Annotated in this window: 49 protein-coding genes (1 of these 49 cut by a window edge); 26 read left to right on the forward strand and 23 right to left on the reverse strand. The window is 62.7% G+C overall.

Annotation, left to right across the window (positions count from 1 at the left end; genetic code table 11):
* Positions 1-362 precede the first annotated feature (362 nt).
* Positions 363-1,559, forward strand: coding sequence for an NnrS family protein (locus BGO64_RS10010; RefSeq protein ID WP_286700612.1), 1,197 nt, complete (start codon positions 363-365; stop codon positions 1,557-1,559).
* Here BGO64_RS10010 and BGO64_RS10015 read toward each other — a convergent pair whose 3' ends face one another.
* A complete protein-coding gene (locus BGO64_RS10015; RefSeq protein WP_286700613.1) occupies positions 1,560-2,132 on the reverse strand; it encodes a helix-turn-helix domain-containing protein in 573 nt (190 codons plus the stop codon).
* Between the two features lie 113 nt (positions 2,133-2,245).
* Between BGO64_RS10015 and BGO64_RS10020 the strand changes: the two genes are divergently transcribed.
* Entirely contained in the window at positions 2,246-3,397 is a 1,152-nt protein-coding gene (locus tag BGO64_RS10020) for a benzoate/H(+) symporter BenE family transporter (protein WP_286700614.1), read from the forward strand.
* Between the two features lie 147 nt (positions 3,398-3,544).
* A complete protein-coding gene (locus BGO64_RS10025) occupies positions 3,545-4,609 on the forward strand; it encodes a DUF3103 family protein (RefSeq protein ID WP_103261667.1) in 1,065 nt (354 codons plus the stop codon).
* Between the two features lie 63 nt (positions 4,610-4,672).
* On the opposite strand, the gene metF is transcribed toward BGO64_RS10025, so the two are convergent.
* Positions 4,673-5,569, reverse strand: a complete 897-nt coding sequence (metF, locus tag BGO64_RS10030) for a methylenetetrahydrofolate reductase (protein ID WP_010674220.1) — start codon at positions 5,567-5,569, stop codon at positions 4,673-4,675.
* Between the two features lie 327 nt (positions 5,570-5,896).
* Between metF and BGO64_RS10035 the strand changes: the two genes are divergently transcribed.
* The gene (locus BGO64_RS10035) at positions 5,897-6,688 is read left to right on the forward strand and encodes a GNAT family N-acetyltransferase (RefSeq protein ID WP_069651523.1); all 792 of its coding nucleotides are present in this window, start codon (positions 5,897-5,899) and stop codon (positions 6,686-6,688) included.
* A gap of 60 nt (positions 6,689-6,748) precedes the next feature.
* Here BGO64_RS10035 and BGO64_RS10040 read toward each other — a convergent pair whose 3' ends face one another.
* The 3 genes from BGO64_RS10040 to BGO64_RS10050 form a co-directional block, all read right to left on the reverse strand.
* Positions 6,749-8,212, reverse strand: a complete 1,464-nt coding sequence (locus BGO64_RS10040; protein WP_201889071.1) for an extracellular solute-binding protein — start codon at positions 8,210-8,212, stop codon at positions 6,749-6,751.
* A gap of 8 nt (positions 8,213-8,220) precedes the next feature.
* Positions 8,221-10,200 carry a methyl-accepting chemotaxis protein gene (locus tag BGO64_RS10045; RefSeq protein ID WP_039040116.1) on the reverse strand — a complete coding sequence of 660 codons (1,980 nt, stop codon included), beginning with the start codon at positions 10,198-10,200 and terminating at the stop codon, positions 8,221-8,223.
* Between the two features lie 197 nt (positions 10,201-10,397).
* On the reverse strand, positions 10,398-11,009 hold the full coding sequence (locus BGO64_RS10050) for an OmpW family outer membrane protein (RefSeq protein WP_010674216.1): 612 nt from the start codon (positions 11,007-11,009) through the stop codon (positions 10,398-10,400).
* 325 nt (positions 11,010-11,334) lie between these two features.
* On the opposite strand from BGO64_RS10050, the gene BGO64_RS10055 reads away from it, so the two are divergent.
* Positions 11,335-11,460, forward strand: coding sequence for a hypothetical protein (locus tag BGO64_RS10055; protein ID WP_010674215.1), 126 nt, complete (start codon positions 11,335-11,337; stop codon positions 11,458-11,460).
* 116 nt (positions 11,461-11,576) lie between these two features.
* Here BGO64_RS10055 and uvrA read toward each other — a convergent pair whose 3' ends face one another.
* Both uvrA and BGO64_RS10065 read right to left on the reverse strand, forming a co-directional pair.
* Entirely contained in the window at positions 11,577-14,405 is a 2,829-nt protein-coding gene (gene uvrA, locus BGO64_RS10060; RefSeq protein ID WP_286700615.1) for an excinuclease ABC subunit UvrA, read from the reverse strand.
* A 93-nt stretch (positions 14,406-14,498) separates the two neighbouring features.
* Positions 14,499-15,137: a LuxR C-terminal-related transcriptional regulator gene (locus BGO64_RS10065; protein WP_010674213.1), complete on the reverse strand. Its 639-nt coding sequence runs from the start codon at positions 15,135-15,137 to the stop codon at positions 14,499-14,501.
* A gap of 517 nt (positions 15,138-15,654) precedes the next feature.
* Here BGO64_RS10065 and BGO64_RS10070 point away from each other — a divergent pair.
* Both BGO64_RS10070 and BGO64_RS10075 read left to right on the forward strand, forming a co-directional pair.
* A complete protein-coding gene (locus tag BGO64_RS10070) occupies positions 15,655-16,224 on the forward strand; it encodes a single-stranded DNA-binding protein (protein WP_010674212.1) in 570 nt (189 codons plus the stop codon).
* Positions 16,225-16,385: 161 nt separating this feature from the next.
* Entirely contained in the window at positions 16,386-17,156 is a 771-nt protein-coding gene (locus BGO64_RS10075) for a substrate-binding periplasmic protein (protein ID WP_045522350.1), read from the forward strand.
* A 46-nt stretch (positions 17,157-17,202) separates the two neighbouring features.
* Here BGO64_RS10075 and BGO64_RS10080 read toward each other — a convergent pair whose 3' ends face one another.
* Entirely contained in the window at positions 17,203-17,325 is a 123-nt protein-coding gene (locus tag BGO64_RS10080) for a hypothetical protein (protein ID WP_010675895.1), read from the reverse strand.
* Between the two features lie 295 nt (positions 17,326-17,620).
* Here BGO64_RS10080 and yjbD point away from each other — a divergent pair, with 295 nt between their 5' ends.
* Positions 17,621-17,905, forward strand: coding sequence for a DUF3811 domain-containing protein (yjbD, locus tag BGO64_RS10085; RefSeq protein WP_286700616.1), 285 nt, complete (start codon positions 17,621-17,623; stop codon positions 17,903-17,905).
* 392 nt (positions 17,906-18,297) lie between these two features.
* A complete protein-coding gene (cspE, locus tag BGO64_RS10090) occupies positions 18,298-18,507 on the forward strand; it encodes a transcription antiterminator/RNA stability regulator CspE (RefSeq protein ID WP_010675897.1) in 210 nt (69 codons plus the stop codon).
* A gap of 177 nt (positions 18,508-18,684) precedes the next feature.
* Here cspE and BGO64_RS10095 read toward each other — a convergent pair whose 3' ends face one another.
* A complete protein-coding gene (locus BGO64_RS10095) occupies positions 18,685-20,070 on the reverse strand; it encodes an ATP-binding protein (protein ID WP_052816044.1) in 1,386 nt (461 codons plus the stop codon).
* A gap of 7 nt (positions 20,071-20,077) precedes the next feature.
* The gene (locus BGO64_RS10100) at positions 20,078-20,800 is read right to left on the reverse strand and encodes a response regulator (protein WP_010675899.1); all 723 of its coding nucleotides are present in this window, start codon (positions 20,798-20,800) and stop codon (positions 20,078-20,080) included.
* Positions 20,801-20,999: 199 nt separating this feature from the next.
* On the opposite strand from BGO64_RS10100, the gene BGO64_RS10105 reads away from it, so the two are divergent.
* Positions 21,000-21,356 carry a hypothetical protein gene (locus tag BGO64_RS10105; RefSeq protein ID WP_010675900.1) on the forward strand — a complete coding sequence of 119 codons (357 nt, stop codon included), beginning with the start codon at positions 21,000-21,002 and terminating at the stop codon, positions 21,354-21,356.
* Between the two features lie 290 nt (positions 21,357-21,646).
* Entirely contained in the window at positions 21,647-23,641 is a 1,995-nt protein-coding gene (locus BGO64_RS10110; protein WP_286700617.1) for a methyl-accepting chemotaxis protein, read from the forward strand.
* Positions 23,642-23,703: 62 nt separating this feature from the next.
* On the opposite strand, the gene BGO64_RS10115 is transcribed toward BGO64_RS10110, so the two are convergent.
* Together BGO64_RS10115 and BGO64_RS10120 are read right to left on the reverse strand one after the other, a co-directional pair.
* A complete protein-coding gene (locus tag BGO64_RS10115) occupies positions 23,704-24,117 on the reverse strand; it encodes a hypothetical protein (protein WP_010675902.1) in 414 nt (137 codons plus the stop codon).
* A 131-nt stretch (positions 24,118-24,248) separates the two neighbouring features.
* Complete coding sequence (locus tag BGO64_RS10120) at positions 24,249-25,250, reverse strand: sensor domain-containing diguanylate cyclase (protein WP_048209682.1); 1,002 nt, start codon at positions 25,248-25,250, stop codon at positions 24,249-24,251.
* A gap of 386 nt (positions 25,251-25,636) precedes the next feature.
* Here BGO64_RS10120 and glnK point away from each other — a divergent pair, with 386 nt between their 5' ends.
* The 3 genes from glnK to BGO64_RS10135 all read left to right on the forward strand — a co-directional run bounded on the left by glnK (position 25,637) and on the right by BGO64_RS10135 (position 28,471).
* The gene (gene glnK / locus BGO64_RS10125) at positions 25,637-25,975 is read left to right on the forward strand and encodes a P-II family nitrogen regulator (protein WP_010675904.1); all 339 of its coding nucleotides are present in this window, start codon (positions 25,637-25,639) and stop codon (positions 25,973-25,975) included.
* A 25-nt stretch (positions 25,976-26,000) separates the two neighbouring features.
* The gene (locus BGO64_RS10130; RefSeq protein ID WP_042864817.1) at positions 26,001-27,242 is read left to right on the forward strand and encodes an ammonium transporter AmtB; all 1,242 of its coding nucleotides are present in this window, start codon (positions 26,001-26,003) and stop codon (positions 27,240-27,242) included.
* Positions 27,243-27,865: 623 nt separating this feature from the next.
* The gene (locus tag BGO64_RS10135) at positions 27,866-28,471 is read left to right on the forward strand and encodes a DUF6338 family protein (RefSeq protein ID WP_286700618.1); all 606 of its coding nucleotides are present in this window, start codon (positions 27,866-27,868) and stop codon (positions 28,469-28,471) included.
* 276 nt (positions 28,472-28,747) lie between these two features.
* Here the strand turns inward: BGO64_RS10135 and recD are convergent, their stop codons facing one another.
* The 6 genes from recD to BGO64_RS10165 form a co-directional block, all read right to left on the reverse strand.
* Positions 28,748-30,802, reverse strand: coding sequence for an exodeoxyribonuclease V subunit alpha (recD, locus tag BGO64_RS10140; protein WP_286700619.1), 2,055 nt, complete (start codon positions 30,800-30,802; stop codon positions 28,748-28,750).
* Between the two features lie 8 nt (positions 30,803-30,810).
* On the reverse strand, positions 30,811-34,425 hold the full coding sequence (recB, locus tag BGO64_RS10145) for an exodeoxyribonuclease V subunit beta (protein WP_286700620.1): 3,615 nt from the start codon (positions 34,423-34,425) through the stop codon (positions 30,811-30,813).
* Positions 34,425-37,781 (reverse strand): exodeoxyribonuclease V subunit gamma, encoded by a 3,357-nt coding sequence (gene recC / locus BGO64_RS10150; protein ID WP_286700621.1) that lies wholly within the window; start codon positions 37,779-37,781, stop codon positions 34,425-34,427. The genes recB and recC overlap by 1 nt, the downstream gene beginning before the upstream one ends.
* Before the next feature lie 232 nt (positions 37,782-38,013).
* Positions 38,014-38,406: a DoxX family protein gene (locus tag BGO64_RS10155; protein WP_010675909.1), complete on the reverse strand. Its 393-nt coding sequence runs from the start codon at positions 38,404-38,406 to the stop codon at positions 38,014-38,016.
* 82 nt (positions 38,407-38,488) lie between these two features.
* Positions 38,489-39,175, reverse strand: a complete 687-nt coding sequence (locus BGO64_RS10160) for a pirin family protein (protein ID WP_010675910.1) — start codon at positions 39,173-39,175, stop codon at positions 38,489-38,491.
* A gap of 30 nt (positions 39,176-39,205) precedes the next feature.
* A complete protein-coding gene (locus BGO64_RS10165; RefSeq protein WP_041211883.1) occupies positions 39,206-39,538 on the reverse strand; it encodes a hypothetical protein in 333 nt (110 codons plus the stop codon).
* Positions 39,539-39,795: 257 nt separating this feature from the next.
* On the opposite strand from BGO64_RS10165, the gene BGO64_RS10170 reads away from it, so the two are divergent.
* Positions 39,796-40,710 carry a LysR family transcriptional regulator gene (locus BGO64_RS10170; protein WP_010675912.1) on the forward strand — a complete coding sequence of 305 codons (915 nt, stop codon included), beginning with the start codon at positions 39,796-39,798 and terminating at the stop codon, positions 40,708-40,710.
* A 443-nt stretch (positions 40,711-41,153) separates the two neighbouring features.
* Complete coding sequence (locus tag BGO64_RS10175) at positions 41,154-41,918, forward strand: helix-turn-helix domain-containing protein (RefSeq protein WP_010675913.1); 765 nt, start codon at positions 41,154-41,156, stop codon at positions 41,916-41,918.
* A gap of 48 nt (positions 41,919-41,966) precedes the next feature.
* Here BGO64_RS10175 and BGO64_RS10180 read toward each other — a convergent pair whose 3' ends face one another.
* Positions 41,967-42,779 (reverse strand): UTRA domain-containing protein, encoded by an 813-nt coding sequence (locus BGO64_RS10180; protein ID WP_039040129.1) that lies wholly within the window; start codon positions 42,777-42,779, stop codon positions 41,967-41,969.
* A gap of 183 nt (positions 42,780-42,962) precedes the next feature.
* On the opposite strand from BGO64_RS10180, the gene BGO64_RS10185 reads away from it, so the two are divergent.
* The 6 genes from BGO64_RS10185 to BGO64_RS10210 all read left to right on the forward strand — a co-directional run bounded on the left by BGO64_RS10185 (position 42,963) and on the right by BGO64_RS10210 (position 48,257).
* Positions 42,963-44,009, forward strand: coding sequence for an ABC transporter substrate-binding protein (locus BGO64_RS10185; RefSeq protein WP_010675915.1), 1,047 nt, complete (start codon positions 42,963-42,965; stop codon positions 44,007-44,009).
* Between the two features lie 10 nt (positions 44,010-44,019).
* Complete coding sequence (locus BGO64_RS10190; protein ID WP_128343305.1) at positions 44,020-44,853, forward strand: alkaline phosphatase family protein; 834 nt, start codon at positions 44,020-44,022, stop codon at positions 44,851-44,853.
* Positions 44,853-45,749: an ABC transporter permease gene (locus tag BGO64_RS10195; RefSeq protein ID WP_151028563.1), complete on the forward strand. Its 897-nt coding sequence runs from the start codon at positions 44,853-44,855 to the stop codon at positions 45,747-45,749. The genes BGO64_RS10190 and BGO64_RS10195 overlap by 1 nt, the downstream gene beginning before the upstream one ends.
* Positions 45,742-46,518, forward strand: coding sequence for an ABC transporter permease (locus BGO64_RS10200; RefSeq protein WP_039040132.1), 777 nt, complete (start codon positions 45,742-45,744; stop codon positions 46,516-46,518). Before BGO64_RS10195 ends, BGO64_RS10200 begins: the two co-directional genes overlap by 8 nt.
* 6 nt (positions 46,519-46,524) lie before the next feature.
* On the forward strand, positions 46,525-47,532 hold the full coding sequence (locus tag BGO64_RS10205) for an ABC transporter ATP-binding protein (protein WP_286700622.1): 1,008 nt from the start codon (positions 46,525-46,527) through the stop codon (positions 47,530-47,532).
* A 65-nt stretch (positions 47,533-47,597) separates the two neighbouring features.
* Positions 47,598-48,257, forward strand: a complete 660-nt coding sequence (locus BGO64_RS10210; RefSeq protein ID WP_286700623.1) for an HAD family hydrolase — start codon at positions 47,598-47,600, stop codon at positions 48,255-48,257.
* A gap of 23 nt (positions 48,258-48,280) precedes the next feature.
* Here the strand turns inward: BGO64_RS10210 and BGO64_RS10215 are convergent, their stop codons facing one another.
* On the reverse strand, positions 48,281-49,885 hold the full coding sequence (locus tag BGO64_RS10215; protein ID WP_182956419.1) for a sensor domain-containing diguanylate cyclase: 1,605 nt from the start codon (positions 49,883-49,885) through the stop codon (positions 48,281-48,283).
* A gap of 110 nt (positions 49,886-49,995) precedes the next feature.
* On the opposite strand from BGO64_RS10215, the gene BGO64_RS10220 reads away from it, so the two are divergent.
* Both BGO64_RS10220 and BGO64_RS10225 read left to right on the forward strand, forming a co-directional pair.
* On the forward strand, positions 49,996-50,436 hold the full coding sequence (locus tag BGO64_RS10220; RefSeq protein ID WP_029314852.1) for a DUF2214 family protein: 441 nt from the start codon (positions 49,996-49,998) through the stop codon (positions 50,434-50,436).
* Between the two features lie 109 nt (positions 50,437-50,545).
* Entirely contained in the window at positions 50,546-51,445 is a 900-nt protein-coding gene (locus BGO64_RS10225; RefSeq protein WP_042864813.1) for a DMT family transporter, read from the forward strand.
* 69 nt (positions 51,446-51,514) lie between these two features.
* Here BGO64_RS10225 and BGO64_RS10230 read toward each other — a convergent pair whose 3' ends face one another.
* Both BGO64_RS10230 and BGO64_RS10235 read right to left on the reverse strand, forming a co-directional pair.
* Complete coding sequence (locus BGO64_RS10230; RefSeq protein WP_182935122.1) at positions 51,515-52,372, reverse strand: AraC family transcriptional regulator; 858 nt, start codon at positions 52,370-52,372, stop codon at positions 51,515-51,517.
* Positions 52,369-52,857: a GNAT family N-acetyltransferase gene (locus BGO64_RS10235; protein WP_128296524.1), complete on the reverse strand. Its 489-nt coding sequence runs from the start codon at positions 52,855-52,857 to the stop codon at positions 52,369-52,371. Before BGO64_RS10235 ends, BGO64_RS10230 begins: the two co-directional genes overlap by 4 nt.
* Positions 52,858-53,009: 152 nt before the next feature.
* On the opposite strand from BGO64_RS10235, the gene BGO64_RS10240 reads away from it, so the two are divergent.
* Complete coding sequence (locus BGO64_RS10240) at positions 53,010-54,458, forward strand: catalase (protein ID WP_286700624.1); 1,449 nt, start codon at positions 53,010-53,012, stop codon at positions 54,456-54,458.
* A gap of 706 nt (positions 54,459-55,164) precedes the next feature.
* Here BGO64_RS10240 and BGO64_RS10245 read toward each other — a convergent pair.
* Complete coding sequence (locus BGO64_RS10245; protein ID WP_039040821.1) at positions 55,165-55,482, reverse strand: DUF1496 domain-containing protein; 318 nt, start codon at positions 55,480-55,482, stop codon at positions 55,165-55,167.
* 219 nt (positions 55,483-55,701) lie between these two features.
* On the opposite strand from BGO64_RS10245, the gene BGO64_RS10250 reads away from it, so the two are divergent.
* Positions 55,702-56,614, forward strand: the 5' portion of a protein-coding gene (locus BGO64_RS10250) for a hypothetical protein (protein ID WP_286700625.1). It continues 422 nt past the right edge of the window; 913 of the gene's 1,335 nt are visible here — the first part of the coding sequence; its start codon is at positions 55,702-55,704; its stop codon lies beyond the right edge, outside the window.

A 56,614-nucleotide genomic window follows, 5' to 3' on the forward strand; every position in this document is an offset into this window, starting at 1 on the left:
CACAGATTGCTTGATTCAAATTGTTAAAGAGCGTCACGCTTATCGCGTTGAGGAGGCGCATCTTACGCCCCCCACTTCGAAAGTCAAGCGGTTGTTTTCGCTTTTCTTTCGGCGCCCACCTCATCAGGAGGCTAGCTCATCAGTTTGGCGTGGTCCGCCGTGCTGGTAGGGGCGCATTATAGGGAGCCGCGCCGTGATGACAAGGGCTTTTTCACCGAAAAGAACCGTTCGCTCAGATATACAGCAAAGCGGTTCTATTTCGTTCGCATCACCACCATTTCGGGCTGTCATTGGATTTAAATTGAACATTTGAAAAGCCACTTTATAATTGGCTTTTCAAATGTTCAATTAAGGTTTCATTCATGCACCAGATCCTGGATAGCCGCAAAGAGGAGAGAATCGTTCCTCTGTTCCGCCTCGGGTTTCGGCCTTTCTTCCTGTTCGGCGCCTTGTTCTCGGCTTTGGCGATGCTGGGCTGGCTGGGGCAACTCAACGGCTGGTTCGCTCTGCCCGGGATTGCCAACCCCATCTGGTGGCATGCACATGAAATGCTGTTCGGCTTTGGTGCCGCCATAGTGGCGGGTTTTCTGCTTACCGCCGTCCAGAACTGGACCGCTCACCCAGGTGTACGCGGTTGGCCGCTGGCACTGGTCGTGGGATTGTGGGCCATCCCGAGAGGCCTTCTCCCCTGGTTTGGGGAAAGCAATGTCACTCTGATGGTCATGGACCTGGCCTGGTTGCCCCTCTGTACGTGGTTTCTCGCCAGACCCATCATAGTGACGCGCCAGTGGCGCAATCTCTTTTTTGTTCCCCTGCTTCTCGTGTTGACCCTGCTCAATACCGCTTGCTGGCGGTGGCATGCCGAATGGCCATTGGTGGAACATATCCTGCTTGCAACCGTGCTCCTCTTCACGACCCTGATTGCCGTCATGGGAGGACGTGTCATTCCCTTCTTCACCGCCAGAGCCACTGGGGCGGAAAAAGCACTCCCACTGCCGTGGCTGGAGCGCATTGCCCTCGCGTCTCTGTGGCTCATCCTGCTGCTCTGGTTAGTACTCCCGACCCAGTGGGTCATCGGAATTCAGATGTTCCCTCTATATATAGTGGCGGCAGGGGCTCACCTCTACAGGCAGCTGCGCTGGCGACCCGGAACCACGGTGGCCCAGCCCCTGCTGTGGTCGCTTCACCTGGCATACCTCTTTATCCCACTGGGGCTGACCGCCCTGGCGGCACGCACGGCTGGCTGGCCGATTGCCTTGTCACTGGCCAGCCATCTGTTCAGCGCGGGCAGCATGGGGGCCATGATCCTCGGGATGATAGCCCGTGTATCCCTCGGACACAGTGGCAGAGCCCTGCAGATAGGACGCAGGATCACGGCGGCATTTGCACTGGTCATCCTGTCCGCACTGTTGCGGGTCTTGCTCCCCCTCTTTTGGCCAGACCTCACCCTCACGGGATGGAACCTCAGCGGATGGAGCTGGGTTGCCGCCTACGGTCTCTTTGTCTGGGTCTATACCCCCATACTGACCAGTCCCAGAGCGGATGGCCGCCCCGGCTAGTCATCGCGTGGCCATGGCCGGATAGTGGATCAGATTGTGGAAGATGGCGGGAGCGACCCCAAGATTGCGATAGCCATGGGGACGATCCGCTGCAAACCGGACGGCCTCACCCTGATCGAGGGAACGCCACGCCCCGTCCACCAGCACCTCCATCACACCGCTGATGACGATGACATGTTCGGTCACCCCGGGTTCATGGGGTTCTGACTCCCGCTGGTAGCCAGGTAGCAGGGTCAGTTCGAACAACTCGAAACCAAAGCGGGCCTCATAGGGGAAAAGCGGGGCAACCTGCATCCCCTCTCCCGCCGGCTGCTGTCGAATATCATCGGCAATACGGTATACCGTCTCTCCCTGTGCCTCTGGTGTCGGCTCAATGAAACTGGAGAAAGAGACCCGAAAACCGGTGGCAATCTTCCACAATGTTGCCACCGTCGGACTGGATTCACCTCGCTCGATCTGTCCCAGCATGGCCTTGCTCACCCCCGTTTCACGGGCGGCCATATCCAGGCTCCATCCTCTTTCAGTGCGCAGCCCTTTCAATCGCCGGGCCAGATAGCGACTCATCTCCTGCATCTGTTCTCCGATTACTTCGACCCATATTGTGCGCCATAACGCACAGCGTTATAGTCCAAACCACATTGTACGCAATAGCGCACAAGCTATCAGCATCCACAAGGAAGTTTCCCATGCCTCTAGCCCTCCCCCACATGGTCGCGGGACTCATCGCCGTATTGGTGGGTTACACGAGTTCTGTCGTCTTGATCATCCAGGCTGCCACGGCCGCCGGTGCCGATGCAGCCCAGGTCTCTTCCTGGTTATGGACACTGGGTATCGGCATGGGGGTCAGCTGCATCGGCCTCTCCCTCTATTACCGGGTGCCTGTCTTGACGGCCTGGTCTACCCCGGGTGCCGCCCTGCTCATCACCAGCCTGGGGAACTTCAGTCTGGCGGAGGCCATCGGCGCCTTCATCATCTCTTCACTGCTGATCACCCTCTGCGGCATCAGCGGCTGGTTCGACAGGCTGATGCGTCACATTCCCGCCCCACTGGCGGCCGCCATGCTGGCCGGAGTCTTGCTCAGGTTCGGGCTGGATCTCTTCAAGGTGGCACCGCAAGATCCTCTGCTGCTTGGCACCTTGCTACTGGCTTTCTTGCTGGGTCGCCACCTCTGGCCCCGCTACACCATGGTGCTGGTCCTGGCGGCCGGCATGCTGCTCTGCACCCTGAGGGGCGAGCTGCAACTCAACGAGGTTCACTGGCAACTCTCCAGCCCGGTGTGGATCTCGCCCTCCTTCTCCATCAATGCCGTGCTGGGGATAGCGCTGCCACTGTTTCTCGTCACCATGACGTCGCAGAACATGCCGGGCATCACCATCCTGCGTGCCCATGGCTATCAACCCGCCACCTCTTCCCTGATCACCTGGACCGGCCTGACCGGCTTGCTGCTGGCCCCGTTCGGCGGTTACGCCTTCAACCTGGCCGCCATCACAGCCGCCATCTGCATGGGCAAGGAAGTGGATCACGATGTCACTCGACGCTGGCCTGCTGCCGTGTGGGCTGGATGTTTCTACCTGCTCACAGGCTGTTTCGGTGCCACCGTGGTTGCCCTGTTCAGCGCATTCCCTGCGGTGCTGGTCACCTGCGTGGCCGGGCTGGCGCTGCTCGGCACCATAGGCAGCAGCTTGCACAGCGCCTTGCAGCAGGACGAGGAGCGGGAAGCCGCGCTACTGACTTTCCTCGTGACTGCCTCGGGGATTACCCTGCTCGGGGTCGGGTCTGCCTGCTGGGGATTGCTGATCGGAGTGACATTGCATCAAGTCAACCGGCTCCGCGCCTGACCTGACCATCTGGGGAGACTCCAGTGAGACGCAGCACATAATTCTGAGAAGAACGTTCACATATGAACCTTATTCCTTTCTAGTGACAAAACGGCGCAGATCCTGCCCGACAAGCGCCGTTGTCAGACTCAATACTGGAGAACGAAGATGAGGAATCAGGCTGTCATTTTGTTACTGGCACTGCTGGGCGCCACCACGACCCAGGCTGCCGACACCGATCGGGAGCTGGCACGCCAGCTCGCGCTGCAGCAGAAGAACCTGCTGCCACTCCTGAACAATCAGGAATACCAGAGCCCGCTGCCCAACCTGCTGCAGAAGGCCAGCCCGCGCCTGAAGCGCCAGGCTCGGGATGCCAACCAGGCAGCCATCAGTCGGCAAGGGCTGGATGGCGAGGTCAGGGAGCTGATGCAACTGCGGCTGGCCAATCCGGATCAGGCGGATGCACTGCAACAAGGGGTTGAGCCACTGGTTGCCTACATACCAAGTGGTGACGAAAAGAGCTGGAGCGCCATCGAGGCGTTCGACAGCGCCGGCAGCCCGATCTATCTCGATGTGAACCAGCCGCCGGCGCGGCCGGTACTGGTGGTGGAGGCCGATCCGGTCAAAGCCAAGAATGCCGGCCTGAAGGTGATGCGAAAGGCGCTGGCTGCCGCCGACATGCAGGTGACGCCCCGTGCCACCAGCAACGCCACGCCCCTCAAGACCAGCATTCTCAAGAAGATCAGGCTCAACGATGATCAGGAGCCCTGGCTGCTGGGCGCCGCCGAGGTCTATGCCGTCGTGGCCGGGGTCAATCCTGGCAGGGACGAGCCCGTGGTAGATATCGTCGACATGCCCTATCTCGACTACGACAACACCGACTACACCCCCAACCAGATCCTGGTCTATTGGGATCGCTACCGCTGGGGAGCCGTCGACGTGGTCATGATGGAGCAGGATGACAACGTCAATTACAAGGAGCTGAGTGCCCTCCTGATTGACGCACTCAAACTCGGCTTCACTGCGGGCGGCGTACCCGAGGCCCTGCCCTTCCTCGACCTCGGCGGTCGTATCGTCAAGGCACTTCCGGACTCCTGGATGACCAACAACGACGACTACCTCGACACCTTCTATACCCTGGAGCAGGACCAGAGCTATCACCAGTATCCCGGTGCCGCCGGCAATGCAGTCATCGATCTCGAGCCCAGGGAGATCCAGCCAACCCGGCCCTGACTGTCGCTCAAAACAAAAAGCCAATGAGAAGACTCATTGGCTTTTCTGTATCAGAGCCGCGGATCAGGCCTGACCTTTCGGCCTCACACCCAGTGTGTGACAGATGGCGTAGGTCAGCTCTGAGCGGTTCAGGGTATAGAAGTGGAAATCCTTCACCCCTTCCTGACTCAGCACACGCACCTGGTCGATAGCAATGCTGGCTCCCACCATGTTGCGCGTCATCTGATCGTTTTCCAGCCCTTCGAAACGCTGGTGCATCCAGCGCGGGATCTTCACGTTGGTGAAACCGGCAAACTTGGCCAGGGTCTGGTAGTTGGAGACCGGCAGTATCCCCGGCACGATCTCCGCATCGATACCGATGGCGGCGCAGCGATCCCGAAAACGCAGATAGGTCTCCACATCGAAGAAGAACTGGGTAATGGCCCGGTTGGCACCGGCATCTATCTTGCGCTTGAGGTTGAGCAGGTCGGATTGCGCACTGCGAGCCTCGGGGTGGCCTTCCGGATAGGCGGCGACCGAGATATCGAAATCGGCTTCGGATTTGAGCAAGGCGACCAGGTCGGTGGCATACATGTCAGGCTTGTCGAGGCCGGGAGGCAAGTCTCCGCGCAGGGCCACGATGTGGCGAATGCCGCTGTTCCAGTAGTCACGGGCAATAGTGCGCAACTCGTCACGGCTGGCATCGATACAGGTCAGGTGCGGGGCGGCGATGAGGCCGGTACGCTCCTTGATGTCCTTGATCACCTTGTGAGTGCGGTCCCGGGTGCCCGAATTGGCGCCATAGGTCACAGAGACGAATTTGGGCTCCAGCACCTGCAGGCGCTCGATGGACTGCCAGAGGGTGTTCTCCATCCCTTCGCTGTTGGGCGGGAAAAACTCGAAACTGACCGATATGTCGCCACCCAGATCCGCCAAACTCTGGTTGAGTGCCTCAACCTGACGCGCGCTGTGAAATCCCATGTGCTCTCTCCCTGTCCTGCAACCCATTCCTTCACGCCAAAACGGATGTTTGGACGTCTAAACGTCTTTCTATCTTTATGAGAAAACGGATCAAAGTCAATACCGATTTGTCAGCGACAAGGGGGATTGCCGATTTTTTTATTTTGCAATTCAACCTAAGTAATGAGCGACCCCATCCCAAAATGCTGTCAGGCACGCTATGATGCGGGCGGATCGTCCTGGACGTTCTGAATCTGCGTGTGATTGTTTGGCCGGGTTTCCCGGCCTTTTTTTAACTTCTTTCCCCGCCTGCCGATAAGCAATTCAAGCGTTTGCAGGAGCCCCATCATGGAAGATCACCCCGGTTTTGCCACCGATCTGCTGTTCGATCGCTATCAGGGCGAGGTGACGGATCATGATGCGTTCTGGACCGTGCGCACCCCGGGCTCTCCAGACTACTACTTCGGCAACTACCTGTTGCTGCCCACCCCCCCAAGCGATCGTGACAAGGGCTGGCTCGAGGCCAGTTTCGACAGGCTGATTGGCTGGGATCCCCGTATCCGCCACCGCACCTTCCAGTGGCCCCTCGCCGCAGGCCAGAACAGCCGGGTCGCCGGGTTCGTGGCGGCGGGGTACCAATACATGGAGTGCGTAGTACTGGCGCTGGGTGCAATGGAGTGGCAAGCCCCCACCGGCAGCGACATGGCCCCGGCTCGCCCGTTCACCGCGGCGGACTGGGATCAGTGGCTCGCCTTCGAGCTGGCAGAGCGGGATCCAGCCCATTCGGAGGAGCGCTATCTTCCCTATCTCTTGTCACGCCGCCAGCTCTATCAGGCCATGATCGATGACGGGCTCGGACAGTGGTGGGGGTTATGGCACCAGGATCAACTGGTTGCCAGCTGCGGACTCTTCTTCACCGGCACCCTGGGACGCTTTCAACTGGTGCGCACGCACGCAGAGTGGCGAAACCGGGGGCTCTGTCGTCTGTTGCTGAGCCAGGTCGCACGCCAGGGACTGGCACGGGCCAGTTCGCTCATCATAGTGGCAGACGAGCACTATCACGCCCAGCGGGTCTATCGCACTCTGGGTTTCGTGCCGGTGGCCCGTATCGGCAGCCTGTGCCGCTGGCCACGGGAATGACAGGTCATCACGCAGATGCAAAACGGGAGGCCAAGGCCTCCCGTTCTTCATGGTGAACCATCAGGGCTGTGCCCCCTCCAGTTCGCTGGCGAGCGCCTCCTCCACTTCGGCAGGAGGCGCTGGAGCGACGGCTCCGGACACCGGTACTGACGGAGGCTGGGTCGCGCTTGCTCCGGAAGGCGCTTGTCCATCCGGCACCACAGGTGCAGCAGGTTCGGTCCCGATGGCACCCGACACAGGGACGGCAGGCACGCTCGCCTCACACTGACACTCCTGTCCCTTGCCCTGGTTGCCCTGATGGGGGGCATACCACCCTTTCAACCCCTGTTCCAGGCGATCGGCCGCCGCCTTGGGTGCCACGGTTCCCAGCAATACCTGCTGGCTCACCTCGGCCAGTTCATCCCCGAGCTTGGGAGTGCCGCGGGAGAGGATCTGGGTGGCAACCCGGATGGTGGAATCGCACTGATCCCGCCACTCCATCATCTCTCTGGCCGCCGGATTGGTGGCTTCAAAGAAGTGGTTGGAGAGCGAGAAGAAGCCGGGCAGCGAGTTGGTATAGAGCTCGGCAAACTGGGGAGTAGTCAGCCACTGCAGGAAGGTCATGGCGGCCTCCTTGTTCTTGCTGGCCGGATTCATCCCCATACCGATGTCGGTGTGATCGGTGAAGAAACAGCCATCCCCCTGCTTTGCCACGGGCGGGCGCATGACACCGAAGTCCACCTTGCCGGTGAAGGGGGCGATCTCCCAGGATCCCGCTGCATAGAAGGCAGCCTTACCCGAGGTGAACAGCTCGTTGGTGGTGGCGTAGTCGCGGCTCTCGCCCCCCTCCCCCAGGTAGTCACGCCAGCGGGCCAGCTCCTCGAACACCTTGACGTATTGCGGGTTGTTGAAGCGCTCCTGGCCCCCGATCAGCGCCAATCGACCATCCTCCCCCTTCCAGTAGTTGGGGCCTATGTTCTGGAAACCGAGCTCGGAGGCAACCCAGCTCTCCGAGCCGCTCACGGCGAGGGGAACATAGCGACCATCCGCCTTCACCTTGTCCAGGGCCGCGAAGAATGCCTCGCGGGTCTGGGGAACCGTCAGCCCCAGCTCACTGAAAATCTTCTTGTTGTAGAAGAAGCCGTGAATCACCGATGCCATGGGTACGCAGAAAGTCTGGGCGCCACTGTCGGTCTGCCAGGGGGATTGGGCAAAGCTCGGGAAGTTCTCCATCCCCGCCATCTCGCTCAGCTCCACCAGATGGCCCGCCTTGAACAGGGCCAGGGAGTCGTCAAACGGGCGGCAGGTGATGAGATCCCCCGCCTTGCCCGCCTTGAGGCTGGCCCAGAGGGTCGGCATGTACTCGACGTTCTGCACCCCGTTGAATTTCACCTGAATACCCGGGTGGGCGGCCTCGAAAGCAGGAATGATCTTCTGTTCCCACAAGGCCTTGTCATCAATGCGCCAGCTCTCTATCACCAGCTCACTGGCCATCAGCTGGCCACACAACAGGAGACTCAGGGCCCCGATCAACTTGTTAGCCATAAGTCCTCCTACACCTTGAAATGGGCGATCAATTGCTGCTGCTTGGCGACCAGATCCGCCAGCACCTCACTGCTGCTGGCCGATTCCCGCGCCTCCCGCTCGGTCTCGTAAGCCACATCCGCAATGCCGGCGACATGACGGGCAACCCCCTGACTCACGGAGATCTGTTCCTGGGCGGCATGAGCCACCTGATCCGCCATCGCCTTGATGGCACTCATCCGCTCGGCAATGGATTGCAACGCCTCGTCCATCACCCGGGTCTGGGCCACGCAATCCTGGGTCTGCTCCTGGCTGCGTGCCATCACGGCCACCACGTGCTTGCTGGAACTTTGCAGGTTCTCGATCATGGCCTGGATCTCCTCGGTCGAGGTCTGGGTCCGGTTCGCAAGTGCCCGCACCTCGTCCGCCACCACCGCGAAGCCGCGACCGGCGTCCCCCGCGCGGGCCGCCTCGATGGCCGCGTTCAGCGCCAGCAGGTTGGTCTGCTCGGCGATGCTGCGGATCACGTCGAGGATGCTGCCGATGTTGTCGCTGAATTCCCCCAGCTTGTGGGTGATGCCGACCGCCTCTTCCATGGCACCCGCCAGTTGTTCGGTGATCTGGCGAGTAGTCGCCACCTGTTTGCGTCCGGCGCGGGCCTCCTCGTCCGCCAGGTCCACCTCGCGCTTGGTGCCATCGGTGGAACGCGCCACCTCGGTGGCACTCACCTCCAGCTCGGTGATGGCGGCAGCCACCTGATCGGTCTGGCTCTTCTGATCCTGCACCCGTGACATGGCCCGCTCGCTTATCTCGGCGGCGCGGCTCGCCTCGTCCACCAGATGGCGCGAGCCGGCATTGATCTGGGCGAGCAGCTCGCCAGTCTTGTCTGCCAGGGTATTGATGGAGCGGGTCAGGCTGCCGAACTCGCAGCGGCTCTGGTAGTCGATGCGCCGGGTCATGTCACCCGTAGCCATGCGATCCAGCTCCCGATCGATGAGTTGCAGCGGACGCTGGATGCTGCGGGCCGTGGTGTAACCGATGAGGAGCGCGGCGGCCGCGGAGATGGCAGACACGATCAGGATCCAGGCGCTGGCGCTGCTGACGGCGTCATCCGCCCCGACCCGGCTCGCGCTGGCAATGCTGCCCGCCGATTTGGCCATCTCGTCCAGCAGCGCCAGGCTGTTGACCAGACTGGTGTCGAGTTGCTGGTTCAGGGACTGCAGCGAGGCCGCCAGTTGCTGGCCATTGCGCATGGTCGCCAGCAACCCTTTCGGGCCGAGGGCCAGCTCCTGCATCCGATCGAGGTTGACGATGAAACGCTGCCTCACGTCATCGGGCACCTGCACCCGTTCGAGCCGTTTGCGTGCCATCTCGATATCCTTGCCGAGCACCTTCTCCAATTCATTGAGATCGGTCTTGGCATCGGCCCGGCGGATGTTTTTCAGATCCCGGGCAATGCCGGAGGTGATGAGTTCGGCCTTGTTGCGCATGGAGCGTTTGCTCGCGGTCTGCTGCAACAACAGGTCGGCGGCCCACTGGTAGGTATCTTCCAGCCGGATGAACGCCAGCTCCAGTTCATGGCGCCGATCGAGTGCGGCCACCCACTGGCCGTGCTGGGTCAGCACCTGATCCGCCAACCCGTAGAACTCGCGGGTCGCCCCGTCGACCTGGCGGAACCGCTCGCTCGCCTCCGCCACCCCGTCAAACCGGGCCATCTCCTTGCTCTGGGCCAGGAAACGCTCCTGCTGCGCCTTGAACTGGCTGGCCAGTTGCGGCAACTGGGCCGCCTCCTCGCTGGTTCTGTAGGTGAGCACCCAGCGGTTGCTGTCCTGCAGTGCGCCCTTGAGCCCGGCGACCGCGATCACCAGGGGGGTGGCACGATCAGAAACCTGGGAGAGCCCCTCGTTGATCCCCCGGATCTTCAGAATACTGATGAAGCCGAGCAGAACCAGCAACAACAGCATCAGCACGAAGCCGGCGATGATCCGCTGCACAATAGATAAACCCATGGAGGCATCCTCACTCGTTGGGGAAAGGGGTGAATGCCGAGGTTATCGGCAGCGGGGTGCAATGGAATAGCGGTTCGTGACGCGATGGCGGGCCAGATCACAGTTGGCGTGACATGGCAGGCAGAAAAGGGCCCGAACAGAGCCGGGCCAAAGAGACATGCTTGGTTGTCATGGCCGAGCACCGGCCACGTTTGTCATCAGAAGCGGTAGCCGACGCCGAACATGAAGGCCACCGGATCGATGGAGGTGTTGATGGTGCCCACGGCGGTATGCACATCGGTATCGATGTCGATGAGCCAGGCGGAGGCGTTGACGAACCAGCGGTCATTGATCGCCATGTCCAGGCCCACCTGACCCGCCATCCCCCAGGAGGAGTCCACGCTCACATCCGTCCCGGCCAGGGCACCGCGCCCTTCCTCGTCGAAGAAGGTGGTGTAGTTGATACCGGCCCCCACATAGGGGCGCACCTTGCTGTTGGCATCACCGAAGTAGTACTGCGCCATCAGGGTCGGCGGCAGGTGTTTGACCTTGGCGACCTCACCCAGGCCGGCAGTCGACACCGAGTGGGAGAAGGGGGTCGCGGCCAGCAGCTCGACACCCCAGTTGTCCGTCAACATGTAGGAGAGGGTCAGGCCAAGCTGCATGTTGCTGTCGATCTCCAGCTCGCCCGTCCCCAGCACGTTGTCACTGCTGGTCTGGGGAGAGACGAACGCCAGGCCACCACGGACCAGGATGTCACCGGCCTGATGTGCCATGGCGACGGGGGAAGCAAAAGCGGCTGCGATTAACAGAGGAAGGATCTTTTTCATCACATTATTCCTTTTTTGTTTTCTTTCTATGTTGCAAGCCCGAAAACTATAAAAGGATGTGAATGGCCGGTTATTGATTTAGCTCAATAGTTATCAAGAAATAGATAGATGTACACGGCAGCTTTGATTGGACAATCAAACAGCAGATGAAAATAAAAAGTCATTCAAATACATGATGATGCCTTAAATTACCGCATCAGCATGAAATGTAAAATACCAATTAAATACACCTTAAGCACCTTCATATCACCTTTCAATTGTTGTTTAATTATGCCCCGGGGCGTATTTTATTAATGCGATGTAACCACGCTGTAATTTGAATTTTATGAAACCACAGACACGCAAAGACAAAATTCTCGGCATTCTTGCCGCCATCTGGGGGATAGGTTCCTTCCTCTTCATTCTGCTGGGTTTCCTGTTCGCCCTCGCCTTCCTGATGCTGACACACTGAGTCTGCCGGACGAGTCCCTCTTTTCTCCCTCTCATCCCTGGCCGGGCGCCAGACCGGCGCACCTCGCCCACCGGCCAACAAAAAAGGGGCCTTGGCCCCTTTTTCTCGAGTGACGCTTATTTCTCCAGTAGAGGAGCGAGGAAGCGCGCCGTGTGGGACTCCTTGCAACGGCTCATCTCCTCAGGCGTACCCGTCACCAGAATACGGCCACCACCAGCGCCCCCTTCCGGGCCCAGATCAACGATCCAGTCCGCGGTTTTGATGACGTCCAGGTTGTGCTCGATGATGACGATGGTGTTGCCCCGATCCCGCAGTTGGTGCAGTACCTTGAGCAACTGCTGGATATCGTGGAAGTGCAGCCCCGTGGTCGGTTCGTCCAGGATGTAGAGGGTCTGGCCGGTGTCCCGCTTGGAGAGCTCCCGCGCCAGCTTGACCCGCTGCGCCTCGCCGCCAGAGAGCGTGGTAGCGGACTGACCGAGCCGGATGTAGGAGAGGCCCACGTCCATCAGGGTCTGCAGCTTGCGCGCCACCGCCGGCACCGGATCGAAGAAGGCACGGGCATCTTCCACCGTCATCTCGAGGATTTCGTGGATGTTCTTGCCCTTGTACTTCACCTCCAGGGTCTCGCGGTTGTAGCGCTTGCCCTTGCAGACGTCGCACGGCACGTAAACGTCCGGCAGGAAGTGCATCTCCACCTTGATGACCCCGTCCCCCTGGCACGCCTCGCAGCGTCCCCCCTTCACGTTGAAGGAGAAGCGGCCCGGCTGGTAGCCACGGGAACGCGCCTCCTGGGTGCCGGAGAGCAGCTCGCGGATCGGGGTGAACAGGCCGGTGTAGGTGGCCGGGTTGGAGCGCGGGGTGCGGCCGATGGGGCTCTGGTCGATATCCACCACCTTGTCCAGATGCTCCAGCCCCTCGACGCTGCGATAGGGCGCAGGCGTGGACTCGGTGGCCTTGTTCAGCTCGCGGTGGGCGATGCGGAACAGGGTGTCGTTGATCAGGGTCGACTTGCCGGAACCGGAGACGCCGGTGACGCAGGTCATCACTCCGATGGGCAGATCCAGGTTGACGTTGCGCAGGTTGTTGCCGCTCGCCCCTTTCAATTTCAGCCACTTGCCGGTGAGCGGGGTGCGCTCGGCCGGGATGGCGATCTGCTTGCGCCCGGAGAGGTAGGCACCGGTCAGGGACTCGGGGTTCGCGATGATCTCCTCCGGCGTCCCCTGGGCGACAATGGCACCGCCGTGCACGCCAGCCCCCGGGCCGATGTCGAGCACATGGTCGGCGAGGCGAATGGCATCCTCATCGTGCTCCACCACGATCACGGTGTTGCCGAGATCACGCAGGTGAGTCAGGGTCTTGAGCAGCCGCTCGTTGTCCCGCTGATGCAGGCCGATGGAAGGCTCGTCCAGCACGTACATGACCCCCACCAGGCCAGCCCCGATCTGGCTGGCCAGCCGGATCCGCTGCGCCTCGCCACCGGAGAGGGTCTCGGCGCTGCGCGACAGGCTCAGATAGTTGAGGCCGACGTTCACCAGGAAGCCGAGCCGCTCGACGATCTCCTTGAGGATCTTGTCCGCTATCTGGGCACGCTGACCGGACAGGTTCAACCCTTCGAAGAAGGCCAGGGCATCGCCGATGGACTGCTCGGCGATGGCGGGCAGGTTGCGATTGTCCACGAAGACGTGGCGGGCTTCTTCCCGCAGTCGGCTGCCACCGCAACTGGTACAGGACTTGTTGGCGATGTATTTGGCCAGCTCTTCCCGCACCGCGTTGGATTCGGTCTCCCGGTAGCGGCGCTCCATGTTGTGCAGGATCCCCTCGAACGGGTGCTTGCGCACCACCACGTCGCCGCGGTCATTCATGTAGCGGAACTCGATCTCGGTGCGCCCGGAACCACGCAGGATCACCTCCTGGGTCTTGAGCGGCAGATCCTCCCAGGGGGTCTCCAGGTCGAACTTGTAGTGATCGGCCAGGGATTTGAGCATCTGGAAGTAGTAGAAGCTGCGTTTGTCCCAACCACGGATGGCGCCGCCGGCCAGGCTCTGGCCCGGATCATGGATGAGCTTGGCGGGATCGAAATACTGCTGCACCCCGAGACCGTCACAGGTGGGGCAGGCCCCCGCCGGGTTGTTGAAGGAGAAGATCCGGGGCTCCAGCTCCGACATGGAGTAACCGCACTCGGGGCAGGCGAAGTTGGCGGAGAAGGTCATGGGGGCAACCCCATCCTCCCCGTCCATCGGCACCACCAGCACGATGCCGCCGGAGAGAGTCAGCGCCGTTTCGAACGATTCGGCCAGGCGCAGGGCCAGGTCATCGCGCACCTTGAATCTGTCCACCACCACCTCGATGGTGTGCTTCTTGTGCAGCTCCAGGGCGGGAGGATCCGACAGATCGCACACCTCGCCGTCGATGCGGGCGCGGATGTAACCCTGGGCCGCCAGGTTCTCCAGCAGCTTGGTGTGCTCCCCCTTGCGGTTGCGCACCACGGGGGCCAGCAGCATCAGCTTGGCGCCTTCGGGCTGGGCCAGCACCTGATCCACCATCTGGCTGATGGTCTGGGCCGCGAGCGGAATGGCGTGGGTCGGGCAGCGTGGCTCGCCGACCCGGGCGAACAGCAGCCGCAGGTAGTCGTAAATCTCGGTGATGGTGCCGACGGTCGAGCGCGGGTTGTGGGAGGTGGACTTCTGCTCGATGGAGATGGCAGGCGACAGCCCCTCGATGTGGTCCACGTCCGGCTTCTCCATCAGGGAGAGGAACTGGCGGGCATAGGCGGAGAGCGATTCCACATAGCGGCGCTGCCCCTCGGCATAGAGGGTATCGAACGCCAGGGAGGATTTGCCCGAACCGGAGAGGCCGGTGACCACGATCAGCTTGTCACGTGGCAGGATCAGGTTGATGTTCTTGAGGTTGTGGGTGCGGGCACCCCGGATCACGATTTTTTCCATCTTGTTGCGCGCTCGATACGGGAACCAGAGCGGGCCAGTATGGCATAGAGACTACTGGATGAATAGACAGTCTTTCCTTCCGTGCCCCCTTCCTCAGAGATACTCCTTGGCCCAGCTCACCGCCTGCAACCGGTTCTTGACGTTCAGCTTCTTGAAGACGTTGTAGAGATGGGATTTGACGGTGTGTTCACTCACGAACAGGCTGTCGGCGATCTCGGTGTTGGAGGCCCCCGTCATCAGGTGACGCACGATCTCCTGCTCGCGGGCGGTCAGCAGCGTCTGCTGACGCTGAGGTTGCCCGCTCCCCTTGCGGTAGTAGTCCACCAGGTCGCACAGCAGGTGGCGCGGGATCCAGTACTCCCCCTGCAACACCTTGCGGATGCCGAAGACCAGCCTGTCCAGCGTGTCCTGACGAAAGAAGAGCCCGCTGGTATGGGGCCACATCAGCAGCAGCTCTTTGTTGGTGCTGGTCGGGGCATTGAGCAACACGGCACTGGCCTCGCCAAAGCGCTGGCAGATGGCATTGCTCCAAAGCTCCTGCTGGGTCGACTTGAGGTAGTCCAGATCGATCAGCAGCAAGGTTTTGGGGGCGCCCTCTGCAACGTCTGGCAGGTCATTCAGCTCCCCCACCAGCAAGATGGGCAGACCAAGCTCTTCACTGAGGTGACGCTGGAAACGGGAGGCTTGTGCGTTATTTTCGGTGATCAGCACCAGGAGGGAGTCGGGCGTCATCAAGAGAACTTCCTTGCACATTCGAGTCGGGGCTTTTTGGCAAGGAAGAGTACCAATCCCCCTCCTGGCTGCAGCATTAAAAAAGTATTAGACGCATCGGTGGCTCCTTTGAAGCCCAGCAATTTTCCAGCCAATACAATTGGCTAGCACGCCCCCCCCATTTGGGGGGTCAAGTAGTGCCGGTGCGCACCATAACAGCTCCGCCCTCTTCACGCAGCCTGCCCCAGCCGCCTCCCCTTGCTGGTGACACCTTACCTCGGGTAAGTTACTCAGGCTGTGGCGATCCATTGACGCCACAGTGGCAGGGAAGATGTGCGCTCATGCCCGCCAACTGGTACTATGGCGGCCAAACGCTGCGGCCGATCCATGACGCCTCTGCCGGCAAGCTCCGGCGCAGCCAGGACACTGAAGAGAGATGACACCCAGCCAGGGCGCACATCTCGTTGCAAACAAACGCATTATTGAATGGGCCCAGGCATCTGGCCTGGCCGGTATACATAAGGGTGGAAGATAGATTATGGCCAGTCGAGGCATCAACAAAGTCATTCTGATCGGTAACCTGGGGCAAGACCCGGAAGTGCGCTACATGCCGAGCGGCGGTGCCGTGACTAACATCACCCTGGCCACCTCCGATACCTGGCGCGACAAGCAGACCGGTGAGCAGAAAGAGCGCACCGAATGGCACCGTGTCGTCTTCATGGGCAAGCTGGCCGAAGTGGCCGGCGAGTACCTGAAGAAGGGCTCCCAGGTCTATGTGGAAGGCAAGCTCCAGACCCGCAAATGGCAGGATCAGAGCGGCCAGGAGCGCTACACCACCGAGGTGCTGGTCGACAGCTTCACCGGTGTGATGCAGATGCTGGGTGGCCGTCCGCAGGGCGGTGGCCAGGGCATGGGCGGCCAGTCATCCCAGGGCAACTGGGGCCAGCCGCAACAGGCTGCACCGCAACAGAACATGCAACGTCCTGCTGCCCCGCAGCAGAACATGCAACCGCAAGGCGGTTACGGCCGTCCGGCCCAGCAGCCGCAATCCGCCCCGCCGGTCTACAACGAACCGCCGATGGATTTCGACGACGATATTCCGTTCTGATCCCCTGCGGCAGGCCCTGATTTATCAGGGCCTTTTTTTACCTGTTTCTGACGCATTCACCTCCCCCGACGACCATGTTGCTGCCACTTTCCCGCGCTTTACGTCCCCTTCGTCCAGGCTTGTGGCTATCATCGAGACGATTTCTCCCTTCGGGAACCTGCATGAACTACTTGAGCCGTCTGCTGTGCCTCGCCCTGCTGATGTTCGGCGGCCACCTTGCCGCGGAGCCGCTGCGGGTGGGAGTCAGCTTTGCCATTCCTCCCTATGTCATCAGCCACGAAGACAGGGGCATCGAACTCGATCTCATGCGAGAGGCCTTCGCAGGCAGCCCCCATGAGCTGCAGGTCGTCTATCTTCCCCTGGAGCGCACCTTCAGGATGCTGGAGGAAGGCAAGCTGGACGCCATCATCAACGTCAAACCCGGCATGCTGGAAAGCGCCTACCTCTCACAGCCGGTGATCACCTTCCACAACCGTGTCTTTACCCTGGCGCCGACGGCAGTCCACACCATGAAGGATTTGCAGACCCTGCGAGTCAGTGCCTTCCAGCGTGCACGGCAGATTCTGGGAACGACCTTCTCCGACATCGTCGACCAGAATCCCCGTTATGAAGAGGTGGCGAGGCAGGAGGGACAGGTACAGCGGCTCCTGCTCGGGCGCACCGATGCCGTGATCCTGGAACAGCGGGTGTTCTACTACTATCTGGCTCAGTTGCTCGGGGATGACCAGGAGGGCGACCGCTATCCCAAGGACAAGGTCAGACAGCACGACCTCTTCCCCCCGACTCACTACCACTTCGCCTTTCGCGAGGCGGGCCACCGGCAATGGTTCGACAGACAGCTCGCCAAGATGAAGGCGGACGGGCGCTATGAGCGAATTTTTGCCGCCTATGGCACCACCTCTACTGCCGGAGACAAAAAAGCCAGCCCATGATGGACTGGCTTGATACCGGCTCCGGGGAGCCGCAGTGGATGGAGCGTTACTTCATCGCGCTGCCGTTTTTCAGCTCTGCTTTCTGACGTTTGGCTTCGCGTTTCTCTTTCAGTGACATCTGCGGTTTTTTCTTGGCATCTTTGCCGTGATGCTGTTCTTTGTTGCTCATCATCAGACTCCAAAAAGGTTACCTGGACAGTTGGAACGGGTGTTCCAGCATGTCAGCCGAATCGTGGATTTCAGTACGCCAACAGTGACGATCGGGGATCGCACTGGCCTCAGCATACTCCCAATCTTCCGCCGGGATCCAGCCTCCCGGCAACGCCTGTCTGCCAGGCGCCCCGCGGCGTGCTCCCCCGGGAAATGACAACCGGGCGACACTTTTGGCATCCGGGAACGGATGGTCAGCCTGTCTCCGATGGATGTGTGTTAGGGTGGGCATTCAACGATCGCAGGAGCGCGTCATGAAGAAGCTGGAAATGAAGGATCTGACCGAGGCCGAGAAAGCCGAGATTGCCCTGCTGGTGCAAAAGGCCCAGGCCAATGCCGATCACACCCTGACCAACGGGGAGCGCAACAAGATCCGCGAGGCAGGACGCCAGAAGATCGCCGCCGATCGCGCCCAGGCCGCCAAGGCGGCTTCCGCACTGGCGCGGGAAAAAGCCAAGGAGCGAGCCAACGCCCAAGTGCTGCCCGACACCTTCAGCTGGTCCGATTCCGTCAGCAACAAATACCGTGGCAGACGGTAACGGCAGCATGAATGCTCGCAGATGACGCTGCTGCAAAAAAGGGGGCTGGCAGAGCGTCATGTCATGCCCCTGAAAAGGGCAGCAGGAGGCGCCTGGCAGCTGATGCACACCCGGATAAAACGCCTATCCAGCCATCACTGACTGAAACGAATACCAAGATAAAGATTGCCATGACAGGGTGTGCGTGTTCTAATCGTTTTCGATGGTTCGGTAGTTCAGACCTGATTATGTTAGGCAGTCATCTTAAAGCAGTGATTTGTGCAGGCAGTTATCCCCGATAATTCTTGCCAGATAATTCTCCTTCTTTAGTGCTCCCCATACGTATTTCTGACGAAAAATCATGGATTGCCGCTCCGGTGGCGTTTCACTAATCACTACTCAAGGAAATTATCATGTCCAAAATGACTGGTACCGTAAAATTCTTCAACGCCGAGAAAGGCTTCGGTTTCATCTCCCCGGCTGACGGCAGCAAAGACGTGTTCGTTCACTTCTCCGCCATCCAGTCCAACGGTTTCAAAACCCTGGAAGAAGGTCAGCGCGTTGAGTTCACCATCGAGCAAGGCCAGAAAGGCCCGGCTGCTGCGAACGTCGTTCCGCAGTAATTCAAGCCGGAGCACCTTCCCCTCTTTGGGCAAGGGCCTCAGCAAGAATTGAAAAAACCCGCTTCGGCGGGTTTTTTGTTGCCCGTTTCCGGGTGACCGGCGTGTTGCCCTGCTTCCCTCTCGCCACGGGCAGCAAAAAGGGCACCCTGGTGGTGCCCCATTTCCTGGTCAGGTTCCTTACAGGGGCAGGCTGATCCGCGCCTCCAGCCCCCCCTCCTCGCGATTGTGAAGGCTGAGCTCACCGCCGTGCTGGTGCACCAGGGTGCGGGCGATGGCGAGCCCCAGTCCCACGCTGCCAGACTCGGTGTTGCGGGCTTCATCCAGGCGCACGAAGGGCTTGAACACCTCCTCCAGCTGGCTCTCCGCAATCCCCGGTCCCTGATCGCGAACCAGGATCAGCAACTCGCCGTCACCACGCACTAGCGAGACCTCGGCCCCCCCTGCGTACTTGATGGCGTTGCCGATGAGGTTTTGCAGTACCCGGCGCAGAGTGTTGGCCCGGCAGGCGTAAACCTGCTTGCCCTCGGCCAGGCAGGTGACGGGCTGGCCCATGTCGGCATAGTCGTCACACAGGCTCTCCAGCAGGCTGACCAGATCCAGCTCCCGGGTCGCCTCCTGCTGCCCCTCCTCCCGGGCAAAGCTCAGGGTCGCCGCCAGCATCTGCTCCATCTGCTGCAGGGTCTGCTGGAAGCGATCCTTGTCTTCCCCGTCCGCCAGAAACTCGCTGCGCAGCCGCAGGCTGGTGATGGGGGTGCGCAGGTCGTGGGAGATGGCGGCCAGCATCCGGGTTCTGTCCTGCACGAAGCGATCGAGCCGGGTGTGCATCCGGTTGAAGGCCTGGATGGACTCGCGGATCTCGGTGGGCCCCTCCTCGCGCAGGGGCTCGATGTCCTCACCACGCCCCAGCCTGTCGGCGTTGGCCGCCAGCTGCTTGAGGGGACGGGTCGCCCGGCGGAACAGCCAGATCATCAGGCCGATCACCAGGCTCGCCACCAGCAGCAGGTTGAGGGTGGTCTGCCAGGACCAGCTCGCCGTCTCCTTGTCCACCAGGGAGCTGAACTGGAGCCAGCCGCCGTTGGGCAGTTCGATGGAGCCGTAGAGCCGCATGTCCTGGGGCGGCGGCATGCCGTTGCGATCCTTCATCATGCGGTTGTGGTGCTGCCAGGCCCGGCTGCGCTGGATGTCCTGCTTCAGTTCGGCGCTGATCTCCACCGCCAGGGAGGATGGATAGCCGAGCTTGGCCCGCACCAGCTTCTCGAAGCGGGGGCTGCGGTTGTCCGGCTGCAACGGCTCGTCGGCCAGACGCAGCAGCAGGGTCTCGCTGCGGCTCGCCTTGAGGATCTCATGATAGAGGGAAGGAGGGGAGAGGGAGAGCAGGCGCACCACGGAGATGATCCGCTGCATGGCGTTGCGGCTGTTGACGTAACCGAGGGCCTCCTCCCTGTCCGAACGGTAGATCTGGATACTGAGCAGCTGGATCAGCACCAGCCCCGCCAGGGCCACCAGCACTATCTGGCCGGTCAACCCCTTGGGCAGCAGCCTGGCGAAGACGCGCTTGATCATGTCGGCCTCACTCCTGGGTCACGTCGGCGGCGAACAGGTAACCGCCACCCCAGATGGTCTTGATGAGCTCGGGATTCTTGGGATCCCGCTCCAGCTTGCGCCGCAGCCGGCTCACCAGGGTATCGATGGCGCGATCGAAGGCCACCGCCTCCCGGCCACGGGCCAGATCCAGCAACTGATCCCGGCTCAGTACCCGCTGGGGCCGCTCCAGAAACACCTTGAGCAGATCGAACTCGGCGGTGGAGAGGCTCATCCCCACCCCCTCCTCGTCCACCAGCTCGCGGCGATTGACGTCGAGCAGCCAGCGATCGAAGCGCAGATCCCGGGTCAGGGTCTCCGGCACGGGCAGGCTCTCCGCCTGGGTACGGCGCATCACCGCCTTGATGCGGGCCAGCAGCTCCCGCGGGTTGAACGGCTTGGAGAGGTAGTCGTCCGCCCCCATCTCCAGGCCGATGATGCGGTCTGTCTCCTCCCCCATGGCGGTCAGCATGATGATCGGCAGGCGGGATTTGACCCTGAGCTCGCGGCACAGGGTGAGGCCATCCTCCCCCGGCATCATCAGATCCAGCACCAGCAGGTCGAACTCCCGCTCATCCAGCAGCCGCTTCATCTCCTTGCCATCGCGGGCGCAACTGACGCGCATGCCATGCTGCTCCAGAAAGCGCTTGAGCAGATCGCGGATCTCGCTGTGGTCATCGACCACCAGAATATGAGGGCTGCCTTGGTTCATCATCATCTCTCCGTTATCGGGCTGGGGCGATTATACGAAAATCAACCGGGCGGGTTGTGTCAAAGTGTGCCAGCACGCCCCTGTGCCACACTCTGCTACAAAATAGGCTTCTACTGGCAAATTTCAGACACTTCCACGGTGTTTACTGGATACCAAGGCGAAAGAGCCTCTACCCGTACACATCCGACAGGAGTTACCCATGAAAAAGCTGACCAAGACCCTGCTGACCGCCACCCTGATCCTCGGCCTGCCGCTGGGCGCCTATGCCGCCAGCGAGGCGGTCTCCACCGCGCAACCGACCCAGGCCACGGCGACCGGTTGCCCCATGGACGGTACCGGCATGATGGGCGGCAAGCATCATGGCGGCCGCCACGACAAGATGGCCCGCATGAAGAACATGACCCCGGAACAGATCCAGGCCCATCTGCAACAGCGCTACGACAAGATTGAAGATCCGGCCAAGAAGGCGGAGTTCGTGAAGAACCTTGGTCTGCGTGCCGACGGTATGATCAAGCACGCCGAGGTGATGAAGCAGTTCGCAGAAGCAAATCAGTAAGTCGAAGTGATGAAGCAGTTCGCAGAAGCAAACCAGTAAATCGACGTAATGAAGCGGTTTGCCGAAGCAGACCCGTGATCCGGCAGGGCCCTGCCCCGACACCGGCGAAAACGACAGGGTGGCGCAAGCCACCCTTTTTTTGTCTCCCCCCCCAATTTTTTCACCTTTTCCTGCCTGCCCGCATCATGTTATGTGAGCGATAACAAACGTTTTACTTTCGAAATAAATCATAATGGCCCCTCACACAACAGACGCGGGCACGATCCCGGGCACAGTGGACAGGAGTCGTTATGGGATGGAATCTGGGCACAATCAAGGGGCGCTATACCACCGTTTTTCTGGGCTTCATGGCGCTGGTGTGCGCCCTGACGGTGATCGGCATCCAGATCTGGATCACCCCCGCCCTGCAAAAAGCGGGGGAGGAGAACGTGGCGCTGCGAGTCGGCGAGATAGCGACCGATATCCGTGACCAGCTCAACGGGGTCCAGACCCAGTCGCGCAGCATCACCCAGCTGGTGGCACAACTGCCGAGCGAGCAGATAGACGCCCAGCTCCCGGCCCTCATCGACCAGTACGGCAACGGCATGGTCTTCGGTGGCGGCATCTGGCCCCTGCCGGACAAGCGGGAGGCGGGGCGCGCCAAGTTCAGCACCTTCTTCCACAGGGATGCGTCCAACGCCCTCATTCCCAACACCTACTGGAACTCGGCAGAGGCGCCCAACTATTTCGATCAGCCCTGGCACAAGGCTGGCCAACAGGCGCCCCGTGGCGTCTGTGCCTGGGCCGCCGCCTACAAGGATGGCGCGAGCCAGCAGCCGAGAACCAACTGCGCCATGGGGATCTACCAGGATGGCGCCCTCTACGGGGTGTCGACCATAGACGTCACCCTGGGCTTCTTCAACGACCTGGTGGCCAAGAAAGAGCAGGAGATCGGCGGTCAGGTGATGATCATCGAGGCTGACGGCAAGATCCTGAGCCGCAACGCCCGTCTGACCGGGGATGTGGTGCTCGGCAACCTCTCCGCCCACGCCGACTATCCCTTCGCCCTCGCCATCAGCGGCCTGCTGGGCCAGGATGCGAGCAAGGGGCAGCTTCGCACCACCTTCCAGGATCAGGGTGAGGAACAGACCCTGCTGATGGAGGCCATCGAAGGGACCCCCTGGCTGCTGGCCGCCGCCCTGCCGACCCGAACCCTGACCCAGGACAGCCGGGATGTGCTCGCCACCCTGGCGAGCATCCAGCTCCCCCTGGCGGGGCTGCTGTTCGTGCTCATGGTACTGGCCATCAGCCAGCTTGGCAGCCGCCTGCAGACCCTCAAGCTCAACATCGACGCCCTCAGCGCCGGCGACGCCGATCTGACCGCCCGCATCCAGGTCAAGGGGCATGACGAGCTGGACAACATCGCCCTGTCGGTCAACCGCTTCATCGCCTTCCTGCAACAGATGATGGTGCAGGTGACCGCCGCCACCGACCTCATCACCCGCGAGCTGGCCCAGCTCGATCAGCAGACCGGGCAGGCCAGGCGGATCCTGGGAGAACACGCCAGCGAAACCGATCAGGTCGTCACCGCCCTCAACGAACTCAGCTCCACCGCCGATAGCGTTGCCCGCCACGCCAACGACTCCGCCAGCTTCACCGAGGCCGCCAACGGTCAGGCGGCCAGCTCCCGCAAGGTGGTGGGGTCAGCCTCCGCCAGCGTGGTGGCCCTCATCGACGAGGTGGATCTCGCCGCCGCCAAGGTGCTGGAGATGCAGGAAGATGCCCAGCAGATCGGCAGCGTGCTCGGGGTGATCGGCGGCATCGCCGCCCAGACCAACCTGCTGGCGCTCAACGCCGCCATCGAGGCGGCCCGGGCCGGTGAACAGGGCCGGGGCTTCGCGGTGGTGGCCGACGAGGTGCGCGCCCTCGCGGCACGCACCCAGAACAGCACCGCCGAAGTGGGCAGCATGTTGTCACGGCTCACCCAGGGGGTCGCCGAGGCCGTGGTCGCCATGGAGCAGACCAAGCGCAGTTGCCAGGCGGCGGCCGACACCACGGGTCAGGTCACCGGCGGCCTCGACACCATGGCCGACGCCGTGGTGCAGATCCACGATCTCAGCAGCCAGATCGCCACCGCTGCCGAGGAGCAGAGCCGGGTGACCGAGGAGATCAACCGCAACATGGTGAGCATTCGCGACATGCTGAACCTCCTGGTGGAGAACGGCGGCAACACGGAGCAGAGCGCCGCCACCCTGCTGGGGTCCAACCGCCAGTTGCTGGCACTGGTGCACCGCTTCAAGGTGTGAGCCTGAACGCCAGGCAGCAAAAAGGGGCCCGCGGGCCCCTTTTTCATTCACCTTGCCAGGACTCAGGCCTTGTTGGCCAGGTTCAGGGTCTTCACGGTCTCGCCTTCGAACTTGATGACCACGTTCTTCTGGGCCACTTCGGAGTCTTTCAGCAGGGACTTGGTGGTCTCGGCCAGCAGCGGGGAGGCCTTGTTCAGAGCGTCCAGGTCATAGGTCCACACTTCCAGACCGGCGTCGGTCTTGGTGCTGGCCGGGGCGCCCAGCTTGTCCTTGATGGCCTGCTTGTTGGAGCCACCTTCCTTGATGTCCAGAGCCTTCTTGATCGCTTCGTTGGAAGCGGTGTCCATGGCGTTGCCAGCCATCTCTTTGGCGGTGCTGGTGACGCTGCTGGTCACGGTGTCGGTCAGGGAATCCATCAGGCCGGCGTGGGCAACCAGAGGCAGGGCGGTCAGGGCAATCAGCAAGGACTTTTTCATGAAGATACATCTCGCAAGAATGAAAAGAGCGCGCATGAAACCAGCGGGATGAATTGGAGTCAAGAAAATCCCTTGGTCAAGCCGTATTCGGGGGGGGAAAAGCCCCGTAGCGGCTCCGACCAGTGCCCATGTCAGCCGCTGAGCTGGTCCTTGCCCGCCAGCTTGGCCCGGTAGAGCGCCCTGTCGACCCGTGCCATCAGGTGGGACACCTGCTCGTCGGGGTCGGACTCCACCAGCCCGAAACTCAAGGTCACGGGCTCGATCCCCTTGACCCTGGCATGACTCAGGCGCTGCCTCAGCTTTTCGGCCACCACCCGGGCGTCGGGCAACCGGGTATTGGGAAGCACCAGCATGAACTCGTCACCCCCCCAGCGGGCCAGCAGATCGATCTCGCGGATGCAGCCCCGGGTCAGCTGCACGATATCGATCAGGGTCTGGTCCCCCACCCCGTGGCCATGGCGATCGTTGATCTGCTTGAAGTCGTCCACGTCCATGGCGATCACGGCAAAGGGCTCCTTGAAGCGCTTGGCGCGCTCATGCTCCAGCCGCACCGCCTGCTCCAGCCGATAGCGGCTGGCCGCGCCGGTCAGGGAGTCCGTCTCCGCCAGGCGGCGGTTTTCCTCCACCTGGAACTGCAATGCCTGGTTGAGCCGCTCCAGTTCGGCGGTACGCTGCGCCACCTGCTGCTCCAGGGTGCGGTTTTGCAGCTCCAGCCTGGCGTAGAGTTCCCGCTGGGCGTGGATGTTGCGGTGTGCCCCCACCATCCTGGCGACACTGCCGTCCGGGTTGCGTGCGACGATGCGGCCACAATCCGCCACCCAGAGGTAGTCACCGTTACGGCAACGGCAGCGGTATTCGGCCCGGTAGTCCGCCGCCCGCCCGCTCAGGCAGGCATCGAAGCTCTCCATGACCTGCGCCAGATCGTCCGGGTGGATCAGGTTCTCCCAGGTGAAGACGGTGTTATCGAGGGAGTGGGGCTCATACCCCAGCATCTGATACCAGCCGGGATAGCGATGGACATAGCCGGTGTTGGCATTCCAGTCCCAGAGACCGTCGCTCACGACCTCTAGCATGCCGCTCATCACGGCCTCGTCGAGGGCCGGTTGCCTTGTCATCTCATTGTCATGCAGCATGAAAACCTTCCTTGTTCTGCTACTCGGCGGCACGGATCCGCTTGTTGACCTGGCGGGAAAACCGGGCCTGCCGGTCGAGCCTTCAAGGGGGCGACTGGCCTCGACACCCCGTCATGACGGGTTATCGGCCAGGTTGCTCTCTTGTTGAACAACAGTAGCAGCCCGCACACTTTCGAGTCTTGCGCGCCGTCACGCTCCCTTCCGTTCTTCTGCCGGCCAGATTGCACCACGGCGGTGCACACCTTTGGCGCAGCCCTGCCCATATTGGGCAAGCCTCGCTGACCAGGACTGCGATTAATAAGTAAGTGCATGAATAAAAAGAAAAATACTTTTCTGGCGCAATATTTGCCTTTATCTGGGTGAACCACAAGGATTGGGGATATTGCATGAAATTAATCACCGCCATCATCAAGCCGTTCAAACTCGACGACGTGCGCGAAGCCATCGCCAACCTCGGCGTCGAGGGGCTGACGGTTTCCGAGGTCAAGGGGTTTGGCCGCCAGAAGGGGCACACCGAGCTGTACCGGGGTGCCGAATACCAGGTGGATTTCCTGCCCAAGGTAAAGCTGGAGATCGCCACCCTGGCCGACAACGTCGAGCAGATCATCGAAGCCATCAGCAAGGCCGCCCACACCGGCAAGATAGGTGACGGCAAGATCTTCGTTTATGACCTGCAGGCCGCCGTGCGCATCCGCACCGGCGAGACCGACGCAGACGCCCTTTGATACGACTGGAACTGAGGAATACGACATGGAAGAGTTGATCACATCCGTCAGTGAGCTGCGCTATGCACTCGACACCTTCTACCTGCTGATCTCCGGCGTGCTCGTCATGTGGATGGCCGCCGGGTTCGCCATGCTCGAAGCCGGCCTGGTCCGCGCCAAGAACACCACCGAGATCCTGACCAAGAACATCCTGCTCTATGCCATCGCCTGCATCATGTTCCTGCTGGTCGGCTACAACATCATGTACGTGGACAACAGCGCCGGCGGCTGGCTGCCGAGCTTTGGCAGCCTGATGGGCAGCCAGGCGGACGACGCGGGCCACTCCCTGCACTCCGACTTCTTCTTCCAGGTGGTGTTCGTCGCCACCGCCACCTCCATCATTTCAGGTGCGGTGGCAGAGCGGATGAAGCTCTGGTCCTTCCTGCTGTTCTGCGTGGTGATGACCGGCTTCATCTACCCCGTGGAAGGCTACTGGAGCTGGGGTGGCGGCTTCCTGAAAGAGGCGGGCTTCTCCGACTTCGCAGGCTCCGGCATCGTCCACATGGCGGGCGCTGCCGCTGCCCTGGCCGCCGTGCTGCTGCTCGGCCCCCGTCGCGGCAAATATGGCAAGCAAGGAGAGATCTACCCCATCCCCGGCTCCAACCTGCCGCTCGCGACCCTGGGCACCCTGATCCTCTGGATGGGCTGGTTCGGCTTCAACGGTGGCTCCCAACTGGCGCTCTCCAGCGCCGCTGACGCCACCGCCATCGGCACCGTGTTCGTCAACACCAACGCCGCCGCGGCCGCCGGTGTGGTCGGCGCCCTGCTGGTCAGCAAGCTCACCTGGGGCAAGGCGGATCTCACCATGATCCTCAACGGCGCCCTCGGTGGTCTGGTCGCCATCACCGCCGACCCGGCCTCCCCCAGCCCGCTGTTCGCCAGCCTGATCGGCGCCCTGGCCGGTGCCCTGGTGGTCTACGCCATCGTCGCCTTCGATCGCCTGAAGATCGATGATCCGGTCGGTGCCATCTCGGTACACGGCGTCTGCGGCCTGTTCGGCCTGATGGTGGTGCCCTTCTCCAACACGAGCGCCACCTTCGGTGCCCAATTGCTGGGTGCTGCCACCATCTTCGGCTGGGTCTTTGTCGTCTCCCTCGTGGTCTGGAGCCTGCTCAAGGCCACCATGGGCCTGCGGGTCAGCGAAGAGGAAGAGATGATGGGTGTGGATGTCCACGAGTGCGGCATCGATGCCTACCCCGAGTTCGTCAGCGTCAAATCCAGCATCTGACACGGCCATCGGATGTGGGGCCCGGGGGACACCCCGGGCCCCGTTTTTTTGGCGGCTCGGCGCCCCTGAAGGCAGGAGGACGGTTCGAGTGATGCCACTCTGCCACGCAGCCGGTGAACCACCTGCTTTGCCCCCTCCCCTTTGCAAGGGGAGAGTCGGGGTATGCCGTGCCGATTGACGGATGGGGCCATGACCCCCTCCCCGCCTCCCCCTTGGTAGGGGGAGGAGCAATCAAGCGGCCCCTGTCTGGACGAATCAAATAATCGAGGTAGCAGCTACGTAGGTTCGATTAGCGAAGCGTAATCGGACAGCGGTAACGGCATTGCTCCCTTCTCCCCTTCCGGGAGAAGGGTTGGGGATGAGGGGCAGGAAAAAAGAGTTCGCGGTAAACGTTGGGCTTCGCTTCGTTCAGTCATAACCTATATGGCCGATACAGTTGATGCTGAACCAATGAAACACAACACAGGCGATATAGACAATTCGAAAAATTTTATAATTCCGCATATAAGAAATGAAAAACTAACATTTTCATATAAATACATATTGACTCATCAAGTATTTTTTGGTGATACTGCCTTATAAATAAATCATAAAAACCACAATATAGCCAAGAGCTTGAAGATATGGATATTAGTTCTGAGTTACTAGAATTATTGAGACAGCTATTACCTGGCTTTTTAACTGCATGGGTTTTCCACGCATTAACCGCATATCCTAAACAATCTCAGTTCGAAAGAGTAATACAAGCTTTAATTTTCACACTATTGGTTAAGGTTCTTTCTGATTCATTCAAAGAAATAACTATCTATATTGGCAGCTTTTATAAAGTTTTTGAATGGTCTACAGGGAAAGAGCTAGCGACTTCGATCATACTTGCATTTCTGTTGGGCTTAGTTCTGTCTTATTACACAAACAACTCTAAGTTTCATGGGCTCCTACAAAAATTAAAAATAACTAACCAGTCATCATTTAATAGCGAGTGGGAGGACATATTTAATAGTGTGACATCATTTGTAATTTTAGACCTAAAGGATGGACGAAGAATTTTTGGTTGGCCTAGTGTGTGGCCATCAGACCCATCCAAAGGTCATATTGTTCTACAAAATCCAGAGTGGATATCAGAAGATGGTGAGTATATCCCTATGTCGAGCGCACAATTTATAGTAATAAAGGCCGAAGAAATAGAATTCGTTGAGTTTTTGAAAGAGGGTAATTTTAATGAGCAATGACCATAAAAAGCCCGTTGAAAAATCAGGAAAAAATCCACCACCGCCATCAAATTATGTAAAACCAAAACCAACACCAACCCCTCCAACCCCAACTAAAAAGTGATGGTGATTTATGTCTGATAAAAAACCATATCCAGGCCCAGATACACAAAAGAACAGTAGAAATCCACCACCCCCAACAAGATATGAAAAGCCATCGCCAACACCACCTCCACCACCTAAGAAAAATTAACTTCAATCATGTGGTTAGCAGGCAATTACGCCTGCTAACCACAATCACTCCCTCAACCTATCCGCCAATCCGGAATAACGCTCGGTCTTTTTCCGCACCGCCTGTGCCAGCAGGGCGCGATCGCCGTAGAGATCGAGGCGGGCCTTGGCGCGGGTGATGCCGGTGTAGACCAGCTCGCGGGTCAGGAGCGGGCTGGGGCTGTCGGGCAGCACCAGCACGGTATGGGCAAACTCCGACCCCTGGGATTTGTGGATGGTCATGGCGTAGACCGTCTCATGGGGGGGCAACCGGCTGGGCAGCAGGGCCCGCAGGGTGCCGTCCGGCTGCTCGAACCACACCTTGAGGCGCCCGGTGTCATCGGGCAGGCAGAGCCCCATGTCGCCGTTGTAGAGGCCGACCCCGTGGTCGTTGCGCACCACCATCACCGGGCGGCCCGCATACCAGTCGCCGTCACGCTGGATCAGCCCTGCCTTGGCGAGGGCCAGTTCGAGCCGCTCGTTGAGCCCCATCACCCCGAAGGGGCCGTCCCGCAGGGCGCAGAGGATCTGGAAGCCGTTGAACGCCTTGAACACCGCCGCCGGATCCTCGCCGGCCCGGGCCGCCTTGAGGTAGCTGCCATAACCGGCCACGCCCTCGGCAATCAGGGCGTTGTAAGCCTCCCCCGCCCAGGGGTGCAGGCGGATGTCGCCAAATCCTGCGCCCCAGACCGCCTCCACCGCCGCCCCGTCGCCGCTGTTGCAGGCCCGCGCCAACTGGCCGATGCCCGAATGCTGGTCAAAGCGCCAGCTCTTGGAGAGCAAACAGAGGCTGTCGCGCACGCTGGCCCCCGCTGGCGTGCCTTGCAGGCGATAGCCGGTCTGGCGGGAGAGCCAATCCGCCTGCGCTGGGCTGATGCCCTGTTCGATAAAGCTGCAGATATCCCCGAGCACGGCCCCCGCCTCCACCGAGGCGAGCTGATCCTTGTCACCGAGCAGGATCAGGCGGGCATGGCGGGGCAGCGCGTCCAGCAGGCGCGCCATCATGGGCAGGTCCACCATGGAGGCCTCGTCCACCACCAGCAGGTCGAGGTGCAGCGGGTTGCCTCTGTGATGGCGGAACTGGCTGCGCCCCGGAATGACCCCAAGCAGCCGGTGCAGGGTGCCCGCCTCCGTGGGGATGGCCTGTACCCACTCGGGGGGCAGATCCAGGGCCTGCAGGGCCGCGCCGATACTCTCGGTGAGGCGCGCCGCCGCCTTGCCGGTGGGGGCTACCAGCCGGATCGCCGGGGCCTTGCCCCCTTGCAGGCCGGTCTCCACCAGGATGGCGAGGAGCTTGGCCACCGTGGTGGTCTTGCCGGTGCCGGGGCCGCCGGAGATGACCGCGAAGGGGCGCGCCGCCGCCGTGGCCGCCGCCAGCTTCTGGCCGTTGCAGCAGAGCGCCTCGGGCACCAGGGTATCCAGCCGCTCCAGCTCGCTGGCCGCCTGGGCGCTCTTTAGCAGGGTCTCCACGGCCGGCCACTCCACCTCATGGGGGAAGACCAGATCCAGGTACTTCTCCACAAAGTGGCGGACGGAGAAATCCGGCGCGAGGCGGGCCTTGAGCAGGGCCCCGAACACCAGGCCGTAGTCGCGGGCAAAGAGGCGTGACAGGGCCGGGGCAATCTCCGGCCATTCGGCCCGTTCACTCAAGGCGCCAAGGTGGCGGGCCACCCCCAGCTCAAAGTCGTGGTAGCGGGTGAGGTAGAGGCGATCCCCCCAGAGCCGCAGGGGCCAGCGGGGGCTCTCCCCCTCCTCCTGTTCGCTCCCCACCAGGGGGCTGGCCGCAAAGAGGGCGGGCCAGCTCGCGGGATCCGCGAGATCCGCCAGCAGATCCCGGCTCTGATCCGGATCCAGCCCGAAGGGGCGCGAGGATCCCTGCCCGTCACCGCCCTGAGCGAGCATCGCCAGCGGCAGGCAGACGTGGCCGCGGCCCAGCTCATGGCAGGCGAGCGCGGCCCCCAGCACCAGCTCGGGGCTGCCGCCAAGGTCGGCCACCAGCCTGGCGAATTGCAGGTCAAGCTGGCGGATGCGCCCCGCCAGCGCCAAGGCTTTCAGCCGCTCTATCATGGTTTCGCCCTTCATCTCGCCCCTCATGCCTCTGCCTTGTTCGATTTTTCTAAACGATGATCGTCAGACGTCACACCTTTACTAAACAACTCGTCCAGCCCCTGCACCAGTTCCCGGCTGGGCCGGGCATGGAAAATGCCCCCCTGGGGCATGCCGCGCAGGAAGAGATAGAAGACCCCGCCAAAATGCCGGTCGAAATCGTAGCCCGGCAGCCGCAAGGCGAGCAGCCGGTGCAGGGCCAGCGAATAGAGCTGGTATTGCAGATCGTAGCGATGCTCCACCATGGCCCGCTCCAGGGCCGGGCGGCCGTAATCGGCGGGGCTCATACCAAGGTGGTTCGATTTGTAGTCGAGCAGATACCAGCGCCCCTGCCACTCGAACACCAGGTCGATGAAGCCCTTGAGCATCCCCTGCACGGTGGCAAAACCGAGCGGCTTGCCGCCCCGCGACAGGGGGTCGTGCTGCTGGCAGAGTGCGGTGAGCGCCGGTGCCGTCACCCGCCCCATGGGCAGAAAAAACTCCAGCTCCACCTGCTTGCGATCCGCGCTCAAGTCCCGCAGCCGCACCGGATCCCCAAGGCCGGTTTCAAGGGGCGTATCGAGCACCGCTTCCACCTGCCGTTGCAACACCTCGGCCCAGCTCTCGTCGAAGCCATCTTGCGCCAGCAGGGTGGCAATATGCTCTGTCAACGACTCGCCAGCGGCGCTCTGAAAATCGATGGTCTCGAACAGGCTGTGGAGCAGGGTGCCGGGACGCGCCCCTTTCGGGAAGGTGAAGATGGAGGGCGCTGGCGCCTCTTCCACCGCCTCGGCACTGGCGGATTCGGTCACGACTTCGTCATCGAAGCCGGGGTTCGCCAAGACCCCCTTGCCGTGGCCGTTCCCCTGGGCCGCCAGCCCGGAGTAGGAGCTGATCCACCAGTCCCGCTCAAGCTGCCCCTGGAACGCGCGCACGCTGGGCTCCCCCGGCTTCTCCGCTTCGGCGGGCAGCGGGGCCGGGCGGGTGAGCGAGGGCTCACCGACGGCCACCCTCGGCAGGGCCTGGGCCAGGTCGGTGAGGGCGGTCGCCAGTGTCCCGGCGTCCCCCTCCTCCCCCTTTTGCAGCAGGTAGCCGATGGCGGTGCGGTGCAGGTCGGTCTTCTCCGACTTGCCCGCCCCGGAGCGCACCGGCGCCAGCCCGAGCCAGGTGGCATAGACCCCCCGGGTCAGGGCCACGTAGAGCAGGCGCAAGTCTTCGGCGAGGCGCTCCTTGTCGGCCTCGGCCAGGGACTCCTCGGCGCCGGTGAGATCGAGCACGGTGCGATTGCCCGCCTCCCCCGTTTCGTGGAACAGGGGGGTGTCGGCGGCGCGGTGGCTGCAAATGAACGGCAGGAAGACCAGCGGGTACTCCAGCCCCTTGGATTTGTGGATGGTGACGATCTGCACCAGCTTGCGCTCGGACTCCAGGCGAAGTATCTGCTCCCCGTCCTGGCCGTTGGGCTGGCTCACCGCCTCCCCGAGCCAGCGCAGCAGGGCGTACTCCCCGTCCAGCTCGCCGCTCGCCTGTTGCAGCAGTTCGCCGAGATGGAGGAAGTTGGTCAGCCGCCGCTCCCCGTAGGAGCTCGCCAGCAAGGAGGCGGCGAGGTTGCGCCCGTGCATCAGGGCCCGCAGCATGGCCAGCACCCCGTGGCGATGCCAGACCGCGCGGTATCCCATGAACTCCTGCACCGCGCTCTCCCAGGCTCGCTCGTCAGAGGCCAGCGCGTCCAGGGCCCTGGCATCGAGATCGAACAGGCCGGTGGCGAGCGCCGCCCGCAGGCTTCGCTCATCGCTCGGGTTCTGGCAGGCGTGCAGGATCAGCAGGATCTCCCGCGCCTCCACCTGGGCCAGCACGCTCTCGCGGTTCGACAGATAGACGGAGGCGATGGCAAGGCGCGCCAGCTCCTGCTGCACCAGCTTGCCCTCGGCGCCGGTGCGCACCAGCACGGCGATATCCCCGGCCCTGACCGGCTCGCTGCCGAGCATCGCCTTGCCCTCCCGGGCCAGCGTGAGCAGGCGATGGATCTCCGCCGCCGTGGCGCGGGCCATCCTGCTCTGGTACTCCCCCTTGTTGAAGGTGGGCTGACCGGTGAGCTGCCAGCAGTGCAGCACGGGGGCGGTCTGCCCCTCGATCAGCAGTGCCCGGCTCTTGCCCTGCGCCTCCACCGGCAGGAAGGGGATGTCCGCCTCGTAGATGAAGGGATCCTTCGCCCGCTCGAACAGGCCGTTGACCGCCGCCACCAGGGCGCGGCTTGAGCGCCAGTTGCGCCCCAGGGTGTAGTGGGCGCTCACATTTCGCCGCGCCTGGATGTAGGTAAAGATGTCGGCGCCACGAAAGCCGTAGATGGCCTGCTTGGGGTCGCCGATCATCAGGAGCGCCGTGTCCTGGTGACCGCCGTAAAGGCGATGGAAGATGCGGTACTGCTGGGGGTCGGTATCCTGGAATTCATCGATCATGGCGACCCGGTAGGTGGCGCGGATGCGCTCGCACAGCCGCTCCCCCAGGCCCGAGCCGAGCGCCCCGTCGAGATCCCGCAGCAGATCGTCGAAGGAGAGCTGATGGGCCTGGCGCTTGCTCTCCTGCATCCGGCTGCGCACCACCCTGGCCGCCCGCTGCAAGACGAGATCCCGGATGCCGGGTCGGCTCGCCAGCAGGGCGTCTATCTCGCCAAAGAGCGGCAGGGTGGGCACCGTTCCCCCCTTCTTGAGGTTCTCCTCCAGCGCCTGCTGGCCGAAGCGCTCCAGCTCCTTGGGCAGGACGTAGCCGCTGGCCTCGTCCTGCGCCCAGTCGCCAATCTTGGCAAGCCAGCCCTCGTAGTTCTTGCCGGTGTAACGGCTGATCTGCCCCTCGGTCTGGCGGCGGATCTCGTCCGTCTGCGCCAGCCACCCGGCTTTCACCGCCCCGATGCGGGCCATGGCGACGCTGTGCCGCGCCGCCAGGGTCTCGTCCCCCGCCACCGGGCGGATCTCCAGCTCGTCGTTGTCGAGCCAGCTCCCCATCTCCCGCAGCAGGGCGGCGGGGCTCGGCCAGAGCCTTCGCACCGCCCGGGCCAGGGGCTGATCCACCGGATAGAACTCGGCGCGCCAGTAGTCACTCACCGCCTGCAGCCGGAGCCGGCTGTCGTCGGTCAAAAATTCGGTTTCAAAGAGGGCGCCCGACTCGAAGGCGTTCTGCCTGAGCATCCGCTGGCAGAAGCCGTGGATGGTGAAGACCGCCGCCTCGTCCATCTGCCGCTCGGCGGCCAGCAGGCGACGGGCCGCTAGGTCGTGATCCTCCACCTCCACCAGCAGTTGGGCCAGCAGGGTATCCGTGCTGTGACCGCGCATAAAGGCGAGGCGCGCCTCGTGGATGCGGGCGCGGATCCGCCCCCTCAGTTCGGCGGTGGCCGCCTCGGTAAAGGTCACCACCAGGATCTCGGTCACCGACAGGGGCCGCTCGTGGGCACAGGGCTGACCGGCGTCTCCCCCCTCCTCGCCTGCTTGTTCGATAACCGGGCCGTGGCCCAGCAAGAGGCGCAGATAGAGGCCCGCGATGGTATAGGTCTTGCCGGTCCCGGCGGAGGCCTCGATCAGCCGCTCGCCATAGAGGGGAAAACGCAGGGGATTGAGCGGGTTAGCCATTATTGCAACTCCTCCAGCGCCTGATGGAGCGGGGTCAGGTGTTCACGGGCCAACCCCTGCAACTGGGCCAGCACCTCGTCATCGAGTTCGGGGAAGCAGCGGGCGACATAGACGTCCTGCCCCTCTCCCGTCACCATGTAGCCGCCGTTGAAGCGGGCAAGTGCCGCCTTGTCGGCCTCCTCCGGCTTTGCCGGATCCTTCTCGATCCCCTTGAACCACTCCCAGGCGGTGCTCGGGAAGAAGGGCAGCGGCCGCTTCATCCCCTGGGTCCAGAGGGCCACCAGGGCCGCCAACCTGGGCCGCGCCTCGTCCGCCGCAAGCCTTGGCAGCCGCAGACTCTGTTTGGCATCGAACAACAGGGTATCGCCGGGGGCGCTGCTCAATGAGAGGCAAAGGTGCTGGATCCAGGCCAGCAGCAGATCCTTGCCGTTGAAGCTGCCGGGTTTGACCACCAGCGCTCGTCCCTTCTGGGTGTCTATCCAGCCCTGAAGCTGCCCCTGGGCCAGGGCGATGTCGATCTCCACCGCCTGTTTGTCCCCCGTCCAGGGGCGCAGCCGCGCCGCCAGCTTGCCCATCTCGCCGTCGATCTCCTCCAGCAGCAGGCTGCCGAACCACCCTTGCGGCAACAGGCCGGAGAGTTGCAGCCGATGGCGACGGGCCTCGCTCTCCCCTTCGGTCAGATGGGCATCCAGCAGCAGCGCCTTGAGCTGATAATGCTGCAGGCCGTCCAGCTCGAAGGGCTCGCTGTCTTCGATGGTCGCCTCCTCCAGCTCGAACCACACCTTGAGGCGGCGGTTGAGGAAGTACCTGGCTGGCTGGCGATAGAAGCGCAGCAGCTCCGCCAGCTCCAGCCCCTGCTCCCTGCCCCACTCAGCAGGCAGGGGCAGATCGCCGCTCTGGAAGTTGGCGGCCCCCCGCTCCGGGCTCAGGGCCGGCAGCCAGTCGGCGGCATAGGTGAAGAGACCGGAGCCGGGCTCGGGGTAAAAGTAGGCCGGACTGTAGGGGGTGAGGGGGTGCGCCACGATCAGGTGTTCGAGCAGCCGCTGGCCCGAGGTGTCATCGTCGAGATCTTCATCCCCCGCCAGCACGAAGCCCTGGCGCACGTAGTCGATGAGCTCCGCCAGCAGCACGGAGGGCACCTTCTCGCTGTTGTCCTGGGCGCTGAACCCCTGATAGCTGATGTAGAGCCCCTGCTGGGCACTGAGGAGCGCCTCAAGGAAGAGGTAGCGGTCGTCATCCCGGCGGGATCGGTCCCCGCGCCGCGAGGCCACCGCCATCAGATCGAAGCCCATGGGGGGCAGGGTGCGCGGGTAGACGCCGTCGTTCATGCCGAGCAGGCAGACCTGGCGGAAGGGAATGGAGCGCATCGGCATCAGGGTGCAGAAGTTGACCTGACCGGCGAGGAAGCGCTGGCTGGAGCGGGACTCCCCCAGCACGCTGCCGAGGTAGTCCTGCAACAGGTCGGCACTGATGGCCTGCTCGAAGCGGGCCTCGCCGAGCTGGGCCTGCCAGTCGGTGAGCTGGCTGCGGATGAGCTGGAGCTGGCGCTCTTCATCCTCGTCGGCGAGATAGAAGCGCTCCAGCAGCGCCAGCAGGCAGGCGTGCCATTCGGCCAGCGGCTGCGCCTGTTGCAGCCGGGGCAGAAACTCCGCCAGGGAGTCGACGAACCAGGCGAGCTTGCCGAGGATCAGCCCCTGCTGCCCCTCGATGTCCGCATAGGGCAGGATCCCCGCCACCGGCTCCCCGTCCCCCATGGCAAAGCCCAGCAGCATGCGCCTCAGGCCGAACAGCCAACTGTTGCCGGACAGACGCGGCAGCGCGAAGCGCTCGGGATAGTCGTCATCCAGCCCCCAGCGGATGCCGGTCTCCTGCACCCAGCGCCGCAGCACGTTGAACTCGTCGTCGTCCAGCTCGAAGCGGCGCAGCACGGCGGGCACCTCCAGGATGGCGAGCAGCTCCCCCGCCCCGAAGCGGGCGTTCGGCAGCCTGAGCAGGGCGAGGAAACTTTGCAGCAGCGGGCTCTCCTGGCTCGCCGCCCGATCGGAGATCGCAAAGGGGATCTGGCCGCGGGCCCCGCCCCGCCCCTTGCCGCCCTCCTTGCCAAAGACGGCCTGGATGTAGGGGCCGTAGCTGTTGACGTCCGGCATCATCACCACCACGTCTTTGGGGGTGAGGGTGGGATCCTGCTCGAACAGGGCCAGCAGCCGGTCGTGCAGCACCTCGAGCTCCCGCATGGGGCCGTGGCAGGCGTGGATCTGCAGGGTGCCGTCATCCAGGCTGACAGGGCTCTTGTGGTGGCTGGCATCGAGATTGAACTCGCCGGCCCCCCGTTCCGCCAGCTCCAGCACGTCTTTCTGGATGGCCCGCAGCAAGGTGACCTTGCCCTCATCGTCGCGATCCTCGATGTCGACGAAGGCCTCGATCTGCGGCACCTCCAGCTCCATCAGCTGGTGCAGGTAGTCGCGCCCCAGCTTGCCCATGGAGGCGAGCAAGGGGTTGGCGGGGCCCTGCAGGGTCTCGAGATCCGTGCCGGGCTTGAGCTTGTTTTCGAGGCGCGCCAGGGTCTTGCGATCGAGCAAGTCCCCCCAGTAGTAGCGGCAGGGGTTGGTCACAAACAGGTGTACCTCCACCTCGGGGCGGCTGCCGAGGGCCAGCAGTGCCTCCACATAGCGGGGCGGCAGGGCCGAGATGCCGAACACGAAGACCCGTTGCGGCAGCCTGCCCGGCAGATCCCGGGTGCGTTCCAGCTCGTGGATGAAGGCCTCGTAGAGGTTGGCGCGGTGGTAGCCGCTGGGGCTGAGGGCCAGGGTGCGGGCCACCAGCTCGCGCCAGAGCTCGGGCTGCCAATCCTGACCGCTCACTCCGGCCAGCTCCTGGCTCAATCCTTCCCCCTCTTCCCAGCGGGCGATCCAGTCCGGCCGGTAGACCAGATACTGGTCGAACAGATCCGCCACCTTCTGGCAGAGCTGCCAGAGCCGCACCTGCTCCGGCGCCGCCCCGTCACTGCCCCCCAGATAGGCCGCGAGGGGCGCAAAGGCGGGTCTGCCGAGCAGAGTGGGCAGAATGGTCATCAGGTGCCAGCTCATGGCCCCCTTGTTGTAGGGGCTCTGGCGCGGCACGTCCGCCAGCACCCGGGTGAACATCTCCCAGATGAAACTCGCGGGCAGGGGAAAGTCGATGTTGGCGGCGATGCCGAACGCCTTGGCCAGCTCCAGCTTGAGCCACTGGGCCATGCCGGGACTCTGCACCAGGATCTGCTCCCGATCGAAGGGGTGGGAGAGCGGAGCCTGCCGGATGCGGCTCACCAGCAGCTCTTTGAGCAGGTCCAGCTGATTGGAGTGGTAGAGGGTAAACATGGACGACTCCCGCCAATTTCATGAAGAGGGGGTGCGCGGGGGGGCACTCTCTGGCATTCCCGTCACGGCACGCGAATCGGGATTGTCGGGGATCGGGGGATAAGATGCAAAAGGCACTTGTGGCCTCCGGACTGCGCGCCGTCACACAGATGACATCCCCGGGAAGCGGGCACAAAAAAGCCGGTGCAGGGCACCGGCCAAAAGGCGTTGGAAAACTTGAAACGTCAGGGTATTACCAGTGCTTGCCGAGGCGGGCATCCAGGCTGAAAGCCCCTGCACCGGCCGCCGCCAGGGCCAGGAAACCACCGGCCACGGAGACGTTCTTCATGAACATCAGCATCTGCATCTGCTCGGCAGGCTGATAGTGGAAGATGAAGGCGGCCATCAGGGTGAAACCGGCCAGCAACACGGAGAGGCTGCGGGTAAACAGGCCCAGCATGATGGCAAGACCGCCACCCAGCTCCAGCAGGATCACCAGGGGCAGCATGAACCCGGGCACGCCCATGGCTTCCATGTAACCCTGGGTACCGGCGTAACCGCCGATCTTGCCCCAGCCAGCCATCACGAACATCAGCGCCAGCAGTACACGACCCACCAGCAGTGCCACATCTTTCATCTTGTCCATCGTCATATTCCTTTGCTTACCATCATGGTATTTACAGTGTAAAAGCTAATTGTTAACTCATTCATTTCGCCAAGATTTTCTATCAAGGCAGGTCAAACAGCAGGGCTTCACTCCCCCTGGAGGCGGTGAGCACCCAGCTCGACTCGTCGCGGCTGAGCAGCCCGTCGCCGGGTCGGGCAGCCAGACCGTTGCCGGTCAGCTCCCCTGAAATCATGTGCAGGTAACCATGACGCCCTTGCAATGCCCACTCCAGGGTCTCCCCTTCGGCAAGCTGCAGCCGCCATACGCGGGCCTGCTGGCGGATCCTGAATGATCCCGCCTCGCCGTCCGGTGACGCCACCAGCGTCATCCCGGGCTTGTTTTCAATCTTCTTCTGCTGATAACCCGGGGTCGTGCCGTGTTCATTCGGCTCGATCCAGATTTGCAGCAGGGAGAGCGGCTCGGTCTGCGAGGGGTTGTACTCGCTGTGCCGGATGCCGGACCCTGCGCTCATCAGCTGGAAATCCCCCGCTGGGATCTGCTCGGCGTGGCCGAGGCTGTCCTTGTGCTCTATGGTGCCTTGCAGCACGCAGGTGAGGATCTCCATGTTGGCGTGAGGGTGGGTCGCGAAACCGCCACCCGGCGCCACCCGATCCTGATTGATGACCCGCAGGGCAGAGTGTCCCATCCATTCCGGGTCATAGTAGTGACCGAAGGAGAAGCTGTGACGGGCATCCAGCCAGCCAAAGTTGGCCTTGCCCCGTGCTTCTGCGGCTCTCAATTTCATCATGGTGTGCTCCTCACTGACCAAGTTGGTTCATTAACGCTGGCGACCGTCACCCAGACCGAAGGGGATGCGGTAGCTGCTGCTTTCGTTGCCCAGGCTCACCGTCAGCTTGCCCTGGGTACGGCTCGGGATGGCGACCTGCTGGGTGCCCATCAGGTTGGCGTGGACGGAAGCCAGCAGATCACCGGACTCGTCGCGCACCTCCAGCATGGGGTTGGCCTTGCCGTCCATCGCGGCGGTGGCGCTCCAGTTGACGAACAGCACGCCCGGGGCGGCATTGAAGTCAGCGGGAACGGAAGCCTGGGCGGCACCTGCGGTCATCAGGCCTGCAACGGCCAGCATCTTGATTACGTTTTTCATGTTCATTCACTCTCTTGGGTTTTATGTCATTGCCAAGGCCCCTTGGGCCCGAATCAATGCATCCATGCAAGAGATCATTCAAATACTATGTTGTTCTTTTGCTGACATCAGACATCGTGTTTGGGGATGCCTCAGCCCGGAACTACCTTTTATTTGGCTGCCAGGCGTTCCTGCCTAAGCGTTGATTGAATATTAAAGTGACTTCCCCTAAGTTGTTAGCGAGATAATCTGGTAAACACATTCAAAAAAATTGAAGGTTGGATATGGCCAAGGAATCGAACAAGGAGCGGGCGCTGACCCTGGAGGCGATCCGGGTGCTGGACGCCATCGACCGTCGTGGCAGCTTCGCGGCGGCGGCCGACGAGCTGGGCAAGGTGCCCTCGGCACTGAGCTACACGGTACAAAAGCTGGAAGACGAGCTGGACGCCATGCTGTTCGACCGCAGCGGCCACAGGACCAAGTTCACCCCGGCGGGCCGCATGCTGCTGGAGCGGGGCCGGGTGCTGCTGGAGGCGGCCGAGCACCTGGTGGGGGAGACCCGGGCCCTCTCCCGTGGCTGGGAGACCGACATCACCATCGCCGTCGATGCCTTGATGCCGGTACAGGCTCTCTACCCCCTGGTGGATCGGCTGGCCGAACAGACCGATACCCGGCTGAGGTTTCGCGCCGAGGTGCTGGCGGGTAGTTGGGAGTGCCTGGAGGATGGCCGCGCCGACCTGCTCATCTCCTCCCTCAATGCCGATATCGCCATGACCGGTATCAAGCACCAGGTGCTCAGGGAGGAGGTGATGCTCTACGTCGCCCATCCCGATCACCCCCTGCATCAGGAACCCGAGCCCCTGGCGGACGAGACCCTGCGCCGCTATCGCGCCATCGCGGTGGCCGACACGGCGCTGCGCAAGCCGGTGCTCACCTACCGCCTGCTCGACAAGCAGCCGCGCCTGACCGTCAGCACCATGGGGGAGAAGCGGGACGCCCTGCTGGCGGGGCTCGGCATCGGCACCATGCCGCAACGCTGGATTGAAGAGGACATCAAGGCGGGCAGACTCAAGGTGATCAGTCCCGAATATCGCCACCAGATCCAGGTCGTGCTGGCCTGGCGGCGAGACACCATGGGCAAGGCCAAGAGCTGGCTGGTGCGGGAGATCCCCAAGCTGTTTGCCGGTCAGGGGGAATAAAGGACTGCCTTCCGGGGTCGGTGGCGCAGGAAGTACCAAAACTGCGCCCCATTCTTGACGACGGGCTCAGATTCGGAGAAAAGAAAAAAAGCGGACCTCTTGCGAGTTCCGCTCAATGCCAGGAAAGAATAAAACCTTGCGGTTAAAAAAACCCTTAAATTGGAAGCAAACAATCGTTTTCTCAACCAGGAAGGTATTGAATCCGATTCGTGTTGAATTATGTGCGATGTAATATGCATCACCAGCAAAATGTTGAAAGGTTGAAGGATATGCACCACCGAGTGTCATTTTCTGCCACCTTGCACCACAACTGGTCAGGCCATTTCCGCCATTATCACCGGGTTACCCTCCTCTGGTTTTTCTAGGTGTCAAAATTTGAGCCCGATACAGACAAACCACTCAATTTCTGACACGACTAAAAATGCAGATAAAGGAATAGTTGCATGACCTACAGCCAGACACTGGCCAATCATATCCTCGACACCCTGAAGAAAACCCTGACTGACAAGGGGATCCGCTATCAGACCCTGGCAGAAGCCATGGGGGTTTCCATCGCCACCGTGAAGCGCATGATGAACAAGCCCTCCCTGCCGTTCGACACCCTGCTGGAGATCTGCCATCTGGTGGGACTCTCCTTCGAAGAGCTGCTGGACCGGACCCAGGATGCCCAGAGCCGCCGGGCCGTCTTTACCCAGGAGCAGGATGAGGCGTTTCACAAGGAGCCGGGGCTCTATGCCTTTCTCGCCAACATCTTCTGGCGCGACAAGACCCTCATCGATCTCAAGCGGGAGTACGGCCTGACCGATGCCTCCTGCTACCTCTATCTGCGCAAGCTGGAGAAACTCGGCATCCTGCAGCTTGGCATCGACAACAGCTACCACTTCCTCATCAGCGAGCGCATCAGCTTCGAGCAGCACAGCCGTTTCGCCCGCCAGCAGGCGCGCCAGGCCATGTCGGTGCTGGGGGACTATCTGGTGGAGAACATGCACAGGCCCAACAACTACATGGCGCTGTGCCAGCTCCATCTGGGAGAGAGCGAGGCCATGGCGCTGATCGATCGCATGAAGGAGTACTGGCATCAGGAGCTCAAGCTCAACCGCCCCGCCATCGGCCAGCGGGAGGGCAGCAAGACCTACACCATGTCGCTGCAACTGGCGGACTGCGGCTACCAGAGCTTCGACGATCTGATCCCCAACATCGACAACTGATCCCGGTGGATCCTGCGGGATCCGCCATGTCAGGTCGCCAGAACGCCGCTACTCTGCCAGTTGCACCTGCCGCGCGCCGGTGGCGAGCGGTTGCAGTGCCCGGGTATCCAGGCAGATGCGGATGGCGTCCGGTCGCCAGTGCTCGATGTCGCAATCCACCAGCTTCCCTTCCTCGTCATGATTGACCCGCACCAACCGCAGCACGGCACTCCCCTGGGCCAGGTTGAGGGCGCGGGCTATCTCTCCCCGGGCCGCCGACGGGGTGATCTCGAGGCTCGCCCAGCCCTGGCCTATGCCATAGCGCTGCCGGTAGAGTTCGGTGAGGGAGCTGGCCAGGGGAGCGCTGGCGATGCCGGGGAAGCGGCTCGCCAGCAGGTGATGGCTGACGTGGAGCACGGGGCGACCGTCGATCAGCCGCTGGCGGCGGATTTCGTAGAGCGGCGTAAAGGGTTCCAGACCCATCCAGCGGCACAACTCGCTGCTGGCAAGCTGGTTGCCATGAGCCAGCACCCGGGTCTCGGCGGTGCGCTGCTGCTCGCCAATCCACTGGTGAAAGTGGGTGTGGATGGCGGGATCGTAGGTGAGGCGAGGCGGCGCCACGAACCAGCCGCGCCGCTCGGCCCGGTAGATGAGGCCGTCCGCCTCGAGGCTGGAGAGCGCCTCCTTGATGGTGATGCGGGTGGTGGCGAAGCGCTCGCTCAGCGCCCGTTCGGCGGGCAGCTGCTGCCCCGCCGCCAGGTGTCCGCTGCCGATATAGCGGCGCAGGGTCCGGCAAATCTGTTCGCACTTGGAGGGTGTGCGGCCATCGGCCATCCCCTGTTCACTCAATCGCTCTGTCACTGTCACATCCCTGTCGGTCATTCGGGTTTGCACACCACTGGAGTAGACCAGAGGTTGTCGACCCCGAGTTGTAACCGCCCCTGATGACAGCGCCATGACAGGGCGATTGTCACGAAACTGCCATCAAAGCGCCCCGCCACCGTCATATTTCCCCTCTAGCATCCCTCTCGAACCTTAACTGACCTAGTCCAGAGGGATGGGATGATGAAAAGCGTGATCGCAAGTGCACTGGCCCTGGTGGCCATCAGTCAACCGCTGTTTGCCGCCGAGAACATCGCGGATCTCGAAAAAGCCGCCCGCGGTGAGGGCCAGCTCCAGAGCGTCGGCATGCCGGACAGCTGGGCCAACTGGAAGGATACCTGGCAGCAGCTCGGCAGCATCTACGGCATCAAGCATCAGGATACCGACATGAGCTCCGCCCAGGAGATCGCCAAGTTCGCCGCCGAGAAGGCCAACGCCACCGCCGACATCGGCGACGTGGGCGGTGCCTTCGGCCCGGTCGCGGTCAAGCAGGGGGTCACCCAGCCCTACAAGCCCTCCACCTGGGCCGACATTCCGAACTGGGCCAAGGATGCGGACGGCCACTGGATGCTGGCCTATACCGGCACCATCGCCTTCCTGATCAACAAGGATCTGGTCAAGGCCGCCCCCACCAGCTGGCAATCCCTGCTGGGTGGCGACTACAAGGTGACCCTGGGTGACGTGGGCGTCGCCTCCCAGGCCAACAACGGCGTGCTGGCGGCGGCCTATGCCACCGGCGGCAGCGAGAAGAATCTGAAACCCGCCCTGGATCTGTTCGGCAAGCTGGCCAAGCAGGGCCGTCTGTCGCTGAACGACCCGACCATCGCCAACATCGAGAAGGGCGAAGTGGAAGTGGGGGTGCTGTGGGACTTCAACGCCCTCAACTACCGCGACCAGATCGACCCCAAGAAGTTTGATGTGGTGATCCCGAGCGACGGCTCCGTCATCGCCGGCTACACCACCATCATCAACAAGTGGGCCAAGAACCCCAACGCCGCCAAGCTGGCGCGGGAATACATCCTCTCCGATGCCGGTCAAATCAACCTGGCCCGTGGCTACGCCCGCCCCATCCGCAGCAACGTGACCCTGCCGGATGACGTGAAAGCCAAGCTGCTGCCGGCCGAGCAGTATGCCAATGCCAAGCCGGTGCAGGATCACGCCGCCTGGGAGCAGAGCTCCAAGGCCCTGCCGCGCCAGTGGCAGGAAACCGTCATGATCAACATGCAGTAAGGAGTGGCCAGTGCAACACAAGGTGATAGTGGTACTTGTGGATGGCCTGGCAGCAGAGGTAGCCCATTGCATGGGCTACCTCTGTGGCATGGTGGAGGCAGAGCGCGGCCTGCATACGACCCTGAGTGCCGCCCTGCCCTCCCTCTCCCGCCCTCTCTACGAGTGCATCCTGACCGGCCTGCCGCCGGTGGCGAGCGGCATCACCCACAACGGGGTGACGCGCCTGAGCCAACACGACTCCATCTTCCATCTGGCCCGGGCCGCGGGTAAACGCACCGCAGCGGCGGCCTACCACTGGGTGAGCGAGCTCTACAACCAGAGCCCCTGGCTGGCGGCCCGCGATCGCTTCACTCACGATGAGCAACTGCCCATCCAGCACGGCTGCTTCTACTGGGATGACGCCTACCCCGACAGCCACCTGCTGATGGACGGCGAGTGGCTGCGCAGCCAGTACGACCCCGATTTTCTGCTGATCCACCCCATGGGAGTGGACGATGCGGGCCACCAGTTTGGCCTCGATTCCCGCCAGTACCGCAATCAGGCGCGCCGCATGGACAGCCTGCTGGCCGACCTGCTGCCCCAGTGGCTGGCAGAGGGGTATCAGGTGGTGATCACCTCGGATCACGGCATGAACAACGATCTCAGCCATGGCGGCACCCTGGCCGAGGAGCGCACCGTGCCGCTCTGGCTCTTTGGCGATGCCTTCGTCGAGCGCTGGCCGGATGGGGTGGCGATCGCCCAGACCCAGCTCTGCGCCCTGATGGCGGATCTGCTGGGAGTTCCCCACGACAAGCCGGCAGCCCCCCCGCTGCTCAAGGCGGCCTTTATGCGCGAGGTGCACTGATGATGCCTGCCACCACCGAGATCCTCGCGGATCAACAGGTGAAGCCACGCCGGGTGCGCCGCCACTGGCTGCCGGCCCTGGTGCTGCTGCCCTTTGTCCTCTTGATGATCCTGTTTCAGCTCGCCCCCATGGTGTGGGTGCTGGTGGGCAGCGTCCAGACCCCTGATGGCTGGGGTCTCGACCATTACCGGGAGATTTTGAGCTCCCCCTTCTATCTGCAATCCTTCGGCAACTCCTTGCGCATCGCCGGCATCGCCAGCCTGGCGGGGCTCGCCATCGGCACCCTGGGGGCGGCGGCGCTGCGCCACAGCGGCGAGCGGGTCAAGCGGGTGCTGCTGGCCTTCGTCACCATGACCGGCAACTTCAGCGGCGTGCCGCTGGCGTTCGCCTTCATCATCGTGCTCGGCATCAATGGCGCGGTGACCCTGCTGCTCAAATCCTGGGGCCTCATCGATGGCTTCAACCTCTACTCGGGCAGCGGCCTTATCCTGATTTACACCTACTTCCAGATCCCCCTCGCCCTGCTGCTGCTCTACCCGGCATTCGACGCCCTGCAGGAGGAGTGGCCCCAGGCCGCCGCCCTGCTGGGTGCGAGCAAGGGGCAGTATGTGTGGCACGTGGCGCTGCCGGTGCTCACCCCCGCCCTGCTCGGCACCCTGATCATCCTGTTTGCCAACGCGGTGGGGGCCTATGCCTCCGCCTACGCCCTCACCACCGGCAACTTCAATCTGGTGACCATCCGGGTGGCCAGTCTGGTCTCCGGCGACATTTTCCTCGAACCCAACCTGGCGGCGGCGCTGGCGGTGATCCTGATGGTATTGCTGGGGGTGGTGACAGCCGCCAACCAGTGGCTGCTGAAAAAGAGCTATGTGAACAAGGGGCAATCCCATGCATGATTTGACACCGCGCTGGCCCAGATGGGTGCTGGGGGCGCTGGTCGCCACCCTGCTGCTGCCGCTGCTGGCCACCTTTCTCTACTCCATCTCCACCCGCTGGGGGGCGACCCTGCTGCCGGATGGCTTCACCCTCGACTGGTATCTCAAGCTGTGGGGCGACCCGCGCTTTCTGGCGGCCTTTGGCCGAAGCCTCCTGGTCTGCTTCGCCACCCTGCTGCTGGGGACCCTGGTGCTGGTGCCCACCGTGCTGGTGGTGGCCTACTACTTCCCCAGACTGGATCCCTGGATGAACCTCTTGATCCTGCTCCCCTTCGCGGTGCCGCCCGTGGTCTCCTCGGTGGGCTTGCTGCAGATTTACGCCGACGGCGTGCTGCCGATTATCGGCACGCCCTGGATCCTGATCGGGACCTGGTTCACCGTGGTCCTCCCCTTCATGTACCGGGCGCTGGCCAACAGCCTGCAAGGGGTGCCGCTCAAGGATCTGATGGATGCCGCTCACCTGCTGGGGGCGAGCAGCGCCCGCGCCTTCCTGCTGGTGGTGATCCCCTGCCTGCGCAAGGGGCTGCTGGCGGCGCTGTTTCTCTCGCTGTCCTTCCTGCTCGGCGAGTTCGTGTTTGCCAACATGCTGGTGGGCACCCGTTACGAGACCCTGCAGGTCTACCTCTACAACATGCGTGCCACCTCGGGCCACTTCACCAGCGCCCTGGTGATGAGCTACTTCCTGCTGACCCTGCTGCTCACCTGGGCAGCCAACAGATTTCATCGGTGAATCAACATGTTCCATCTAGAAGTGAATCAACTGCACAAATCCTACGGCGACACCAAGGTGTTCGAGGGAATTGAATTCGGCATCCGCAAGGGGGAGCTGGTGACCCTGCTCGGCCCCTCCGGCTGCGGCAAATCCACCCTGCTGCGGGCGCTGGCCGGGCTCATCCCGGTGGATGGCGGTCAGGTGCGGGTGGCCGGTGAGGACATTACCTGGCAGGCACCTCAGAAGCGGGGCATCGGCATGGTGTTCCAGAGCTATGCGCTCTTCCCCAACATGACGGTGTGGGACAACGTCGCCTTCGGCCTCAAGATGAAGCCCCAGCCGGGGCGGGATCTCGCCGCCAGCGTGCAGGAGGCGCTGGCGCTGGTGGAGCTGACCGGCTTCGAGCGCCGCTATCCGGGCGAACTCTCCGGCGGCCAGCGCCAGCGGGTGGCGCTGGCCCGGGCGCTGGTGGTGCAGCCACGGATCCTGCTGCTGGATGAGCCGCTCTCGGCGCTGGATGCCCGCATCCGCCGCAGCCTGCGCCAGCAGATCCGCGAGATCCAGCAGCGCCTCGAGCTCACCACCATCTTCGTGACCCACGATCAGGAGGAGGCGCTGACCCTGTCGGATCGGATCTTCCTGATGAACAAGGGATCCATCGTCCAGAGCGGCACGCCGGAGCAGATCTACACCCGCCCCGCCAGCGAGTTCGTGGCGGGCTTTATCGGCAACTACAACCTGCTGGGTGGCGAGCAGGCCAAATCCCTGTTCGGCCCGCGCTTTCGCGGCAAGCTGGCGCTGCGGCCGGAGTCCATCACCCTGCTGCCCGCAGGGGCGGTCAGCCACGAGCCCAGCCTGCCCGGCATCGTTCGCCAGCAGCAGCTGCTCGGCAACGTCATCCGCTATCAGGTGGAGTGCGAGGCGGGGCTGTTGACGGTGGATTGCCTCAACCGCCATGCCGGCGATCTGCTGCCAGTGGGCAACGCCGTGACCCTGGTGGTGGCCCGGGATCAACTCTGTGAGGTAGCATAACGCCATGAATCCCATTCATTTTTCAGCCAGTACCCCGATGCTGGCAGCCAACCCGAGGAGCAGCCATGGCCCTGGCACTGTTTGATCTGGACGAGACCCTGATAGCGGGGGATTCCGCCAGCCTCTGGCTGGAGTACATGGTGGCCCAGGAGCTGGCCCCGGCGGGCATGGTGGCCGAGGAGCAGGCCATGATGTCCCTCTACCATCAGGGCAAGATGGACATGCACCAGTACATGGCCTTCACCCTGCAACCGCTGGCAGGCAGGACGCGCCAGTGGCTCGACTCCCTCTGCACCCGCTTTGCCGAACAGGTGCTGCGGGAGCGCATCTATCCAGAGGGGCTGGCTCGCATCGAGTGGCACCGCCAGCGTGGCGACGAGCTGGTGCTCATCTCCGCCTCCGGCGAGCATCTGGTGGCCCCCATGGCGCAGATGCTGGGGATGGATCACTGCGTGGCCATCCTGCTCGACGAGGAAGCCGGCATGCTGACCGGCCAGACCCGCGGCACCCTGAGTTTTCGCGAAGGCAAGGTGGCCCGCATCAACCAGCTCTTTGCCGGAAAGGAACACCTCTGGCAGGGGAGCTTCGGCTACAGCGATTCCCACAACGATCTGCCCATGCTGCAGGCGGTGAGCCATCCCCATGTGGTCAATCCGGCCCCCGCCCTGCGCCAGTGCGCCGAGGAGCTGGGCTGGCCCCTCTGGACCTGGCAGTTGCACCCTTGATCCGCGCAATGAAGAAGAGGCCCTCAGGCCTCTTCTTTGCTCAACATGCCATCCCCTGAGGGCGAGTCGTCCCGGGGAGCCAGGGGATCCACCATGTAGATGCGATTCTTGCCGTCACCCTTGGCGCGATAGACCTCGGCATCGACCATGGTCAGCAGGCTCCTGGCCCCAAGCCCGGGGGCACTCGCCACCAGGCCGCCGCTGAAGGTGATCCCAAGACCGGGTTCACGCCAGTGCAGGGAGGCCACCCCAATCCTGTACTGCTCCAGCAGCATCTGGCAGAAGTGGATATCGGGATTGGCAAACAGCACCACCAGCTCTTCCCCGCCATAGCGGCATACCCAGCCATGATCCCCCAGCAGCTTGGCGCCAAAACTGGCCACCCGCTTGAGCACCACGTCCCCGGTCTGGTGACCATAGGTGTCATTGATCCGCTTGAAACCGTCCAGATCGATCATGGCCAGGCAGAAGCTCTCCTGATCGAGCAGCAGCCGATTCAACCGCTCGTCGAAGAAGCGCCGGTTGTAAAGGCCGGTCAGCTTGTCGAGGTTCGCCTGCTGGCGCACCTCGTGATAATCCTTGCTCACCTCCGCCAGCTCGGCATAGACGTGCCTGAGCTCGCGCATCCCCCCCTGGTGCACCTCGTCAGGCTGGGTCCGGCTGGCCCGGATCACGGTGGAGATCTCGTCCAGCATCCGCCTGAAATAACGGGACCAGATCAGTGCCAGCACCATGTAGAGCACGCTGGCCAGCACGATGATCCCGAGCACGTTGAGGGAGGCACTCGCCACCACCGCCTGGATGCTGGAGGCGGGCAACACGCTGATCAGCACCCAGTTGTGGTCCGGCAGGCGGCTGTAGGCCACGAACTGGCGAGACGCCTGATCCAGGAAGATGCCGTCCTCCCCGCTGAAGCGGGAGAGCCAGGTCGGGTGGGTCATGGGCTTGAGCAGTTGTGAGGGATCGGGGTGGGCCAGCACCTTGCCCGACTGGTTGACGATCATCTGGTAACCGCTGTTCCACTGCCGGTTCAGCTGGGCGGAGAAGGGGGCCAGGATGGCATCCACCGCGAAGACCCCCCGCACCTTGCCCTCCTTGTCGGTGATGGCCCGCGCCAGGGCGATCACCAGCGTGCCGTTGGTGTAGTCGTAGTAGGGTTCGGTCCAGACCATCTTGCCCACATGCTGGCTGGCCAGCTGATACCAGGGGCGCAGCCTGGGATCGAAGTCCGCATCCGCCTGCCATTCGGGGTAGATCAGCATCTGGCGCTCGGCGGTGCCCACATAGATGTAGATGAGATCCGCCATCACCCCCTTGTAGAGACGCCACTCCCTGAGATAGGAGTCGGTGTTGCGCAGACGGGGGCCGCTGATGTCCTCCACCTTGACCTGGTCGTAGATGAGGGAGAACTGACGCTCCATCTCGTTCAGGTAGGGCTCGATGAAGACGTGGCGCAACTGGTGATTGGTGGCGAGCAGGCGCTGTTGCAGCTCTCGCTGCAGGCTGCGCTCCATGTGCAGGTAGTAGATCGCGCCCAGCATCAGGACGGGAATGAAGAGCAGAAGCAGGCCCAAGCGCATCCGTGCCACCAGGGACCAGGTCTTTTTGGAGACTGCTCGCTTATCCAACCCTGACTCCATGCTATCCCCTGACATCGTGTAGTGTCAGAATATCAGCCCCACCTGATGGCGTCCAAAGGGAAGCGCATCAGGTGGCCAACGAGAAGGAACTGGCCTGGATGTTGAAACCGGAACTGCTGACTGCCCTCCATTACTGCGCCGTGATCACCCTGACCGGTGCCATCACCTCGGAGTATTTCCTGTTCCGGCGCGGCATGTCCATCGAGCAGGTGCGCAAGCTGCTGCTGGCTGACAGCCTGGCCGCCCTGGCCCTGCTGCTCATCTTCATCACGGGCGTGCTGCTGGTGGTCGCCCATCCCCAGCCACCGGCCATCCTGTTTGCCAATCCGGGTTACCGCACCAAGCTGCTGATGTTCTTCGCCATGGCCATCAGCTTTGGCTATCCCAGCCGGCTGTTCCACCACTGGCGCCGATCCTTGCGCCAGGGACGGGCTCCCCTTGTCTCCACCCAGCAGCAGTTCTGGGTGATCTGGATCCTTAGGGGCAACCTGCTGCTGCTCGCCCTGCTGCCCCTGCTCGCCAAGCTGGCCAGCCGCTGATCCTGCCCTCGCCCGGCAACAAATGGCTGACGACAAACGCCCCTTCTCGCAGGTATCGTAATGGCGGGGCCCGAGTGCCGCCGAGACTCTTTCTCAGGGATGATTCCGTATGCGTTCAAACATGATGTTATTGATGGCCGCCGCCATCTGGGGGCTGGGCTTCGTCGCCCAGCGTCTGGGGATGGATCACATGGGGCCCTTCACCTTCAACGGCCTGCGTTTCCTGCTGGGCGCCCTCTCCCTGCTGCCGCTCTTGTGGTGGCTCAAGTCACGCCAGCCGCCCCAGCCTGCCGGTGATCACCGCCTGCTGCTGACCGGGGGCCTCATCGCCGGCACCGTGCTCTTTTCCGCCGCCTCCCTGCAACAGGTGGGGCTGCTCTACACCACGGCCGCCAAGGCGGGCTTCATCACCGGTCTCTACATCATCCTGGTCCCCGTCATCGGCCTGGCCCTGCGCCACAAGACCGGGGCCAACACCTGGGTAGGCGCCCTCATCGCCATGGCCGGGCTCTACTACCTCAGCGTCACCGAGGAGTTCACCATCGGCTACGGCGATCTGCTGCAAGTGATCGGGGCCCTGTTCTGGGCCGTGCACCTGCTGGTGCTGGATCACTACTCGAACCGGGTCGCCCCCATTCGCCTTGCCGGGGTGCAGTTCGTGGTGTGCGGCCTGCTCAGCCTGGCCACGGCCTTCGTCATCGAGACCCCGACGGCGAGTGGTGCCGTGGCGGGCTGGCAGGCGCTGCTCTACGCCGGTCTGGTCTCGGTCGGCATCGGCTATACCCTGCAGGTGGTGGGGCAGCGCGGTGCCCATCCGGCCCATGCCGCCATCATCCTCAGCCTGGAGACGGTGTTCGCCGCCATCGGCGGTGTCCTGCTGCTGGGGGAACATCTGGACGAACGGGCCGTGGTCGGCTGCGCCCTGATGCTGGCGGGGATGCTCATCTCCCAGATCCGCCTGCGCTGGTGGTGGAAGTCCCGCCGCAACAAGGTGCCCAGCCAGCCCTGATATCTGCGGTGGTCATTGACCCCAAATAAAACGAGGCGCCCTTGGGCGCCTCGTTTTATTGCCGCCTGCCTAGCGCACGCTGGAGCAGAAGCTCACGTCATCCCGCAGGGGGTCATTGCTCACGCTGTGATAGAGCTCGAAGCAGGGGCCGTCCCCAAAGGCGAGCCCAGCCGCGACGATATCGCCGATGTGCTCCTGCCAGCGCTCCCCGTACTGGCTGCGATCCGTGATGAGGTAGCGGGACTGGGCGTAGCGTCCGGCGGGGATGAGCTGAATTTCCACCTCCCCCGCCCCAAGAGTACCTACCGGCACGCTGATGCCGATATCGGTGCGGCACTGGGCCGGCGGCGTCACCTCGGGGTTGTCGTGGTAGATGAAGATCCACTCTCCCCCTTCCAGGCCACGGGGCGCGGCCCACTGGTGAAGGCGATGGCAGACGGCGTCATACCCTTCGCCATAGGGGCCGGTCACGCGGATATAGGCCAGGGTGCGGGCGTCCATCTCGACGGTGTTCATGGTGTTGCTCCTTGCTGATGAGTGGCCTTCAGCATAAGGGAGTGCCCCTTGCCATGCGTGTCCTTCCTTGCGATCCAGGTGTCCGTTCTTGCCCTTGTCGCGGCGAAACGCCCCCGGAGTGCAACCATAGTGACGACGAAACGCCTTGGCGAAAGCCTGGGAGCTGCCAAACCCCGCCCCCAGAGCGATGGCGGTGACGCTGGCATCGGTGTAGCAGAGCTGCCAGGCCGCCCGCTGCATCCGCAGGCGGCGGCACATCTCGCCGGGGGCCTCCCCCACCACGGCGGTGAATACCCGGTGGAAGTGGTAGAGGGAGAGGCAGGCGCGACTCGCCAGCGCCTCGATGGAGAGATCCGGATCCTGCTCCAGTGCCCGCAGCACCGGCGTCAGGCGCTCGCGATAGTCGATCATCGGCGCACCCTGGCCATGTAGAGGGCATCCACCAGCACCCCATGACGCAGGCCGTAATCCCGGGCTACGCCCTCCTCCACGAAGCCCGCCTTGCGATAGAGGGCCAGGGCCGCCTGATTGTCGGCCCAGACCGTCAGCTCCACCCGCGTCAAGCCGAGCCAGTTGTCCGCCAGATCCAGCGCAGCCTGCATCAGGGCAGTGCCCACCCCGCGCCCGGCCCAGTCATCGTGCACCGCCATGCCGATGCTCGCCACGTGGCGGCGACGGGGGGCCGGCTCCACCATCAGGACCAGCGCGCCCGCCACCTCCCCCTCGCACTCCGCCAGCAGGCTGTAGATGCCATCCCGCGGGGTCAGCTTCTGCTCCCACTGCTGCAGGGAGGGGAAGGGAAGTTGCAGGGTGCCCGCCTGGGCATGGGGCATGGCGTGAAGATCCCGCAGGGCGGCGGCATCTTCCGGCCCGGCGCGGCGAATGGTGATGGACATGAGACCTCCTGATTGGCTGAATCCCATCTTGCCGCAAGGCTGGCGTCTGTTTCCACCCCCATCAGCGAAACCAATCAAAGGGTTAGGCACACTCCATTGGAGCCGCTCCCCCACTTCCCCTAGTCTGGCGACTCATCACAAGGAGACCCGCCATGACCGACAAGACCCTGCGCAGCGCCAACGGCGCCCCCGTCGTCGACAACAACAACAGCCTCACCGCCGGCCCCCGCGGCCCCGTCCTGATGCAAGACATCTGGTTGATGGAGAAACTCGCCCACTTCGACCGCGAGCGCATTCCCGAGCGGGTGGTGCACGCCAAAGGCTCGGGCGCCTACGGCACCTTCACCGTGACCCACGACATCAGCGCCTTCAGCAAGGCCGACCTGTTCAACGCCGTCGGCAAGCAGACCCCGGTGTTCCTGCGCTTCTCCACCGTGGCCGGCGAGAAGGGGGCCGCCGATGCCGAGCGTGACGTGCGCGGCTTCGCCCTCAAGTTCTACACCGAGCAGGGCAACTGGGATCTGGTGGGCAACAACACCCCGGTGTTCTTCATTCGCGATCCCCTGAAATTCCCCGACTTCATCCACACCCAGAAGCGGGATCCCCGCACCAACCTGCGCAGCGCCACCGCCGCCTGGGACTTCTGGTCACGCCACCCGGAATCCCTGCACCAGGTCACCATCCTCTTCAGCGATCGCGGCATTCCCAAGAGCCTGCGGGAGATGAACGGCTACGGCAGCCACACCTTCAGCTTCATCAACGACGCCAACGAGCGCTTCTGGGTCAAGTTCCACTTCAAGACCGAGCAGGGCCACAGCTTCTACACCGATGAAGAGGCGGCCACCGTCGTCGGTCAGGACAGAGAGACCAGCCAGGCGGATCTGTTCAACGCCATCGAGCGGGGGGACTTCCCGCGCTGGAAGGTCTATGTGCAGGTGATGCCAGAGGCCGAAGCCCAGACCTACTCGATCCACCCGTTCGACCTCACCAAGGTGTGGCCCCACAAGGACTACCCGCTCATCCCGGTGGGCGTGCTGGAGCTCAACCAGAACCCGGACAACTACTTCGCCCACGTGGAGCAGGCCGCCTTCACCCCGGCCAACGTGGTGCCCGGCATCGGCTTCTCGCCGGATCGCATGTTGCAGGGGCGGCTCTTCTCCTACGGTGACACCCAGCGCTATCGCCTCGGCGTCAACCACGGCCTGCTGCCGGTCAACGCCCCGCGCTGCCCGTTCCACCACGGTGCCCACCGCGACGGCGCCATGCGGGCGGACAGCAACGGTGGCGCCAGCCCCAACTACCAGCCAAACCGCTTCGGCACCCAGCAGCCGAGCGAGCAGCACGAACCGGCCCTGAGTTTGGAAGGGGCTGCCCTGCACTACGATTTTCGTGACTACGACAGCGACTACTACAGCCAGCCGGGGGATCTCTTCCGCCTGATGGACGAGGGGCAGCGTGCCCGCCTCGCCGCCAACCTGGCCCGCTCCCTCATCAATGTGGAGGATGACGCCATCGTCGCGGCCCAGCTCAGGCACTTCGAGCAGGCCGACCCCGAGTACGCCAAACGGGTCGAGCTGGCCCTGGCCGCCCTGCAACGCTGAGTCGCAGGCAGCCAACCTCTGCAAAAGCAAAACGGGGGCCTGATGGCCCCCGTTCTCGCATGACGGTCTTTGATGAATGAAAAACGCAGCCAGAGGCTCCGTTTTTCCATGCCGCATCCATCCCGGACGCAGCGCCCTCGCGCTCTTCCCGCTCCTTTGCCAACAAGGGTTGGTACCGCCAGCTCACGACGGCAACGACGTTGTGCACTGGCAGAACGGCACCATTATCCACCTGTGGTAATAAACCTGCCTGCGGTAATGCACGTTTAGTCACCAATAAAAACGGAGCCCGAGGCTCCGTTCTTCCATGCCGTATCCATCCCGGACGCAGCGCCCTCGCGCTCTTCCCGCTCATTTGCCAACAAGGGTTTGTACCGCCAGCTCACGGCGGCAACGACGTTGTGCACTGGCAGAGCGGCACCATTGTCCATCTGTGGTAATAAACCTGTCTGTGGTAATGCACTTTTAGTCACCAATAAAAACGGAGCCCGAGGCTCCGTTGTTCAATGCGGTATCAATCCCGGACGGAACGCGCTTCGCGCTCTTCCCGCTCCCTTGCCAACAAGCGTTTGTACCACCAGCTACTGCGACGACGTTGTGCATTGGAAGAGCGACGAGCCATTGCTTAGATCCCAGTCAAGAGAAGAAAGAGCCGCATTATGCGATAGAGATCACGCCCGTGTCTGTAGCTGGATCAAGAAAAGGCTCACTGGCCCACCCGGATCGTCCGCTGGTTGCCCTCCGGTTCACCACTCTGTGACGGCGTCGTCACCTCTCGCCAGATCAGGGGGCCATTGGTCTCCATCGCCTGTTGCGGCGCGCACTCCAGCCAGAGCTCCCCCTGCTGGATACGGGCCCCCTGGGAGTATTTCTGATCCTGATACCAGCACACCCGCTCGGGCAGCGAACCAAGGGGCAGCACCAGCTCGGTGCCCACCGAGTGGCTGAGGGTGTTGGACGCCGGGGCGGCCAACGCGGGGAAGAGCCAGCCAAGGGCCAGCAGACAACCTGCACAACGGATCATGGGAATTCCTGTCACGGGGGAGTGAAAGTGTAAAGCGACCAGCAGAGCCCTCGACTTGACCAATAAATGTCGGCTCATCTGGCATTCCGGAAGCAATATGATAGCCTGCCTGCGCCCGCCAAGGCCTGTCAGGGTTCTGCCGTGGGCCCCCACCGGCATCGCCGGGATGCGGTAATGAATAACCCTTAATAATCAGATAATTAACTGGATATGTTGTCAATGCGTATCATGCCGTTGCTCAAGGCTGCCTGCCTGAGCCTGATGTTGTCCGCCTGTGTCGCCCCCCTGCTGATGATGAGCCCCACCAGCCAGCTGATGTGGGCCCTGCTCAAGCCGCTGGTCGGTTTCGATCCGAACGAGGCCAACCTGTTCGAGCAGCCGCTGATCAAGGACAGAATGACCGCCATGCTGGGGCCCAACTACGAGAGCACCATGCAACTGCTCAAGACCGCCGACGAGCTGCAACAGGAGGGGCCGCTCTTTTACGTGGTCTCCCGCTACGCCCCAGTGCCGGACGTAGCCAAGCAGGCCGGCATGGTCTGGAACGCCGACACCAACCAGCTCGCCGTCATGGTGCAAAAAGGTGACGGGGCGACCCAGGTCTTCGGGGAAAACCTGACGGCCGCCCCCCCGACCTGGCCCAGCGCCATGCAGGGCTGGCAGTCCCAGGCCACCCCGGCCGCCACGGCCCTGACCGGTGCCGGTCAGGGGCTCACGGGCGCGGGCAGTTCTCTGCTGGGCACCATGATGGGGGGCCTGCAACAGAGCGCCAGCAAGGCCCTGTCCGACTCCACCAGACAGGTGATCGGCAGTGCCGCCACCACGGCGCAGCAACAAGCCACCAAGGCGGTGAGCGACAGCGCCAAGCAGGCCGTCAGCAGCGCAGCGACCATCAGTGCCACCACCGCGCAGCAGCAAGCGACCAAGGCGGTGAGCGACAGCGCCAAGCAGGCTGTCAGCAGCGCAGCGACCATCAGTGCCGCCACCACAGCGCAGCAGCAAGCCGCCAAGGCGGTGAGCGACAGCGCCAAGCAGGCCGCCAGCGGCGCAGCCACCATCAGTGCCGCCACCACGGCGCAGCAGCAAGCCGCCAAGGCGGTGAGCGACAGCGCCAAACAGGCCGCCAGCAGTG

Source organism: Aeromonas sp. 62-46, assembly GCF_001898585.1.
Lineage (GTDB): Bacteria > Pseudomonadota > Gammaproteobacteria > Enterobacterales > Aeromonadaceae > Aeromonas > Aeromonas caviae.

Excerpts from the sequence above, each read along its gene's own strand:
- BGO64_RS10170 (WP_010675912.1), top strand. The coding sequence starts at position 39,796 with ATGGCCAAGGAATCGAACAAGGAGCGGGCGCTGACCCTGGAGGCGATC.
- metF (WP_010674220.1), bottom strand. The coding sequence starts at position 5,569 with ATGGGATTTCACAGCGCGCGTCAGGTTGAGGCACTCAACCAGAGTTTG.
- BGO64_RS10200 (WP_039040132.1), top strand. The coding sequence starts at position 45,742 with ATGCATGATTTGACACCGCGCTGGCCCAGATGGGTGCTGGGGGCGCTG.
- BGO64_RS10075 (WP_045522350.1), top strand. The coding sequence starts at position 16,386 with ATGAACTACTTGAGCCGTCTGCTGTGCCTCGCCCTGCTGATGTTCGGC.
- BGO64_RS10100 (WP_010675899.1), bottom strand. The coding sequence starts at position 20,800 with ATGAACCAAGGCAGCCCTCATATTCTGGTGGTCGATGACCACAGCGAG.
- BGO64_RS10065 (WP_010674213.1), bottom strand. The coding sequence starts at position 15,137 with ATGACGCCCGACTCCCTCCTGGTGCTGATCACCGAAAATAACGCACAA.
- BGO64_RS10245 (WP_039040821.1), bottom strand. The coding sequence starts at position 55,482 with ATGATCCGTTGTGCAGGTTGTCTGCTGGCCCTTGGCTGGCTCTTCCCC.
- BGO64_RS10240 (WP_286700624.1), top strand. The coding sequence starts at position 53,010 with ATGACCGACAAGACCCTGCGCAGCGCCAACGGCGCCCCCGTCGTCGAC.
- uvrA (WP_286700615.1), bottom strand. The coding sequence starts at position 14,405 with ATGGAAAAAATCGTGATCCGGGGTGCCCGCACCCACAACCTCAAGAAC.
- BGO64_RS10025 (WP_103261667.1), top strand. The coding sequence starts at position 3,545 with ATGAGGAATCAGGCTGTCATTTTGTTACTGGCACTGCTGGGCGCCACC.
- BGO64_RS10225 (WP_042864813.1), top strand. The coding sequence starts at position 50,546 with ATGCGTTCAAACATGATGTTATTGATGGCCGCCGCCATCTGGGGGCTG.
- BGO64_RS10110 (WP_286700617.1), top strand. The coding sequence starts at position 21,647 with ATGGGATGGAATCTGGGCACAATCAAGGGGCGCTATACCACCGTTTTT.
- BGO64_RS10045 (WP_039040116.1), bottom strand. The coding sequence starts at position 10,200 with ATGGGTTTATCTATTGTGCAGCGGATCATCGCCGGCTTCGTGCTGATG.
- BGO64_RS10035 (WP_069651523.1), top strand. The coding sequence starts at position 5,897 with ATGGAAGATCACCCCGGTTTTGCCACCGATCTGCTGTTCGATCGCTAT.
- cspE (WP_010675897.1), top strand. The coding sequence starts at position 18,298 with ATGTCCAAAATGACTGGTACCGTAAAATTCTTCAACGCCGAGAAAGGC.
- BGO64_RS10155 (WP_010675909.1), bottom strand. The coding sequence starts at position 38,406 with ATGGACAAGATGAAAGATGTGGCACTGCTGGTGGGTCGTGTACTGCTG.
- BGO64_RS10070 (WP_010674212.1), top strand. The coding sequence starts at position 15,655 with ATGGCCAGTCGAGGCATCAACAAAGTCATTCTGATCGGTAACCTGGGG.
- BGO64_RS10230 (WP_182935122.1), bottom strand. The coding sequence starts at position 52,372 with ATGATCGACTATCGCGAGCGCCTGACGCCGGTGCTGCGGGCACTGGAG.
- BGO64_RS10080 (WP_010675895.1), bottom strand. The coding sequence starts at position 17,325 with ATGAGCAACAAAGAACAGCATCACGGCAAAGATGCCAAGAAAAAACCG.
- BGO64_RS10120 (WP_048209682.1), bottom strand. The coding sequence starts at position 25,250 with ATGCTGCATGACAATGAGATGACAAGGCAACCGGCCCTCGACGAGGCC.
- BGO64_RS10220 (WP_029314852.1), top strand. The coding sequence starts at position 49,996 with ATGTTGAAACCGGAACTGCTGACTGCCCTCCATTACTGCGCCGTGATC.
- yjbD (WP_286700616.1), top strand. The coding sequence starts at position 17,621 with ATGAAGAAGCTGGAAATGAAGGATCTGACCGAGGCCGAGAAAGCCGAG.
- BGO64_RS10195 (WP_151028563.1), top strand. The coding sequence starts at position 44,853 with ATGATGCCTGCCACCACCGAGATCCTCGCGGATCAACAGGTGAAGCCA.
- BGO64_RS10040 (WP_201889071.1), bottom strand. The coding sequence starts at position 8,212 with ATGGCTAACAAGTTGATCGGGGCCCTGAGTCTCCTGTTGTGTGGCCAG.
- BGO64_RS10135 (WP_286700618.1), top strand. The coding sequence starts at position 27,866 with ATGGATATTAGTTCTGAGTTACTAGAATTATTGAGACAGCTATTACCT.
- BGO64_RS10010 (WP_286700612.1), top strand. The coding sequence starts at position 363 with ATGCACCAGATCCTGGATAGCCGCAAAGAGGAGAGAATCGTTCCTCTG.
- BGO64_RS10175 (WP_010675913.1), top strand. The coding sequence starts at position 41,154 with ATGACCTACAGCCAGACACTGGCCAATCATATCCTCGACACCCTGAAG.
- BGO64_RS10165 (WP_041211883.1), bottom strand. The coding sequence starts at position 39,538 with ATGAACATGAAAAACGTAATCAAGATGCTGGCCGTTGCAGGCCTGATG.
- BGO64_RS10235 (WP_128296524.1), bottom strand. The coding sequence starts at position 52,857 with ATGTCCATCACCATTCGCCGCGCCGGGCCGGAAGATGCCGCCGCCCTG.
- BGO64_RS10210 (WP_286700623.1), top strand. The coding sequence starts at position 47,598 with ATGGCCCTGGCACTGTTTGATCTGGACGAGACCCTGATAGCGGGGGAT.
- BGO64_RS10105 (WP_010675900.1), top strand. The coding sequence starts at position 21,000 with ATGAAAAAGCTGACCAAGACCCTGCTGACCGCCACCCTGATCCTCGGC.
- recC (WP_286700621.1), bottom strand. The coding sequence starts at position 37,781 with ATGTTTACCCTCTACCACTCCAATCAGCTGGACCTGCTCAAAGAGCTG.
- BGO64_RS10160 (WP_010675910.1), bottom strand. The coding sequence starts at position 39,175 with ATGATGAAATTGAGAGCCGCAGAAGCACGGGGCAAGGCCAACTTTGGC.
- BGO64_RS10205 (WP_286700622.1), top strand. The coding sequence starts at position 46,525 with ATGTTCCATCTAGAAGTGAATCAACTGCACAAATCCTACGGCGACACC.
- BGO64_RS10020 (WP_286700614.1), top strand. The coding sequence starts at position 2,246 with ATGCCTCTAGCCCTCCCCCACATGGTCGCGGGACTCATCGCCGTATTG.
- BGO64_RS10055 (WP_010674215.1), top strand. The coding sequence starts at position 11,335 with ATGAAACCACAGACACGCAAAGACAAAATTCTCGGCATTCTTGCCGCC.
- recD (WP_286700619.1), bottom strand. The coding sequence starts at position 30,802 with ATGAAGGGCGAAACCATGATAGAGCGGCTGAAAGCCTTGGCGCTGGCG.
- BGO64_RS10185 (WP_010675915.1), top strand. The coding sequence starts at position 42,963 with ATGAAAAGCGTGATCGCAAGTGCACTGGCCCTGGTGGCCATCAGTCAA.
- BGO64_RS10050 (WP_010674216.1), bottom strand. The coding sequence starts at position 11,009 with ATGAAAAAGATCCTTCCTCTGTTAATCGCAGCCGCTTTTGCTTCCCCC.
- BGO64_RS10115 (WP_010675902.1), bottom strand. The coding sequence starts at position 24,117 with ATGAAAAAGTCCTTGCTGATTGCCCTGACCGCCCTGCCTCTGGTTGCC.
- recB (WP_286700620.1), bottom strand. The coding sequence starts at position 34,425 with ATGGCTAACCCGCTCAATCCCCTGCGTTTTCCCCTCTATGGCGAGCGG.
- BGO64_RS10130 (WP_042864817.1), top strand. The coding sequence starts at position 26,001 with ATGGAAGAGTTGATCACATCCGTCAGTGAGCTGCGCTATGCACTCGAC.
- BGO64_RS10095 (WP_052816044.1), bottom strand. The coding sequence starts at position 20,070 with ATGATCAAGCGCGTCTTCGCCAGGCTGCTGCCCAAGGGGTTGACCGGC.
- BGO64_RS10180 (WP_039040129.1), bottom strand. The coding sequence starts at position 42,779 with ATGACCGACAGGGATGTGACAGTGACAGAGCGATTGAGTGAACAGGGG.
- BGO64_RS10015 (WP_286700613.1), bottom strand. The coding sequence starts at position 2,132 with ATGCAGGAGATGAGTCGCTATCTGGCCCGGCGATTGAAAGGGCTGCGC.
- glnK (WP_010675904.1), top strand. The coding sequence starts at position 25,637 with ATGAAATTAATCACCGCCATCATCAAGCCGTTCAAACTCGACGACGTG.